Here is a 57220-nt window from a genome sequence, read left to right on the forward strand (position 1 = left end):
TGTATATCGCTTAGAAGCACCAGGGCACGATACCGTTTTTGTCAAAACTGAACGCATGCATGCCAATGCTGAACTGGCGGACGAGGAAATACGTTTACGCTGGCTGGCCGCACAAAACATAGCGTGCCCCATCGTCCTAGATGCGCACTACCAACCTGAGCGTGGTTGGTTACTACTCAGTGCAATAGCGGGTAAAGATTTGTACTCTGCCCCCTTGCCTGCCCACGAGAAAGTAAAAATGGTGGCGCTAGCCTTGCGTGATTTGCATCAATTAGATATAGCCCACTGCCCCTTTGATCACAACGCCACACAACGCATTGCTCATGCTAAAGCGCGTATGCAAGCTGGGCTGATTGAACTAGATGATGTAGACGACGAGAACCAAAGCTTAAGTGTAGAACAGCTGTTCCAAAAACTGCTGGCTACCCAGCCGCTACAAGAAGATAAGGTGGTCACACATGGTGATGCCTGCTTGCCCAACTTCATGGCCGCGAATGGTATGTTTACGGGATACATAGACTGCGGCCGTCTGGGCGTGGCTGATCGCTACCAAGACTTAGCCCTTGCCATACGTGACATTAGCGATGACCTAGGCGCTGAGTATGTACCTTTATTTTTGCAGCACTATGGTCTAGCGCAGCTAGACACTGAACGGGTGACGTTCTACAAACTTTTGGATGAGTTTTTCTAACGCTAGCGCTACGAAAAACTCGCCCTATACTCAGTAGGCCCCATCCCCGTGTGACGACTGAAGTACTTGCTTAAATAAGATGGGTCTACAAAGCCCAGGGCGTCGGCAATCTGTTGAATGCTATGTTGCGATTGCCTAAGCTCTTTTTTAATTTCCAGCACCACTTGCCTATCGATTAAGGTTTTGGGCGAATCATTAAAGAAACGCTTAGTTAGTTGCGACAGATAATAAGGGGTGATGTGTAAAGCATCAGCGTAAAACGCTACCTCTCTGTGCTGCCTGCACCGCTCACTCAACATCTCCCAAAACTTCCAGCAAATCATTTCCTGCCTGCTGTAATCATTACGTAGCTGCTGTTTCTGGTTGTCGGCTTGTTCGCTGAGAAACAAGAACAAATTCTGGAACGCATTAATCAGCATTTGCCGTCTATACCCAGAGGTTCGAGCAAAGACCTGCCTCGTATGCTGCTCCCACACCGATACAAATGCTTTGCTATCTTGCGTAGCGGAAAAATGGGGATACTTGTTCAAATAGGAAAACAAGTGATTGGGTAGTAGGTAAGCAACATCTGCCGCACTGGAGCGTTTTAATAAGTAAAACGAGCACAACAAGTCTGGGCTGCGCTGTTTTAACAGAACAATAGAATCTTCAGCCAAGATCAGAAAGTCATGCTTTTTTAGGTGATACGACTGAAAGTTCACCTCAAACTCAGCCTCACCTTGCTGACAAATCACTACCACCACATAAGCCAACGCCAACGGGTGCTCTGGCATTGCTTGCAAGGTGGCCAAACCATGCGTAATTTCCTGATCCCCTGCCCCTAACAAAATAGCCTCAGTTTCAATTACTACTTTAGAAATAGCCATAAAACCAATTTTTATCCTATTTTGTTTTCAAAATTACCTTTTTCACCCAAATCCGTACCTTAGCATAGTCCGCTATTCTTTCTACACTTCTCTCTGTTTATTCAGTACATACACAGGAGAAAAGCATGTTGAATACAGAACGCCTGATTCTCAGACCTTGGCGAGACAGCGATGCAGCCAGCCTTTACCACTACGCTAAAGACGAACGTGTAGGCCCTATTGCTGGTTGGCCGGCGCACCGTAGCGAAGCAGAAAGCTTGGACATCATTCAAACTATTTTTTCGGGCGAAGAAATATACGCCGTTGCCTTAAATACCGACGATGTCGCTATTGGCATGATTGGTTTGCTAAAAGGGAAAAACAGCAACTTTCCGCTGCCAGAGACTGAAGCTGAAGTGGCGTACTGGATAGGTGTGCCATTCTGGGGCCAAGGCTTAATCCCAGAAGCGCTGCGTACAATTATGCAGCACTCATTTCAGACATTACAACTAGACGCTTTGTGGTGCGGTTACTTTGCCGACAATGAGCAGTCGTTCAAAGCACAGGCTAAATGCGGCTTTCTTCATCACCATACCGAAGAAAAGCAGTTTAACCAGTTCATGAACGACTATCGCACTGAGCACATCAGTCGCATCACCAAGGAAGAATGGCTGCAACAACAGCAGGCTTAAGCTTCCACCCTATTTCTACCGTTGTGTTTGGCTTGGTAGAGTTTGTCATCCGCTTGCTTCAACACAATGGCAGAATCTGTACCGTCTGCTGCTGAAACGGCCACACCCAATGAAATGGTAATGTGGCCAATTTCTGGCATCTCTGCAGACTCCACTTGAACACGCAACCGTTCGGCAACCTCTACTGCCTTCTCAACAGTGGTATCTGGCAGCAAAATCAAAAATTCTTCGCCACCGATACGGCAGGCCAGATCACAGGAACGTATGCTGTTACGCATCTGCACGGCAAGTTCTTGCAGCACGATGTCACCGACGTCATGGCCGTAGGTGTCATTCACTTTCTTGAAGAAATCAATGTCCACTGAAATCACCGAGAACATGCGCTGCATGTGCCCCCACACACGTAGTTCTTGATCTAAGCCACGACGATTCAACAGTCCGGTTAGAGGGTCTGTGCGATTATCTTTATCTAGCTTTTCAATATTGCGCTTTAAAAAGCCCATGCCCATCAAGAGCGCTTTTTTCAACTCATGAGCTTCAAAATACCAAGAGCGTACATGGCTGATTTCACTTTCCGTGCCGGAAGAATGCATCATACGAGCGTTGTCCGCCAACTGTCGTAAAGGTTTAGCAATTTTGCGCGCGCCCCACCACACTAGCAGCAATGAAATCACAGCAACCGGCAGGGTCTTGTTAATGACTTGCCGCATCAAGCCTTCTAAGGGCTCTAACGTAGCCGACTCTGGCCGCTGCGCCACAATCCCCCAACCGCTTAACGGTACAGGTGCATAACCTGCCAGCATCCTAATACCTTGGCTATTGGTTAGCTCCATGCTGCCTGCCTGCGCTTGCACCACGCGATCAATCACATCATTACCTTCTACGACATTTCCTACTCGTGACATATCTGGGTGATAGATGATCTCTTTCTCAGCCGACACCACATATAGGTAAGAGCCATCTCTATAGGGATGATGACCTAATAACCTATGCAAAATGCTTTCTTTTTTTAGGTACAAGCTGCCACCCACCAACCCACGATATTCACCACTTTTATCAATGATGGGGTACGAGATGAAAACGATGAAGTTACCAGCCGTAGACAAGTAGGGATCACTAATCACTGGCGCTTTTTGTGCCAGCGCTTCTTGCACGCCTGGACTGCCTAAACTTAGACCTGTTAACAGCAAGCTTTCGGGTGAGGTTGCTCGCACTGCACCATTCTGATCGATAATCAGCACAGAATTAAAGCTATCTGTTTGTAACCGTAGCCGCTCCGCTTCTACCTGTAAACGCTGCTCATCGCCCAGCACATCTTCCAACAACATAGCACTGATTTTCAGTTGTTGTAGCGCGGAATATAGAAATTCATCTGTACTATTAGCAAGCTTTTGCGCATAGTTCAAATTGCTTTCCAGCGTATTTTGCACAAGCTGCTGCCGTTGCACTTTGTAGCCTGCATAAAAAGTATTTACAAGCGTGATCAAGCAACTGAGAATAGTCACCAGCAGGATAAGCCGCAACAAATCTATTTTTTTAAACAATTTTGCAAACCATCAATCTGAGATACTGCACCATACTGGCGTCATTATATTCTGTCATTGATAACTCGAATGTCATAGAAAACCACTAAAACACCGCTTAATCTCTTATAACAGCGTTGCTTTCTGTGCTGACCAACCACTAGCCCCAGCTAGTCAGACAAAACCTACGTTTTACACTCCTGCCTTGCATAGACGTTGACCTCAAAATAGAGTTCACTTATCATCTATTTCTTGTAACAGTTGCCCTGCCCACGTGTCATGGCCAACACTGTATCGTTCACCTTATACGCCCATAGCAACTACAAACGGCGACAAAAGGATAGGTCATGACATCTGTATGGCGTAATAGCACCTGGATCATGCTGGGGGCATCGCTAGTTTTGTTTTTATCGTTAGGGATACGTCACGGCTTTGGCCTATTCCTAACTCCCATGAGCAGCGAGTTTGGCTGGGGACGTGAGGTATTTGCCTTTGCCATGGCATTGCAAAACCTAATCTGGGGGCTAACTCAGCCTTTTACCGGCGCATTGGCTGATAAGTTTGGTGCCAAACTCACCGTCGTAGTAGGTGGCTTGCTCTATACCGTAGGCCTAATACTCATGGGGTTTGCCGACTCCTCTTTATCTCTCTCTCTCAGTGCAGGGATCTTGGTAGGCATTGGGTTGTCAGGCACATCATTTTCAGTGATTTTAGGTGTAGTAGGTCGTGCTGTACCACCTGAAAAGCGCAGTATGGCGATGGGTATAGCTGCCGCTACAGGGTCATTTGGTCAGTTTGCGATGCTACCCGGCTCGCTGGGCCTCATTCAATGGCTAGGCTGGTCATCGGCCTTGATCGCACTGGGTCTCATGGTGGCATTGATTATGCCTTTAGCGGCCATGATTAAAGACACGCCGCCCGTTGATCTAGGACCGCAACAAACCATGATGGAAGCGCTACGTGAAGCCTGTAGCCACTCTGACTTTAGGCTCTTGGCCCTAGGCTTTTTCGTGTGCGGATTCCAAGTATTGTTCATTGGTGTGCACTTACCCAGTTACCTAGTCGATAAAGGCTTGCCTGTAGTTGTCGGTACCACTGTACTGGCCTTAGTCGGGCTGTTTAATGTGTTCGGTACGTACTTTGCAGGTTGGTTAGGTACGACACGCTCCAAGCCACACCTGCTATGCATTTTGTATTTGGTGCGTGCGGTGATCATTGCCGTCTTTATTTGGCTGCCTCTTTCTACTTGGAGCGCATACGCTTTTGGTATTTTGATGGGCTTATTGTGGCTGTCTACCGTACCGCTGACTAACGGCACTATTGCCACGATGTTTGGCGTGCGCAATCTATCTATGCTAGGCGGTGTAGTCTTCTTGTTGCACCAACTGGGATCCTTCCTGGGCGGCTGGTTAGGTGGCTATATGTTTGATAAAACTGGCAGCTACGACATGGTCTGGTATATTTCCATAGTGCTCAGTTTAGTGGCTGCAGCACTGAATTTACCTATTAAAGAAAAACCCGTAGCGCGACTCTCTAAGGTGGCCCACGCATGAAACGTAGACTATGGCTGACTTTGGCTGCATGCGCAGCCACAGCCATTGCCCTCTTCTTGCTATACAGTTGGCGTCAAGCAGGCTTTGCTCTGATGCCTATTCAACTGCCCATGTGCTAACGGCTGTAGCGGCTATTTAGGCTGCAGCAATTGCGCGCGAGCCGCCGACAACAGTTCATCGGATAGTGCCGTACCTTCGGTTGCACGCGCCAACAACATCGCCCCCACCAACGTAGACAACTGTTCTAGTGCCTGCTGCCGAGCAGCCTCTGAGGTATTGGCCTCAGGCTGCAAGGTACTGAGCACATCCACCAACTGCTCCAAACCTTCGTGAAACGCATCACGTACAGGCTTGCTACTGTCTTCACGAGATACATCCACCACCAACGACGCTAAGGGGCAGCCGGTGCTAGGCTCAGTACGGTGCTTATCGTGCAAATAGCCATTGATGAGTGCATTACGCGCAGCCACAGCATCATCCATAGCCGCTACCCGCTTTTTCCACTTAGCCGCAGAACCTTCAAAAGCTTTGGCACAGGCAATAGCGGCTAGCTCGTCTTTAGATTTGAAATGCCCATAAAAACCGCCGTGCGTTAGCCCCGCTGCTCGCATGACATCGGCAACGCTCACACTTAAGCCTCTCTCTCTAAAGAGCTTAGAAGAGGCCTCTTCAATAGCAAGACGGTTTTTTTCGGTTTCAGCTCTGGAGACTCGTGGCATAGCAAATCTATAGAAGACAGTAACGTACTGCCACAGCGCTTACTGCGGCAGCACACGTAGAAGAATAAATACCAGCAAAATAAGGATGCCTAACCCTATGTGTGCAAACCATGCCGCACAACCCAGATATCTTAACTGCTTATAGTTAGGAAAGGCTTGCGCGACCTCAAGCGGTGGCTCAGTGGTTCTATAGAGTGCATGCGCTGGGGCATAACGACAACGAGATAACGCAAACACGAAGTACCAATCTGGCGCTGCAGACGTTAAGCCAAACTGTTGCTTATGCTGATTCATGGCGTTCAATAAATCACCTACTTTTGTCTGTACAAATACAGAAAACAGTAGCAATAGCACGGCGTAGCCAAGTACAAAATAGCCCAGATACTCTCTCATTTCTTACCCAGAGTCAGTTAGCACCGCCAGTGTGAGCCATGCTTGCCCATAAGTGTAGCAGGCTCACACGGTGACTTAACCTTCTCTGTGATCGGCTTTGCCTACTTTCCAATACCCTTCGGTACAAACGCGATGACGCTCTAGATAGCGTTCACGTACATAATGCGCACGTAATTCTTTAGCGATGCGAGATTCTCCTGCCACCCATACATACCCCGGCCCCAACGGAAACGGTCTGTATAGCACACGTTGCCCTAAGGCCAATCCAGGTCGCTGGCGCGGCTCTAGCCACACTACGCTTAGGGCTGCCGGGCTTTGAATGGCTTGTTGGTCTTCTGGTGTAGGTACTTCCACATACACTCTTGCCCGTACATTCGCAGGCAAGTTAGCTGCAATATTTTGTATGGCAGGTAATGCAGTGACGTCCCCTGCCAAAATTACCCACGCTGCATCGTCTGGCAACGCAAAACCACCCGCTCTTGGGCCAGCCAAGGTAATGCGTTCACCTTTTTGCGCATGAAATGCCCAGCTCGATGCCGGACTGTAGGAATCCTCTTTGTGGTGCAACACAAAGTCCAGATCCAGTGTTTGGCTTTCTCGGTTAATTTGCCTAATGGTGTAGGCTCTCCCTTCCCCGCTAGGTAAAAACACTTTCACCCATGCGGCGGGAGTCTCCACGCCCTCGGTACATAAGAAGCTCTCCAATGCCGCGCCACCTACGGTGATGCGTTGCATATGGGGAGTCAGGTGTTTGACCGCGACCACCTCGGCTTCAACGCGAGGAATGATGGGTCTAACCATGTCATCCATCGCTCACTCCTTCATAAAAACAAATATGAGTAATTACTCAGCCCCTCTATAATATAAGCCTTTACTCGCATTTAATACTCGCATTCCTCTACGTGTATGAAAAGCCCATTACAGCCTAGAAAACTTCCACTACAAGCACGCTCTAAAGCACTGGTTACCGCTATTTTGGATGCCACCGCTCAGGTTTTAGTCGAGCGCGGTTACGCGGGTACAAGTACCAACGCAATAGCCGCGCGCGCAGGGGTAAGCATTGGCTCGGTCTACCAATACTTTCCAAACAAAGACTCATTAATTGCTGCATTACGAGAAAGGCATGCGACAGACTTATATGACACGCTAGAGTCGGTACTATCTAGTCGTAACCCGCAAACTCTAGACGAAAAGCTAGCAGCCATTGTGCACGGCTGGATGATTGCACATCAACTAGAGCCTGATCTGCACCGCGTGGTAGAACAAGAATTTCCTTTTTTCGAGCGTGCCAATCATGATGAGCTGCCTATTTATCGCAGCATTGTGGAACGCGTGCGCCAGCTCTTGGAAGACCACCGCGAGCACTTGCTGCCCGAGGACTTAGACCTTGCTACGTGGATGGTGCTGCAAACGATCGAATCTCTGATTCATGCCGCTACCACTACTACGCCGTTGCCTCCCCATGCTCCTATGGCCATAGAGCAGCAAATCGTGAATTTATTAGTCCGATACTTACAAGTTCAGCCTACACCAATGGCTGCCACATAACGCATTATCTGGCAGCCATGTTGCGTTACTGCGTAGAGGACGTCTTTTTCATTTGCTGCTGGATGATCTGTAGCGCACGTTCTGAGGACGCAATAAATACCAGCTGTGTCATCGCTGGAGGCGGATCACAGGGCGTTAACCTACATTGCCCACCAGTGTAGTGCAGCACATAGGCTTTGCCATCCTGCTCGTCAATGAGCCGCCCTTTGACTCTATACAACACGGCAGCCCACTCTTCTAAGCATTCCAACAAGGCTGACAACAAAATGGGTTGGTGACTTTCTATGGTGCAACCATGCCACCCACCAACTTGCAGTGATGTCGGTGTAATAGCCGCAGAAAACGCTATCTCGTCAGAGGCTTTGTGCGTGTCGTAATGCAGTATGGCCTCGCTGGTTTTCAAGACTGTTTCCAATGCAGTTGGCAAACATTCACGATCCGCATACCTATTCAACACTAACTGCGTGGCGCTTTGTATTTGCTGGCGCCACACCGTATTGACCTGTGAGTCTTCGCTGTAACGCTGTGCTTGAGACACATCCACAAAACACCAGATATCTTGCAAGCGCAACCTAGACGACACACGTACCATGTCAGCCACTCTCCCCGCATTGGCCACGCCACTCACTTCCATATAAAGCGCACCAGGCGCTGGCTGCATACGACTGATTTCGGCTAGTTTTTCAGCCATGCTGCCCCCTAAGGTGCAGCATACACAGCCGTTATTGAGACGCACAATCTTATCGTCTTGATAGGCAATCAACGATGCATCAATATTGATCTGCCCAAAATCATTTACCACCACTAAACTGTTATCAGGTACACCCTCTTGCAGTAGGCGGTTTAACCACGTAGTTTTACCCGCCCCTAAGAAACCCGTCAGAATGATGGTGGGTATAGTGTCACGCAACGGTGTTCTCATGCACGCACCCTCCTACTACCGTCGCTCGCACCTGCATGTCTGGCAATGCATCTGCATCGCTATCAAACAAGTCATGATCCAAAACGACCATATCGGCATATTTTCCTACTTCTAAACTGCCCACTTTGTCGTCCATACGCAAGGTATAGGCAGCGCCCAATGTGGCTGCATACAAGGCCTGCTCCATAGTTAGGCCGTCATGTGCTCCCAGCTTATGACCGCTTGCGGTATGTCTACGGATGGCACACCACATAGAAAACAATGGCCCTAACGGTGTGACCGGCGCATCGGAGTGCATGGCGACTGGAATACCCATATCTAACGCCGAGCGCAACGGTTGCATACGACGGCTACGGCTATATCCCAACGTTTTACTACGGTGCACATCACCCCAGTAATAGATGTGATTCACAAACATGTTCAGACACACACCTAACTTTGCTGCCCTACGCATTTGCGCTTGGCTGATAAACTGGCAGTGCTGCAAGGTATGGCGATGATCGGCTCGATACCATAGTGTTTGAGCCTCTTCAATGGCATCCAAAATCAGTTCTACGGCTTCATCGCCATTGGTATGTATATGCAGTTGCAATCCAGACTGATGGTAATCCAGCACCATCTGCTTCAGGCTTTCTGGTGGCGCATTCCAAATACCGTTCTCATGGCCATTGTGATAGCCGGGCCACAGCATACGGGCTGAGAACCCCTGTATAGAACCATCCGTCATGATTTTGACTAAGCCAAAATGCAGCTTGTCGTTATTATCACGTTGGCACGCTTGCACTCTGGCAATACCTTCTTGGTTTTCCCATTCAAGCGCCGCCATTGCTGGCACTAAACGTACTGCATAATCGGCTTGCGCAGAGGCATCGCGCAGCACCTGTACCCCTGTATCGCTTAATGGGTTATACAAATCGGTGATGGTGGTAATACCCGTACGTTGCGCTGCACGCGCATAACGCTCTAAGGTTTGTGGGCTATCAACCTCGGAAAATAAACTGCTGCCCAGTGCCTCGAATACGGCAAACATAGCTGCCATTTCACGCAACTCGCCATTAGGTTTGCCCTCTTTACCTAGCATCACTCCTTCAATCGTCGTGTTTTGCTCGAGCGTAGTTTGGCCCAACATGGCACTATTCACAGTCATCAAATGCAGGTTGGCATGCATGATAACCACAGGCCTGTCACTGATCACTGCATCAATCACCTGTCTATCTAACCTATCACCCTCAAAATAAACCGGGTCAAAACCCCACGCTACCAACGGCTCACCCGTAGGTAATTGCTTGGCATACTCTGCTAGGGTCTGCTGTATTTGTGTCAAACTTTGACACCCTGGCCAACGCTTACCTTCGGGATCGTGGCGTGGGAAATACCCCAAATACAAGTATTTCCACATCGCCCCCTCTAGTGCATGACTATGGCCTTCTACAAAACCAGGGTATATGTACTGATTCGCGAACCGCGTATCTACTGTTGCCTCACCCAGATCTTTCAACTCTTCTAACGGCCCTACGCCTAGTACTTTGCCGTCTTTCACCGCTATGTGTGTAGCCGTGGGTAAAGAAGGATCCATCGTGATAATACGTTTTGCGGCAAAAATAGTTAGCATGGTTTTCTTACTCTCCTACAACAACATTGGATTTAGCAAAGCCTACTGAAGACGATTTCTTTTTCAGCATCAACAAGGGCATTAGCGCCAGTGGGATAAAGGTAGTCGCAGCAAACACCAACAAATACGTGTTTGGGCTCAAACTTGGCGCAATAGGCGTCACGATATACAGCACGGGCAAATTGATGAGCACGATAGCCAAGTTAAAAAAGGCCAACTCTTTACCTACCGAGGTGCTAAAGTCGGCATCTACCAACCGCAGTAGCAATAACCCTGTACCCGTAGAACCAGTGCAGCAACCGAATGAGGTAATAGCGCGCTCTGGCCCCAGCTTGCCGCTGAGTTTGCCGCAGTACCAGCACAAAATAAACGTGGCGATAGTCACTGCTACTGACACCAATAGAATCGGTACCAACAGGGAATACAGCACGGCAAACGCAATACTCATGATGGTACCTACCACCATAAAATCCACCGAAGCCCCCGTAATGCGCTTCATAGTTTCATCGTCTACAAAGTGCGACCATCCCATTTTGTCTATTACCATGCGCATCAAAACGCACACGATCATGCCATGCACAAAAAACATGTTGTGACTGAACAGAACCTCTAGACTCACCCCCCACGGTGCTTTACCTGCCACCACGCCTTGCATGAAATACAGCCATACATAGGTGATACCATAGGCAACCCCCAGCAACCCCAAATGCCAAGCAAAGCTGTCCATATTGGCGCTATGGCTCACTTCACGTGTGGTGGTGTGGCCATTTTCTTTTTGATAAAAACCCTGTAAGAAAGTCTGATCTATAGAGGACTTCTTATTCAGGTTCATGCCTTTACGGATGATGCGCTGTGCAGCCGGAACACCCACCACAAACGCTGCTAAAAATCCCAAAGACGCATAAATCAGCCCCACTTGCGCAGCATTAGTAATACCGTACTCTTGCTCCCAAATCGTGCCGTACGTCAGTGCTTGACCAGGGCCTTGGGTAAAACCATGGGTAATCAATGCCCCCAACATGGGGCCTACTTGGCTACCTGTGAACTGGTCATAGAGCACAATCATTCCGTAGCCTATCAAGACCTGCAAACCCAAACTTGAGGTCCAAATCAAGCTAAGCCACATCCCACCTTTGGCAACGCTGCCACCCGACAGGGATTTATCTTTACTGCTACCTGTCAAACACAACGACATGAAACTTAAGGTGAAAAAGTGGAAAGTCAGGCTATTGAAATCCGTGGGCGTATAGCCAGGTATCCAATCTAAGGACAGCAAGATAAAGCCAATTAGACCACCCAAAATACTGGCGGGAATCAGTGTTTTTTGCAGGATGGGAATATGTCTACGCAATATTCCCCCTAAGGCCAACATTCCCGCTATCAGCGCAAATGCAATAATGCCGTGAAAAGAGTTTCCCATCACTGCCTCCTATTATTTATCGAGATATTTTGTTTTGTTATTTTGTTTACAGCACTATTATGGGTACTAAATAACCAGAGTTACACACGTAGTAACCCCAATATTTCTCATAAAACAAAACAAAAAGTTTCTATATATAAGAATATGGGTAAGTAAAAAACGTATTCCTGATTCTATCCATGACGTTATTGCTTGAAACAATTACTCTTTTTACTTTGGAGCCCAGTAACACACACCTGTTCATGGCGATGAAGCGCTGCGAACAAAACTACGCATTTCTGACAGAGTCGTGCTTCTTAGGTACTGAAACCTTAGCCCTACATACTTTGTGGGACTTTGAGGGTCACCTTCATACACTTGTATAGTAAGAGGCCTATAGTTCTTGTTTCAGCCTCCCTCATTCCTTTCTAAAGGTCTCTGTTATGCGTGCACACGACTACCCCACCCCAAGCATTGACGAATGTATCGCCGTAGATCAGTACTTTGCCAACCGGTTAGCACCCTCAGATTCAGTGCTGCAGCACGTACTGGCAGCCAATGCAGCGGCAGGTATGCCACCGCATGATGTTGCTGCTGTACAAGGCCAATTTCTGGCTGTGATGGTGCAAATTTGCCAGGCTAAACGCGTGCTAGAGATAGGCACCTTAGGCGGATACAGCACGATCTGCATGGCGCGCGCTTTGCCTGAAGGTGGGCGTATTACTACCATTGATAACAATGCTAGTTTTGCCGCTGTTGCCAAAAACAACTTCGCCCTTGCTGGCATGAGCGAGCGCATAGATCAACAGGTAGGCACAGCGCTAGACGTACTGGCCAACCTGGAAGGCCCGTTTGATCTGATCTTTATCGACGCAGACAAGCCTAATAACCCGGCGTATCTGGATGCTGTCCTGAAGCTCAGCCGCGTAGGCACTACGATTATTGGCGACAACGTCGTGCGTGGCGGCGCAGTATCTAACACCAACAGTGCCGACCCTAACGTGCTGGGCGTACAGCATTTCTTGCAAAAACTCGCCAACAACCCCAGCCTAAACAGCACAGCGCTACAAACCGTAGGTGAAAAAGGCTGGGATGGGTTTTCGCTTACCGTAGTAAACGCCTTACCCTAATCACAGCCCACCGCACGCCCATATACCTTATTTAGGCGGATCGTCTGCGCATAATGAAGTAGGTCAATCCGCCGCCCACCATGCCCCAAAAGGCAGAACTAATTCCCCACAAACTCAAGCCTGATGCCGTCACTAAAAACGTAATAACGGCGGCATCTCTACGCTCTTCATCTTTCATCGCTAAGGTCACGCTGCTGGTGAATGTGCCTAATAGCGCCAAACCTGCAATGCTTTTAATAAAGGCCTCAGGCAAGTTGCTAAATAGCACGCCAATAGAGGCACCAAATATCCCCGCCAATATGTAGAAAACACCGGCACACGCTGCTGCCATATAGCGGCGCGACTGGTCTGCATGCGCTTCTGGACCTAAACAAAATGCCGCAGAAATAGCAGCAATACATACGCTGAATCCCCCCAACGGCGACAACACTAATGACAGCAATGCCGTAATGGAAATTAAGGGCGAAATACGTGGCGTATAGCCAAAAGCCTGCAACGTGGCTATGCCAGGGGCATTTTGTGATCCCATACTCACAATGAAAAACGGAATACCCACACCTACTAGTGATGCCCACTCAAATTTAGGCGTGACCCAACTAGGCCAACTCACTACATCTTGATGGCTGAAATCTATGCCTTTCATCTTTCCAGCCGCTAATATCACCCCTACTAACAGCGTCAACACAATGGCGTATCGCGGCACATAGCGTCTGGACACCAAAAACACCAAACACATCAAGCCACTCATCAGCAAATCCAGCTCGAATGCCAAAAAGGCTTCCAAGCAAAAACGCAGCAAAATACCAGCCAACATGGCGGCAGCCAGCGATTGCGGAATGCGCTGCATGATGCGCGCAAAAACACCCGTAACACCACACAGCAGCATCAAACCAGCTGCAAAAATGAAGATCCCTACCACCTCATTCAGCGACACACCTACTGCACTGGTCGCTAACACCGCCATACCAGGGGTAGACCATGCAGTCAGAATAGGAATGCGGTAATACAACGATAAACCCAAAGAGCTGACACCCATCGCTAGCCCTAACATGGTCAACCACCCACCTATTTCTGATGCCGGAACGCTAGAGGCATTTAACGCTTGCACCACAATAGCAATAGAGCCGGTATAGCCCACTAAAACGGATACAAAGCCTGCCACGACGGCAGAAAACGACAAATGACGCAAAGAAATATGTGGCTGCATGGTTAACCTTGGTTGGACGTTATAACGCACGCACAAAGTATATAACACTGTGCGTTATAACGTACAATGCTTTTTACTTTCCACGAACAAGGGGCTTAAGTCATGCAAAACATGGCGCTTTATCTAGCTCAAACCTTAAAATACCTGCGGCAAGAAAAGCAGTGGAGCCTTAGCCAAGCCGCCGAATACACCGGTGTCAGCAAAGCGATGCTAGGCCAAATAGAACGTGGTGAATCCAGCCCTACGGTAGCGACGCTTTGGAAAATCGCTACAGGCTTTAATGTGCCTTTTTCTACTTTTTTGGAAGAGGAACAGTCTAGATCGCCTTTGCTATTACATAGACAAGGTGCCTTACCCGTTTACGATCAAGCCAATAACCACATGCGCGTCACACCGCTATTTCCCTTTGATCCGCAGTTAGGCTTTGATATTTTCCGCATAGAACTGGCCGCTGGTGCCTACAGTGAGTCCACCGCGCATGAGACCGGTGTGATTGAACACGTCATTGTGCTAGAGGGTGAGCTAGAGCTGCTTGCTGAAGGCGTATGGCACAGCCTCAAAACCGGTGAAGCAGTACGCTTTCAAGCCGACCAACCCCATGCCTATCGCAATAGCAGTGCACAAAAAGTGGTGCTGCATGACCTGATTCACTATCCGTCACGCGGCACCACCTTATAAGGTATTACGCCAGTTTCTGTGAGCAGGTTGCCATGAAAGTAGGCAAGAAGTGATCCACCACAAAGCGTGGATTAGGTTGTTTATCTTCATAAAAACCTGTGAGCACCAAGCCAGCTTGCAACTGGCCACCAAGTTGATCCGTCAAACTGTGGCCAAACACCAAAGCCTGCCCTTGATCCATTTTCTGCTGCAAGCTAGCCGCATCTAAGTCTTTGACGTCAGCATACGGCACACTATAACGAGGACGAATTAAGCCCTCTTCCATCAGTTTGGGGTCGCGGTCGCCAATAAATACAACTGGGTTATAAAAACTGGACAACAACTTGCCACCGGTTTTTAGTACGCGATAGCACTCTTTCCATACAGGCAACACGCTAGGCACATACAAATTGGAAATGGGGTGCACAATCAGGTCAAAACTGTTGTCGGCGAAAGCAGATAAATCCGCCATATCGCTACGTACCAGTTCTAGCGTTAAACCGTCACGCTCGGCCACCATACGATCTTGATCTAGCTGGCCTTCAGAAATATCGACAACCGTCACGTCGGCCCCAGCAGCGGCGAGCACAGGAGCCTGTTGCCCGCCCCCTGATGCCAAGCACAGAATTTTGAGTCCGGCTACAGAGGCTGGTAACCAGCCTGCAGGCATAGGTTGAGGAGTAATGTATACCGTCCACTGCCCTTTTTTGGCCTGCTCAATCACCTCTGACGATACGGGTTGCGACCAGGGGCACTGTTGTTGTACCAGCTTGTTCCATGCCCCACGATTATGTTGCCCCAACTCGTGTTGATCCATGGATGTGTTAGCTTCTGTCATATTTTTGGTTCCTACTGAATAAGCGGTTACGGATCTACGCCGTGCAGTTTGTGCTGCGCAGAGCAAGCACGACTGTGATTTTTCCGTTGACCATCATACGCTTGTCAGCTCGTCGCATGAAAACCACCTTAAGCAAAGTATGGGTTTTATCCTAGTGATTTTTCATTTAACATACACCGTATAATAAATAATCAAGGATCACTATCATGGGTTTCGGAAAAGTCTTTATTGCTACCTCTGTCGATGGTTTTATTGCGCGAGAAGACGGTTCTTTAGACTGGTTGCCTGCTGCGTTGGAAGGCGAAGATTACGGCTACGCTGCCTTAATGGATTCTGTAGATGGCATCATCATGGGGCGATCTACCTACGAAACCGTACTAGGTTTTGGTAAGTGGCCTTTTAGTAAACCGGTGATCGTGCTCAGCCGTACCCTGGGCGCATCAGATGTGCCCGTTACCTTGCGCGAATCAGTGCAAGTATCCAACCTCGCACCGTCTACATTAGTAGCTTCTTTACGCAAACAAGGGTGGAAACACGCGTACATAGACGGCGGCCAAACCATACGCAGCTTTATGGAAGCTGGTGAAGTTTCTGAGCTTACCCTTACCCGTATTCCTATACTGTTAGGCAGCGGCAGGCCTTTATTTGGCCCGTTACCTGAAAGCATGTTGTTGCGCTGTGAGTATTCCAAACACTACCCTAACAGTGTCATCAGCACGCGTTATCACGCCATCTAACATGACAACCTCCACCACTAAACGCGGCCGCCCCTCAAGCGCGCAAAGCTTATCTCGCGAACACGTAATAGACAGCGCGTTAGCCCTGCTGCAAAGCGAGGGGATACAGGCTTTTAGCATTCGCGCGCTGGGCAGACATTTAGGGATCACGCCCATGTCGGTGCTCTATCACGTCACCGACCTCACCACGCTACAACAGCTTCTGGTAGAGCGTGTGCATGGAACCCCCATTGATGTGACCCACGCTACTACCCCGCAACAACGTGTCATAGCGTTGCTACAAGGTTATATGCAACGTGTGCGTACACACCCTGCCCTCACCTTATGCATTTTCAGCTCCCCCGACTTATTTACGCATTCATTGGCGAGTTTTACCCAACAGCTAGAACAAGAAATACGTCAATTCGATGCAGAACCCGCTTTACTGCGCGATATGCTGGTGGACTACACCAATGGATACGCGCTGTCGGTAGCCTTATCACCGACCAATACAACCATCAGCGACCACACCTTTACCGCAGCCCTAGAACGATTGCTGGCCACTACGCCCACTGCGACATAGCAAGAAACAGAGTGTAGACCTTCACCTCTGTGCACTATAAGCTCTTGATACACTACTGCACTGATGATGTTTTTACCCCTGCACCGCTATGTCTACCTCTAATCTGGATCTCTTCGATACCCCTCTGCAGCACACCAACTTACTCCCCTATGACGGTGAGGTGTATTACTACGGAGTAGTGATGGATGCCGCACGTGCTCAAGCGTATTACCAAACACTGCTAGACACGCTGGAATGGAAGCAAGACGAAGCTCTGATTATGGGTGAAACGGTATTCACCAAACGCAAAGTGGCTTGGTATGCCGATCAGCCGTTTCAGTACACCTATTCTAAAAAAACCAAAACGGCGTTGCCATGGCCACCTGTTCTAGAAGAACTTAAAGCGCTGGTAGAAACACAGAGTGGCGAGTGCTACAACGCCTGCTTGGCCAACTTGTACCACTCAGGTGAAGAAGGCATGGCGTGGCACAGTGATGCCGAACGTGATCTAAAGAAAAATGGCGCTATTGCTTCGCTCAGTTTAGGCGCGCAGCGTAAGTTCAGTTTTAAGCACAAAGTCACGGGGCAAACACAGTCCATCGTGTTGGAGCACGGCAGCTTATTGATCATGACAGGTATCACGCAAACGCATTGGCTGCACCGCCTTCCGCCCACACGTACCGTACATCAGCCACGCGTCAACCTCACCTTCAGAACCATAGAAACCGCATCACAACGCCGTTAATAAACGCGTTATGCCAACGCACGTCTAAACGCGAACTGCCCTACCAAACTGGAAATCAGCAAGGTCAGCGCAGCCAACAGCGCATGGTCTGCACCTAAGCCCGTCACCACAGTACAGACGGCCCCTATCATCATTTGACCAAACCCATACAATCCTGAGGCAGCACCCGATAATTCTGGCTGTACGCTAATCACCTGCGTCGCGGCAGCAGGACTGGTCAACCCAGCGGCAATGGAAAACACGATAGCAGGCCCGATAAATAACCCTACGTTCAACTCTACGCTCACACACACTACGAACAGAAATACAGCGCTCACGATGCTCAGCGCATTCGCCCCCAGTAATACCTGACGCAAGGGTAAACGGCGCAACAAAAACCGGGCCAACAAGTTGCCCAAGGCCATCGCCCCAATCACTAACGACAAATAGCCCCCTACTTCCGAGGCCGGCTTATGCAATTGCTCAATAAACACAAACGGGGCTGCTGCCACTACCGCATAAATGGACGTGGTCGCCAAACCGCCACCTACGGCATAGCCTAAAAACACAGGCGAGCGTAGCAAACTCCAGTATTCACGCATCACAGAACGTGTGCGAACGGAAGGCTGACGTGTTTCGGGCAGCAGGAAAATGGTGTAGGCCATATTGGCAATGCCCAGCAAGCACAAGAATACGAATACAGAACGCCAACCCAAATGGTGTACCAGTACCCCACCCAATAATGGTGCTAAACCTGGGCCTATCACCACCATCACATTCATTAATGCCAACCGGCTGGCCACGTCTTGGGCCACACGTGTGGTGTCACGCACAATGACTCGCCCTAACACCATACCCGCGCAACCACCCAAGGCAGCTAATAAACGCAACGCAATCAGGCTCTCTACGCCAGCTACAAATAGCGCAAAAAAACTCGCCAAAATATACAGCGCTAACCCTACCAGTAACGGTTTTCGTCTACCGTATCGGTCTGAAAGAGGACCATATATCAGCTGGCCCACCGCCAAACCTACAATGTAAAAACTAATGGTCATTTGCATTTGCGCAGGTGTAGCCGCTAGGCTTGCAGCCGCATCGGGCAATGCTGGCACAAAGATATGCATGGCCAACGTGCCGCTAAACGTCAGCATAGCCAACCCCCACAAGGGTGGCATGTGCGCATCTGGGATGAGCCACTGTTTAAGTGTACGCATGGCGAGTCTCCGCAAGCTTAACGAGGTTGGCTAAGTAGCTGCAAAATCTGCTGCAACCCCGACTGCGTGCTGGAAAGCAGATCATCAGGGATAGCATCAAATACTTGCTGCAGCACCTGTTGCGATGCCTTTTTAACTTGCAATGCCACCTCAGTTCCGGCCTGCGTCAAATGCAAACGCTTAATACGCCGATCTTGAGTGTCTTCCTGTCGTGTGACATATCCTGCGTGCTGCAATACATCTAGCAATCGCACTACGGAGGACCTATCTAAACCCATGAGTTCAGCCAAGTCATTTTGCGATAACGGTTCAACAGCTCTGAACAGATAAATCAGTGGGCGCCACGTACCTTCAGTCAAACCAAACTCAACCAAGCTTTCATTCATGGTCTTACGCCATACTCGAGTCACCTGCCCTAACAACGAGCCGAAAGCCTCGTATTCCTGGATCATACTCATGATGCACACCAACTGTTGTTATACAAACAGTTTATATTACAACAAATAAAAAACTGGAATACAACACGCAATGCAGTCGTTATTGCGCTGCTACTACAGTACGCAAAAGCACACGAAGTACAGCGGTAGAAACAAAAAAGCGGGCTATAAAGCCCGCTCATCACACTTTGAATATCACTAGGGAGTAAAACGTTGCACTACCATAACGCCCGCGAAAATCATCACTACACCTATCACACGGCCTACATTCACTTCTTTGATAGGCAAACCCATCAGCCCAAAGTGATCAATCAACATCGCGACCAGTATCTGCCCCGCAATGGCACTGATCATAAAACCGGTAGCTCCCAGTCTAGGTGTAATCAATAGCGCCGCGGTAATAAATATCACCCCAGATAACCCACCCGTCCATACCCAGAATGGCGCTTGCAAAGCTTGCTCTATCTTTGGAAGCGGCGCACGGAACAATAGCAACAGCGGTATCACTGCCAGTAAGCTCACGCATAAGGACGTCACCGTCGCCCACAGCGGATGCCCTAGCATGCGCCCCAACAGCGCATTACTACCCGACTGAAATGGCACTACCGCACCGGCAATTAACGCCGCACCTAATAACAACGCATGATAGAGAGAAGCATTCATTTTGCTCTAGACCCTTACAGAATGTTCATATGTTGAATACAGTCTAATGTATATATAATATGAATTGAAATTCTAATTATCTAGTAATCATTATTCTTACAATGAATAATTTACGTCGCATAGACCTCAACCTCTTGCTATGCCTACATGCCTTACTGGAAGAAAAGCACGTATCACGTGCTGCCAGCAGGTTGCATAAAAGCCAACCGGCCATGAGCCATGCCTTGGCCCATCTGCGCCGCATTTTTAATGATCCTTTATTGGTGCGCCGGGCAGGCAAACTCACGCTGACCAGTACAGCAACGGATCTGCTGCCGTTACTAGGCCAGGCGCTCAATCAGCTTGAAACCCTATTCCAAGCCCCTACTTTTGATCCCACACACGAAGCACGTAGTTTTAGGCTAGCCATGTCGGATTATGGCGCGCGCATTATTTTGCCCGTGCTGGTACGTACCTTACGCCAACAAGCACCTCATATTGAGTTGTTGATTAGCCAAGGTAGTCGTGAAGCCATGTTGGCTCAGGTGATGGATGCGGAAGTCGATATAGCTTTAGGTGTGTTCCCCATGGGGGTAACACCAGCCCTAAAAGAGCAGGTACTGTTTGAAGAAGCCTTTACCTGTGTAGCCGATGCCTCTACCTTAAACAGCACAGGTACACTGACGTTAGATGAATGGCTTTCACGCCCCCATGTGAGCGTCGCCATGCAACCGCATTTAAACAATGAAATAGATGTGGCCCTACAAGCACTGGGGGCCAAACGTCACGTGATGGTGTCGTTGCCGCACTGGGGCGTTGCTAATACCCTGATTGCTGGCACCGATTTAATCTTGACCGTGGCGAAGGGAAACCTGAGTCCTGAAGGACTGATCCCACCACTATGCAGCTTTGCTCCACCGCTGGATATTGCCTCGTTTAACTTTGTACAAGTGTGGCACACACGTAGAGACGCTGATCCGGCCCATCATTGGTTACGCCAACAAATAGCGCATATTGCTCAACAGCACTCGTAGCTCTGGATGTCTTATGCCTGCGCGCGGCGAGTTAATAATCTCGCAACCAACGGTGACGTCACCATCTGCACAATGGCAAAAAACACCGCAGGAATAGCGATTTCAGAGGGCAAACCAGACGCTGCCACAAAGGCGGCAGCAATGCTGAATTCTTTTTTACTCACGGTAAACAAATAGGCAATCAGCTCTTGCCTGTCAGTAATCCAGATTTTGGCGCACATGCCCACGGCGTACCCTACCAGATTCAAGCACAGCGCAGCTGCCGCAATCACCCAAGCATACCAACCATAATCCAAAATCGTTTGCGAATTAGGCCCGATCACCGCCAACAAAATCAGCAAATACAACAGCGAACCTGCTCCGGCATACACCGAATCGTAGCGTGCTACGGCTGTCGTGAATCGTGTCCGTAACCCTACCCCCACTACCGTGGGCACTAATACGATTAAAACGAGTTCAGCCACAATATTCCCTAGCGGAACATCCAGCTCCACGCCGGTGAGTCCTAAGAATAAAAATGGAATGATAAAGGGGGCCAAGGCTGTATTCACAGCATTCAAGACTGCCGCTAAGGCAACGTTTCCCTGTGCCATCAACACCAATAACGGCGCGGAAACATCGGTAGGCAATATACCCAGTAAGGTTTGGCCGTCGGCTAATGCCCCTTGCCCAAAAAACCAGCGCCCAGTCAGCCAACCCACTAGAGACATGGGCACATAGACCAAGAACAACGCTAGAAACTGCTTAGCTGGGTGGCGCAATACGACGGTAACGGCTCTCGCATCAAAGGTTAAGCTGATAACCAGCATTAACAACGCGAGCAAAGCACTAATACCGGGCGCTAACCACTGCCCCGGTGTAGGCCACAGTAAACCCACTACAGCCACCAACAGCACCCACACCACCAAGTGTGACTCTATGCTTTGAAAGAGCTTACGCATACTACAAGTGACCAGAGGCTGCTACACCCTGTTTGAAATCAAGCGCCAGTATTTGACAACGGCACGCTATCAGGACGGCAATCGTCTAACCCGTCTGTCGCGTTAACATCGCATGTAACGCCAGGCATGTCTTCTAATTCTTTGATGATTTTCTTTTCTTGTGTGGTGCAGCCAGCTAACACGATGCCACACACTAACGACATGCCTAAAAACAGGTTTTTCATGATGCAGTTCAGGAAAGGGTTGTGATGGCGCATTATACATGCATTACTACGGCCTTCTGCCTGCCCTAGGCGGGGCAACGCATCAAAAACACCGCATACTTCACAAAAATCGCTTGATCATCTTCGTAAATATACTGTATAAATACACAGCATTAAGGAGATTACCATGCTATATATTATCCGCTTAGAAGATGCCCCAAAAGACTTAGCTGAACGCAATAAGCGCGACGCTGAATCACGCTTTCAACGCACACTGGAACGCAAACTAGGCGGGCCAGATGCGGTAATCCAAGCCTATCAAGCCTGGCGCAATGCCGAAGAAACCTCAGAGTACGAGCTAAACGACTCACAAATCAGCTTAGTGAAACAATGGTTATCTGCCGCATCACAAGCGCAAACAGATGGCTTCCGAGAACTAGGCGAAAGTGAAGCCTATTTCGATATACGCTTGCAATGCTAACACAACACGCCACTCACTACTGTTGTTTTAACCAGTCCTCATACTGTACCCGGTACAGCACATGGTGACGCAGCGGGTGATCTGCTGGCAATGCCGGATGCATGAAATCTTCGCCTTCGGCATAGCTCAATCCTATACGCTGCATCACCGCTTGCGATCGCAGATTCGTTAGCGTCGTGAACGCCACCACTTCCGGTAGTTTTAGCTCAGTGAATGCATGCGCTAACACAACGCGTGCTGCCTCACTCGCATACCCTTTCCCCCACGCTTGCTGACATAAGCGCCAACCTATTTCCACAGTAGGCATAAAAGGCAGCCCTGCACTACCGGGCACAGACAACCCAACAAACCCCGCAAAAGGCAGCGCACCGGGTATTTCTACTGCCCAAAAACCAAAGCCGTTGTTCTCAAAGCCTGCTTGTATACGCCTTGCTAAATCATCGCTCTGCTCGGTATCCAACACCGATGGAAAGAACTCCATCACGGCAGGATCGGCATTTAACTGAGCAAATGCCGCCAAATCATCGGTACGCCACGGGCGCAGCAACACACGCGTCCCACGCAAGGTCATCGCGCTTTCCATACTGCTTTCCTTAAAACTGTAGCTTTCTAGTATAGAACGAGGCGGCCCTCAGCTACTGTATAGCGAGTGGTTTTATACTACGTTGCTCATCCTAAACGTTGTCATACACCGCCAATTTTTGCGAACCAGGCGTGTAAAACAGCGACTTTCACCAGCCAATTTACACGGAGACATTCATGGTTGCGACATCACCTTGGCTAACCCCGGTCACACTGCAAGGCACAACCGTCACACTACGCCCCCTTCAGCCCAGCGATCGCGACGCGTTATTGTTAGCTGCCAGTGATGGAGAGCTCTGGACGCTGTGGTTTACCAGCGTACCCAGCGCAGATAGTATTGACACCTACCTCAGCAAAGCATTTGCAGACCAAGCCGCTGGGGTGTCGCTGCCATTTGCTGTCATCGATAACGCAACCGGCGATATCGTAGGCAGCACTCGCTTGTGCAACGCCGACCTGGTGAATCACCGAGTAGAAATTGGCTATACCTGGTATGCCAAACGCTGCCAACGCACCGCCACTAATACAGAATGCAAATTACTGCTGCTTACCCACGCCTTTGAGTGCTGTGATGCCATTGCCGTAGAGTTTAGAACCAACTGGCACAATCATGCCTCCAGACAAGCCATTGCTCGTCTTGGCGCCAAACAAGATGGTGTGCTGCGCAATCATCAAAAAATGCCTAATGGTGGTTATCGAGATACGGTAGTGTTCTCCATCCTGAGTCATGAATGGCTTTCTGTGAAGCAAGCACTGTCCAGCCGTTTACAGTAACTACTCCTTATCAACACTCTTACCTCACGCACACCTACATACATGGAATTTCTTTTGGCTGGCAACTATGCCCACTACGTGCTGATGCTGTCTACCCTTGTTTTGCTGATGGGGGCAGCTTTTCTGGGCAAGCGCATTGGTAAACGGCGTCAAGCACAAGATCAACCAGTAGACGACGAGTTGAAAATTGTATTGGGTGCCATTTTGTCGTTATTTGGTTTGCTAGTGGGCTTTACTTTTTCGTTTGCCATCAACGGTTATCAAGCCCGTATACAGGCAGAAGAAAACGAAGCTATCGCCATTGGTAATGCCTTTCAACGCATTTCTGTGCTGGAAGAAAAGTACCAACCTCGTGCAGAAGCTATGCTGCAAGAATACCTGACACTACGCATACAGTTTTTTGAAACCACCGACGAGAACAACCGCGCAGACATTCGTTTAGAAGCCATTCAACTGCAAACCCATATGTGGAAATTGATTAGCCAACTGGCGCAGCAAAATCCTAATGCCGTGATGGTAACAGCGTTAAATGCAAGCAATGAGCTGTATACCGCTCAACAAAAAACCATGTCCAGTTGGCAACGACAAGTACCTGGTGCTGCATGGGTATTGCTGCTGTTCTTCGCGGTGTGCTCCAACTTCTTGCTAGGACACAACATACGTGGCATTCATGGCAACAACACCATAATCATGCTGCTGCCTGCACTGATTTCACTTGCTTTGCTCATGATCTCAGAAATAGATTCCCCGGGTGCTGGCATTATTTATGTCACTCCAGAAAATCTGAATGCATTACGTCATACGCTGGAATTAGGCGGCCTAGCTCCCTAGCTCACGCCACAGACCGCCACTGTTTTGCACAGTTACGCTTAATTGTTACCAAAATCTACAAACATTGCGTCGCTACAAAACTTGATTACTCTGTTCTATAGCAAACCACTGTGCTTGCCACAGAGTGTGCTATAGAACAGAGATGACTACCTTCGCAGCATTCTAACTACGACGGGGGCTACTGCCTCTGCTTTCACCCTTCTGGTTTTGTGTAGATGGCAAAAACCTTGCAGTCCAACCAGCCTCGCCCTGCGTCCTTTGCTCACCCCGTAGCATGGGTACGGCAGTTAACACGCCTACAACCTGCTAAGTGGAATTGGCCACGCTCAACCAGAGCAGCGTTAGGCATAGGCCTGCCATTAGCCATAGGGACGCTCTCTGGCGAACTGGGCGTTTATCTCTGGGTAGCCATGGGCTTCCTACTGCAAATGGGGGGGGAACGCGACAACCCCTACCATATCCAGTTTCAGCGCATGCTAATCACTACGCCGCTCAGTTTACTGGGTATATTGCTGGGCTATTTAAGCTATCTACCATGGGAAGTGGTCATACTGTGCTTTACTGTCTTGGCTTTTATCTCGGCCATTTTAAGTAGCTATAACTCCGCACTATCCATTGGCACCATGCAGATGCTGATGATGGGTACTGTCGCCGTCGGGAACCCTGCTATTAATCATTACTGGCATGTAGCGCTGTTAGCATTTATAGGTATTGTGTTTTACGCTGCCTTATTAGGCTTAGAAGCCTTAATACTCAGACATAGACCTGAGGATCAAGCCTCAGAAAACCTACTACGCGCACTGGCATTATTAGCGTTACATCGCGCCAAAAAGCAACCTATAGAACAAGACGAACAGCAGATCACCACTAACTTAAACACCTTGTACACACTAATGTTTCACACCCGTTCATTGTCGCAAGGCAGAAACTTAGGGTCTGAACACACCGCCGCGGTGCTGCAACGTTTTGATAGTTTATTTGCCTCTATAGTGGGTTGCGCAGACAGTACTCAACTTAGCGCCATAGCAACCACCTTACAGAAAGCTGCCACGGCGTATGCTTCTAAATCTAAGCATATTCCCGTTGCTGACGAAACACCGGGTTGCAACACTAGCCTAAACAAAGACGCTAACGAGCTATTTCAAACTCTATGGCAACGTTCAAGCACCCTACCCGATAACAGTATTACCGCGCCACAACCCGCCGCCAAACGCAAACAACTGGCCGCTGTTTTGGGCGAACTTAGCCCTGGTAGAGAAGTGCTGCTGGCTGCTGCCGCGCTAGCCGTCTGTACTTTTATTGCTTACGCGTTACGCTGGAAAGACGACTACAGTCACTGGTATTGGATTCCCATGACGGTAATTCTCGTTATGAAACCTGATATGGGCTCGGTATTTTCGCGCAGCATGCTACGCAGTATAGGTACTAGCTTTGGCGTCATTATTGGCGGGCTAATTCTGTATTTTGTGAGCCCAGGCCCGTTGTTTGTGCTCATTATGGCAGCGCTTGCCTTTGTCTTACCGTGGGCGTCACAACGCTCGTACGCCATGATGTCTCTGATCATCACCCCATTGGTGCTTGTGCTGATAGATTACGTAAGCCCCGAAAAAAATGGCGTGAATTATGCGTTACTGCGTTTTGAAGACACCTTGCTAGGCGGTGCTATCGCCCTAGTATTTGGTTATTTATTGTGGCCCAAAACAAATCACCGTCAGCTATACCAAAACTTCCAGCAGATACGATTAGCGTTGGCCAACTATTTGCGCGCCACATTACTGCAACCTAATGTCTCTGAGCAAAAAAACCAATTACATAGTGCACGCCATGCTGCCTATGGGCAAATAGCGAACATACGTACCAACCTGCAGAAACAGCTCTCTGACCCGCCACCAGCGAGCCAAGAAGCCCTGTCATGGTTTCCGCTCATTTCCAGCGCCGCACGTATGGCGAATAACATCACCACTTACTCCATCAACAGCACCGGCAACCTTAGCACACACGATTTGCAATACATACAGAAACTTGCCGATCTGATAGCGCATGGTACACCGTCTGATTTTCCTAAAGAGGCATGGCAAAGTGATACGCCCGGCTCTGCTGAGGATCAACTGTTACGTGCTGCTCAGAATGAACTACAACATGTGAATGGTATGGTGGACGTACGCCCTGCTTCTACTGCTAATGAAGCCACTACCGTCTAACGACCTAGTGGCTCTGTACTAGTAAAACCAGTGCGCTAAATGAATATCGTCGGGCTCTTTTTCATAGAGCTCACGATCCGGCGGTAAACTTAGCTCTGCGCCACGACTGAGGTAAAACTCAACGGTGCGCTGTGTCGATGTAGCAGAAATATAAAAGCCTGCAATACCCATCGCTTGGGCTTCAGCTCTAGTACGGCCGTACAGTTCAGATGCTAGCCCCTGACCTCGCCAGCTATGGCTCACATGCAAAAATGCTAACTGATGCAGCTTAGGGTAATCCGTGACAGGACGACTATCCATCACGCTGACGGCGGCTAACTCGTCCCCCTCAAAAGCCCCTAGAAAAAGGCCACCACGTTCAAAGCAAGCGCGCAAAACCGGGCCATATTCTTGTTCCTCACCTTCTGGCCACCCACGTGTATCGTAAAACTGCTCACGTAGCTGCAAACGGTCATTTACCATCACGTAGACATGTTGAACGATTTCACGTCGTTCAATTTCCCACACTTTATCTACTTCTTGTTCTGTTAACCGCCTGTACTGCATTCAAACCCCTTCATCACCTATGTAGTTAATTCCGCAAACACGTCGCTGCTATGCGCACTGATTTGCGCAACACTGCTGATCTACAGCCTCCCATCCCTATGCTGCTTTTAGGGATAGGCAATAGTGTTTGCCTCTGACAATAAAAAACCGAGTCTACGACTCGGTTTTTAGTATTACAACATACCTAGCTGTAATCGGGCGGATTCGCTCATCATGTCGCGACTCCACGGTGGATCCCACACCAGATCAACATCTACCTGCTCAACGCCTTGGATAGATTGCAGTTTAAAGCGAGCTTCGTCCGCAATCATGGTCCCCATGCCGCAGCCGGGAGCCGTTAAGGTCATTTCCATACGAATTGCGTAATTGCCAGATTCTAATTGGCTCACTGCGCAGGTATAGACTAAACCCAAGTTCACAATATCAACGGGAATTTCTGGGTCAAACACCTGCGTTAACACGATCCACGCAGCATCTTCTACAGTTTTCTCGCTCAATGGCTGCTCAGGAACGAATACCTCGCGCTCTACGACGTCTTGACCCAATGCATCAGCATCTGAGCCTTCTACACGGTACAGGTTGCCCTCTACCAAGACGGTAAAACTACCACCCAAGCGCTGCGTGATGGTTGCCATGCAACCTGCTTCAATAGTGACCGGTGAGCCATAAGGAATGGTTACAGCCGGACAATCACGACTTACTACTACATCTTCACGGTCGAAGTAACTCAACGTCTGCCCCTATTCTGTCTTCGCGGTTTCTTGGGCTTTGGAAATAGCATTATGCAAAGTGTGCCAAGCCAAAGATGCACACTTCACACGTGCAGGGAACTCTTTCACGCCAGACAATACTTCCAGTTTATCCAAGTCTCGATCAGGGTGTTCTTGGGTCAACATGGCATGCACATCTTCAAACAGTTGCTCTACATCTGCCTTGCTTTTACCTTTGCAAGCTTCAGTCATCAACGAGGCCGATGCCTTAGAGATCGCACAGCCGTGACCAATAAAGCTCACTTCTTCTACGATGCCCTCGTCATTCAGACGCGCATAAACAGTCAACTGGTCACCACACAACGGGTTATGCCCATCAGCCTGATGTGTAGCAGGATCCAACGCCTTAAAATTTCGTGGATTGCGGTTATGGTCAAAAATTACTTCTTGATAGAGTTCGCGCAGACCATCAAATGCATTACTCATCACTTACCCCAAAGAGTTTCTGTGCTTTTTTCAAACTAGCTACCAATGCATCTACATCGGCAAATGTGTTGTACACGCCAAAGGACGCACGAGCGGTACCGGGAATACCCAGTTCAGTCATCAACGGCATTGCGCAATGATGCCCAGCACGAATGGCTACGCCATCCATATCCAAGATCGTGCCCAAGTCGTGGGGGTGTATGCCATCCACCATGAATGACACCACACCGGCTTTATGCGGCGCTGTACCAATGATTTTGATGCCAGACAACGCTTGCAATTGCTCAGTAGCATAGGCCAGCAGCGCTTGCTCGTGCTCGGTAATGGCATCAAAACCAATACGTTGTACGTACTTCAAGGCCTCAGCCAATACCACCACACCCGCAATATTAGGCGTACCAGCTTCAAAGCGTTGTGGCGCTGGCGCAAAGGTGCTGCCCGAAAAGCTCACGGTATGAATCATGTCGCCACCGCCTTTCCAAGGTGGCATAGCATCCAAAATCGCGTATTTACCGTACAGCACGCCTACACCGGTAGGACCGTAGATTTTGTGGCCCGAAAAGGCGTAAAAATCACAATCCAAATCTTGTACATCTACCACTTGGTGCGCCACAGCCTGAGCACCATCTAACAACACTACCGCACCCACGGCATGCGCTTGCGCAATCATCTCTTTCACGGGGTTCACGGTACCCAACGCATTAGACACATGCACAAGCCCCACAAATTTTGTGCGTGGACTTAGCAAACGACTGTACTCAGCCTGATCCAAGGTGCCGTCTTCTAGCATAGGCACAACTTTGATCACAGCACCTTTTTCTTCAGCCAACAACTGCCACGGCACGATATTGGAGTGGTGCTCTAACATGGTGAGCAAAATTTCATCGCCCGCCTTAATGTTGGCACGCCCCCACGTCGCCGCTACCAAGTTGATGCTATCAGTAGTGCCGCTGGTGAAAACGATCTCTTCTGTACGCGCCGCATTCAAAAATGCACGTGTGCACTCACGACTGCGATCGTACAAGTCGGTAGCGTGCTGCGAGAGCCAATGCACACCGCGGTGTATATTGGCGTTCTCGCGTTCGTAGAATTCGCGCTCAGCCTGAATAACACACTGAGGTTTCTGCGTGGTGGCTCCGTTATCCAGATACACCAGTCGCTTGTCACGGATGGGGTGCTGCAGAATGGGAAAATCCCCTTGCACATCCAGTTTGATTTCAGTAACGGCAGAAGCGCTCATCATTTATTCCTCAACCAAAGCCAAGCCGCCGGGCAGCAAGGCAGAAATACTAGCGGTTGCTCGAGCACGCAGAGCATCATTGCGTATGCGCTCCAAACTGGAGGCTGCAAACGCATAAATCAGCAGGTTGCGGGCTTCTTCTTCACTCAGACCGCGAGAGCGCAGGTAGAACAGACTTTCTTCGTCTAGCTGACCCACGGTAGCACCGTGCGCACATTTCACGTCATCAGCGTAGATTTCCAACTCTGGACGAGCATCGCTACGTGCCAGTTTGGACAACAACAAGCTGTCTGAACGTTGGATAGCATCAGTGCCATCTGCGCCCTTGCCCACCACAATACGGCCGCTAAACACACCGCGAGCCATATCAGTCAAAATACCGCGATAGTATTCGTGGCTAATGCAGTTAGGTACTGCGTGGTCAATAACCGTGTTGTGGTCTACATGGCGTTTGCCATCAACGTAGTACAACCCGTTGAACAGTGTCTCGCAACGTTCGCCCAAGAATGTGGTACGAATATTGTGACGTGCCAACTTAGCACCAAAGGACAACGAGTGCGACTCAAAGCGCGAGGCTTTTTCCTGTGTCACACTGATATCAGCCAAGTGCAACGCTTGTGTGTTTTCTTGCTGGAATTTCAGGTGGGTCAGGTTCGCATCTGCTGCCACAAACGCTTGCGTTACTACGTTATTCAGTGAAGCCACATCGTCGTTCAGGCTGACATGATGCTCGACTACAGTCGCCACTGCACCCGCGTCCAAACGCACTACGTTACGTGGGAAGCTAGCACCTTGTGCCACCGTATTCATGAATACTACGTGCACTGGTTGCTCTAGCATGACGCCTTTAGCGACGTGCACATAAGCACCGTCTTCCGCCAATGCCAAGTTCAATGCGCTAACGCTGGTACCAGCATCTGCTGCACCATAGTACTGTTCTAGATCGACATCATTTAGCTGAGCAGCCAATGCGCCCAGTGTCACACCAGCAGGTACGTTATCCAGTTGCGACAACTGGCTTGCATACTTGCCATCTACAAACACTAACCAGTAGCCAGTTTCAGCGTGTTGCAACGCTTTAACTTGTGCGGCCGCATCAGCACTGACTGGACGCTGGTAAGCAGCTTGCTCCAGAAATGCCAACGAGGTGTGGTGCCAATTTTCTTGTTTGGTGGTTGGCCAACCTTCTGCTGCAAAACGCTCCAAGGCCTGCTGTCGCTGGCTATTTAGCCATGCGGGTGCTTCTGCCAGTGTCTGCGCATACTCCGTGACCCATGCAGGGAGCTTGCTCATACAGCGGCTCCTTTAGCAGCCTGTTCCGCAGCCAATTCTTTTACCCAGCCGTAACCGCGTTTTTCCAGTTCCAGCGCCAAGCTAGCATCGCCAGACTTGATGATCTGACCATTAGCCAAAACGTGTACGTGATCAGGAACAATGTAATCCAACAGACGTTGATAGTGAGTAATCACGATCATGGCGCGATCAGGTGCACGCAGACGGTTCACACCATCAGCCACCACACGCAGCGCGTCAATATCCAAACCGGAGTCAGTTTCGTCCAGAATGGCCAGTTTAGGTTCCAACAGACTCATCTGCAGAACTTCATTACGTTTTTTCTCGCCGCCAGAGAAGCCTTCGTTCACAGAGCGGTACAAGAACTCTTCGCGCATCCCTACGGTTTTCATTTCAGCTTTAACCAGCTTCAAGAAATCCATGGCATCCAACTCAGGCTCACCGCGTTGACGGCGAATAGCGTTCAAGGATGCACGCAGGAAGTAAGCGTTAGACACGCCAGGAATCTCGATGGGGTATTGGAAAGCCAAGAACACACCATTGCGGGCACGCTCTTCAATGGCCATGTCCAACAAATCTTGACCATCAAACTCTACCGAGCCGCCGTTGATAGTGTAGTCATCACGACCCGCCAACACTTGCGACAACGTACTTTTACCGGAGCCATTAGGGCCCATGATGGCATGGACTTCACCCGCTTTAACTTCCAGATTCAGACCGCGCAAAATTTGTTTGTCTTCAATAGAAGCACGTAAATCTTTAATACTCAACATGATGAAGCTCTCCTTAACCTACACTGCCTTCCAAACTTACGCCGAGCAGGTTTTGGGCCTCGACTGCAAATTCCATTGGCAACTCTTTAATAACATCCTTGCAAAAACCGTTCACGATCATGGAAACGGCATCTTCAGCTGAAATCCCACGCTGCATGGCATAGAACAACTGATCCTCGCCAATGCGAGATGCGGTTGCTTCGTGCTCTACACTAGCGGTAGGGTTTTGCACTTCCATAGTTGGGAAGGTGTGAGCTGAACAGCGCTTACCAATCAGCAAGGAGTCACACTGGGTAAAATTCCGGGCATTTTCTGCTTTAGGGGTAATGCGCACCAAACCACGGTACGTGTTCATACCTTCACCAGCCGAAATACCTTTAGAAATGATGGTGCTACGGGTGTTCTTACCCATATGGATCATTTTGGTACCGGTATCTGCCTGCTGACGGTGATTACTCAACGCTACCGAGTAGAACTCGCCTACGGAGTCATCACCACGCAAGACCACACTTGGGTATTTCCAAGTGATTGCAGACCCTGTTTCTACCTGAGTCCAAGAGATGCGTGAACGTGGGCCGCGGCATTCGCCACGCTTCGTCACAAAGTTGTAAATGCCACCTACCCCATCTTTATCGCCGGGGTACCAGTTTTGCACGGTGGAATATTTAATGCTTGCATCATCCAACGCGACCAGTTCAACCACTGCCGCATGCAACTGGTTTTCATCTCGCATGGGCGCCGTACAGCCTTCCAGGTAGCTTACCGAAGCACCTTCCTCAGCAATAATCAGTGTGCGCTCGAACTGCCCTGTATTGGCCGCATTAATACGGAAATATGTGGAGAGTTCCATTGGGCAACGTACACCCTTAGGCACAAACACAAACGAACCATCGGAGAACACTGCAGAGTTCAAGGCTGCATAGAAGTTATCCGTAGTAGGAACTACGGTACCCAAGTACTGACGAATCAGCTCGGGGTATTTATGCACGGCTTCAGAGAAGGCACAGAAAATAACGCCTACGTCTTCTAGCTGCTTTTTAAAGGTGGTCGCCACGGACACGGAGTCAAATACCGCATCTACTGCCACACCTGCCAAACGTGCACGCTCATGCAGAGGTACGCCTAGTTTTTCGTAGGTACGCAGCAATTCCGGATCGACTTCATCCAGACTTTTAGGGCCATCATCTTTGCTTTTTGGGGCCGCGTAATAGCTGATGTCTTGGAAGTCTATAGGCGGATAATTCACCACCGACCACGTCGGCGCCTTCATTTCCAACCATTGACGATAGGCAGCCAAACGCCATTCGAGCATAAACTCAGGCTCCTGCTTTTTCGCAGAAATCAGGCGGATGGTATCTTCATTTAGCCCCTTAGGGATGATGACAGATTCAATATCCGTCACAAAACCTGCTTCGTATTCTCTATCGAGAAACGTATCGAGGTGTTCGTTGACAGTACTCATTCAAGAAAGCTCCACTTTGGAAGTGCGTGCTGTGAAGGGTGTTTGGTCTTGCAAGACCGTGCGTTTAAGAGGGAATTCTGAGGGCGAAGGCCGAATCATATCTGCGACGCTGACATCTTCCAGCGTTCGACGTACAATATCGTTGATTCGTTGCCAGTTGCTACGAATGTGGCAATCTGATTCCACATTACAGGCGCCTGGAGTCGCCACACATTCGGTAATACCGAAAGGCTGATCGTCCAGAGCATCAATAATCTGAGCAACGCTAATTTCATTAGCTGGCCGCGCGAGCGTATAACCACCACGCGCACCGCGAGTACTGATGACCAGCTCATCCTGACTTAGCAGCTTCAACACTTTACTGACTGTAGGTTGCCCCAACCCCAGTAGTGTAGCGAGCTCCGATGCGCTGAACACACGGTTGGGGTCTCCCGCCATGTGGGTCAGAACAAGGGTTCCGTAGTCTATAATTTTGCTGATCCGCAGCATATCGCGATCTCTTGCAAGCCTCAAATAAGGATATGGTACTGCTTTGGTACTATATGCGTCAAATCACCTAGGTAGACAGATCACTGTTACCCCCACCCAGCACAAGATTTAGCACTTTTAAACAACAGTTTCCCCTACAATAGATGTTTCGTTTACATTTTCTGGCACGCAGCATCTCCCATGGTTTCCCGTCACGTCGATCTCAACACCGCCTTGCAGCTTTGTGCCAAAGGCGACCAACGCGCTTTTGCTGACCTTTACACACAAGAAATGCCCCGCATCATGGCATACTCCCTGTCTATGCTGGGCAGCCCTTCTGCAGCAGAAAACCTTGCTTGCGAAACATTTGTACTAGCGTGGAAAAACTCGTTGGGCTTTGACACATCGCTAGGCAGTGCTCAAGCGTGGGTATACAGCATCTTGCGTTACCGTGCTCGTGCACACCAACAACGCGGCGCCAGCGCGGGAGACTTACCTAGCAGCACCCCAGGACATCGTTACAGCAGTGGGCTACTGGCCTACTTTCCTCGTTTGGATCAAACCTCCAAACAGGTAGTGCTGATGGCTTATCTGCAAGGCAAAAACTATGCGGACATCGCTCAGATAGAAAATACGCCAGTCAGTCAATTACGTAGACGCACCCGCTTAGGCATTGCCTTGCTGCGTAAACTACTGCACGGCCAAAGCACCTCGCTGGATGAACAACAGCTACAAATTGCTGAATACACCTTGGGTTTGCTTTCCGATGCTGAGCAAAAATCCATACAATCTTTACTGCAACATGATGACCAAGCTGCGCACGATGCTCTAAGCTGGGAACAAGACTTGATTGCCTTGTGTGATTTGTTACCGCAACAACAACCACCTTCCGAAACGCTATTCATACGTATACAGGAAATGCTGGGGCTAAACCCCATTGCGTTGACCGTTGACCAAACATCAGATCATCAGCACTTTCAACCAAAACTGTACCGTGCTGACGTGGCATCAACGTTTGCAATCCCTGCAAAAGAACAAGAAACCGCAGCAGTTGTTGAGCCTGAACCCGAAGCTGTTGACGATCTACATCACATCAGTTTTTCTGCACGGGATGACGAGCCTAACTACGACAACCAGCGCTATGATGCAGCACCTACTGCTGCCAGCAGTACGCACGATGACTTCTCTCCAGTTCCCACAGAAAGCTTCACCGCCCAACGTGATGAACCCCGCGCTGAAACACGCGTTAAAAAAGAGAAACCAGCCAAAACCAAAAAACCTTTCACACTGAAGCTGTCTAAACCATGGCGCATTGCGGCCATCGCTTTGGCTGTGGTTGTCGTGGCATTGATTGTGATTAGTCTTTTGCCTACCAAGCCGCCCATCACTGTGATTGAAATGGCACCACGCTATGGCGCTATCTTGATGGCTCCTGGTCAATCTTCCACGCCAGGCTGGGTTATGACCTCTGACCCTGAGGGCAATCTGCTACTAGAACCTAAAGTGCACACACAACTGGATGCCAATCAAAGCGCTCAACTTTGGACACAGCGCCCTTTTGATCCAAAGCCCACCTCGTTAGGATTGATTGACCCTAACAAGCCTGTAGCACTGCCCGTATCTCTCATAGGCACGATCGAGAACGATCAGGTATTTGAGATCACATTAGAAAATGCCCAAGGTGCAGCAGCCGGGCAACCGCAAGGTCCAGTACTGTTTATTGGGCGTATTGTGCGCTTTGGTGAAGTACCGCCCATGCAAGCCCCCGGCACTGCCAGTGAGGCCTCATAAACGGCTATTGTCGTTTTAGCGATTACGCTTTCGGGCGGTATCCTGCTGTTCCAGCCAGTCTAGTTCCGCCTGCTCAAAACCAGCCTCAAGACGTGCTGGGATATTAAACGGCCCTTTTAGTGTAGGGGCACGAAATTTCTCGGCCATGATTGGATACATAGCAATGGGGTCTACATCCTGCTGCGAGCATTGCCAACGGTACCAATAATTACCTAGCGCCACATGCCCTACTTCGTCACGCAAAATAATATCCAAAATTGCCGCGCCTTTTTCATCACCCACTTGAGCTAGCCTATTACGCACAATTGGGCAGGCATCCAAGCCTCTAGCCTCTAAGGTTCTAGGTACCAAGGCTAACCGCGCTAATAAATCGTCCTCTGTGCGTGCAGCCATATCCCATAAGCCATCATGCGCAGGGAAAGCCCCGTAATCAAAACCCAGCTCACGCAAGTAATCACGCAGCAAGTTGAAGTGGTAAACCTCTTCTGCAGCCACGTTAAGCCATCCACCATAAAATGCCTCAGGCATACCTGCGAATCGCCACATGATATCTAACGCCAAATTAATGGCATTGAATTCAATATGTGCCAATGCATGTAATAGACCCGCCCTGCCCTCTACCGACCCCAGCCCGCGATGCGGCACATTTTGAGGTGGCACAATGCGTGGCGCATCAGGTCTGCCTGGCACACCAGCTGGTGCCTCATAACATGCAGCAGTGTCTACCAACGGCGTTTGAATGCCTTGTATGTGACGTACTAATTCAGATTTTTTTTGTGGATCTGGCTCTAGCAGCGCCGCTAGCGCTAGTTGTCGTATACATGTTTTTTGCATAGAAAAAGTCCGGCTAAAAGCCGGACCCTTTTTTGTACTCAGAAAACCATTTTAATGCGCGGTTGCTGTTTTAGTCAGCACATGGTCCAACGCATTCGCAACGTTTTCCAACTCTTGGCGCAAGCCTTGTAGCTCTACACCACTTAAACGAACCGCTGCCTCGCTATCGTAAGGAACTTCCACGCCATCACCCAAACGATTACGCGCACCGCTGATAGTGAAACCTTCTTCGTACAGCAGTTTACGAATACGACGAATCAGCAATACCTCGTGGTGCTGGTAGTAGCGTCTATTACCTCTACGCTTTACCGGCTTTAGTTGCATGAACTCTTGTTCCCAGTACCGCAATACATGCGGCTTCACACAACACAGCTCGCTTACCTCACCAATAGTGAAATAGCGTTTGGCGGGAATAGGAGGCAGATTTGCCGTATTTTCTACATTCGTCATGATGAGTTCTTAATCAATGCGAGAGACAAAAAGCATGGACCTGCGATCAGGCTTCAACCACCTGTTCTACATCTTCCACTACCGCTTTCAATTTCTGACTGGCATGGAATGTCACTACACGGCGAGCTGAAATAGGAATCACCTCGCCGGTTTTTGGGTTACGGCCAGGGCGCGGTGGTTTATTGCGCACCTGGAAATTACCAAACCCAGACAGTTTCACTTCATCACCTTGTTCCAGCGTATTGCGAATCTCGGCAAAAAACGTATCAACAATGTCTTTTGCTTCCCGCTTATTCAACCCCACGTGGTCGAATAACAATTCGGTCAGTTCTGCTTTAGTAAGCGTGCTGCTGACATTCATGAATACCTCTCCCCTTTCCTTATGCGCGCTGACGTACTTGGTGATTATCAACCAGCGCTTTTAACAACTGTTGCATTGCTTGTTCTACTGTAGCGTCGTCCAGTGTACTGTCAGGCGATTGCAGCCAGAAACGCATGGCCAAACTCTGCTCAGCAGGGTCTGCTGGATCGCGCCAAATATCGAACAAGCGAATATCCTTAACGATAGCAAGATTTTCATGCTGGCGCACGGTTTCTTGCAAGGTATCCACCAAGCTTTGGTAACTAACTTGACTGTTCACCCAGAATGCCAAGTCACGCTGCACTACGGGCTGTCTGGACAAGGGTTTAGCTTCTGGCAAATCTTTGTGTGACAACGCTTCTACATCCACCTCAAATACCACTGGTGCTGTAGCAATGTCCATGTTTTGCAACCATGCTGGGTGCACTTCGCCAATAAAACCTACGGCTTTGCCGTCCAGCTCAATACGTGCGCTACGGCCTGGGTGCAATGCCGGATGTTCAGCAGCCACAAAACGCAAATCTTGAGCTTTAGTGCCGAACAGCGTTTCCACATCTTTTTTGACGTCAAAGAAGTCAACGTGTCGCTTCGCCATACCCCACTGTTCTGGGAAAGCTTGGCCCCATGCCGCACCTGCCAAGTGTGTAGGTTGGCAAATACCTGCTACTTCCAAGTCGCCGCTTTGGACACTGGCATCACGACGGAATACACGGCCCAACTCAAATACACGCACACGTGGTTGACGGTGTTTAGCGTTGTACTCGATATTGGCCAGCAAACCACCCAACAACGAAGAACGCATCACGGCCAAATGGCTAGCGATAGGGTTCAACAAGCGTACGGGGTCTTGGTTACCGTGGTAATTCTTTTCCCACTCTTCTTCTACGAATGAGTAGTTAATGACTTCTTGAAAATCCAACGCAGCCATATTGGCACGCAATGCGTGAGGACCACGCAAGGACTCTGGTTTTTCGTACATGGCGGCGCGCGCCACAGGTGGCACATCCGGCAGATTTTCAAAACCATAGATACGCGCCACTTCTTCGATCAGATCTTCTTCGATCTGCATATCGAAACGGTAGCTAGGTGGCACAACCGTAAACACCTGATCTTTGCACTGGAACTCGAAGCCCAAGCGTTGGAAAATACGTGTCACTTCTTCTTCGGACACAGGTACACCCAACACTTTATGGCAACGTGCCAAACGCATAGCTACCGGAGCACGTGTAGGCAGCTTGCACTGAATATCATCGACCGGGCCTGCTTGGCCACCACAAATCTCTAAGATCAACGCTGTGATGCGCTCTACGTGCTCAGTAATGTGATCGAAATCTACACCACGTTCAAAACGGTGGCTGGCGTCAGACGAGAATTTGTATTCGCGTGCACGCCCCATGATGGCTTCTGGCCACCAGAATGCTGACTCCAAGAACACATCTGTAGTGTCCAGAGTTACCGCAGTGTCCTCACCGCCCATGATCCCTGCCAAGCTTTCGATCTTACCGTTGCAAGCGATCACGCCCACTTTTTCGTTCAGATCAATGACTTTGCCGCTTAGCAGTTCTAATTTTTCGCCCTCTTTAGCCCAACGTACTTCCAAACCGCCTTGCAGCTTAGCCAAATCAAATACGTGGGAAGGACGCCCCAGTTCCAACATCACGTAGTTGGAGATATCTACCAATGCAGACACTGGACGCTGACCGGAACGCTCCAAACGGCGCTTCATCCAGTCCGGTGTTTCAGCACGTGCATTCACACCCTTAATCACACGACCTACAAAACGGCCACATAAATCAGGCGCTTGCACGTCTACAGCAACGTGATCGTTAATGCTAACCGCCACTGGCTCACAGCTAGGGACGTTTAAAGGTAATTCATTGAGCGCCGCTACTTCGCGCGCCACACCCAATACAGACAAGCAGTCTGCACGGTTAGGTGTCATTTTCAGCTCGAAGACGGTGTCGTCTAGGTCTAGGTATTCGCGAATGTCTGTGCCCACTGGCGCATTAACGGGTAGCTCCATCAGGCCTTCGTGGTCGATAGATAAACCCAACTCACGTGCAGAGCACAACATACCGGCAGACGGTACACCGCGCATTTTTACAGCAGCTATGGTCATGCCACCTGGCAATTCTGCACCAATACGTGCCACTGGAATGCGCAAACCTTGTGCTGCATTCGGTGCACCGCACACAATTTGCAGCAACTCGCCTGAGCCGTCGTCCACTTTGCACACACGCAAACGGTCTGCATCTGGGTGAGGAGCCACTTCAACAATATGCCCTACCACTACACCAGTAAAAGCGGGCGCTGCGGTAAAGACGTCCTCTACCTCTAGCCCTGCCATGGTCAACTGATGAGCCAGTGCATCGGCATCCAAAGTGGTATTAACAAAAGAACGAAGCCAGGATTCTGAAATTAACATGATGAATACGTAAGCGTAAAAAGTTGCCGTAGCGTTTGGAGGTGAAGGGCCTTCAGTGTCTTATCAGGCGAATTGGCGCAAGAAACGCAAATCACCTTCGTAGAACAGACGCAAGTCGTTAACACCATAACGCAACATCGTCAGGCGTTCCAAGCCGGAACCAAAAGCAAAACCAATGTATTGCTCAGGGTCTAGTCCAAAATTACGCACTACGTTGGGGTGCACCTGTCCGCAACCGGAAATCTCCAGCCATTTACCTTGGTTAGGACCACTGGTAAACATCATGTCGATTTCAGCAGAAGGTTCAGTGAAAGGGAAGAAAGATGGGCGGAAACGCACCACTAAATCATCGCTTTCAAAGAAGGTACGCAAGAAGTCGGTATACACGCCTTTAAGATCAGCAAAAGAAATATCTTCAGCAATCCATAAACCTTCCACTTGGTGGAACATTGGCGAGTGTGTTGCATCGCTGTCCACACGGTAGGTGCGGCCTGGAGCAATCACTTTAATTGGGGGTTTATGCATACGTGCGTAGCGCACCTGCATAGGACTGGTATGAGTACGCAGCAACAGCGGCTGACCTTTCTCATCGTTCATGTCGATGTAGAAAGTATCGTGCATGGAACGTGCTGGGTGATTTTCCGGGCTGTTTAGCGCAGTAAAGTTAGTCCAGTCATTTTCGATTTCGGGGCCATTCGCCACACCAAAGCCAATAGAACCAAAAATCTGCTCTACACGTTGCCACGTTTGGATCACGGGGTGAATACCACCCATCGCGCGACCACGACCGGGTAACGTGACATCGATAGCTTCTGCTGTCAGTTTTTTGTTCAGCTCAGCCTGTGCCAATTCAGCACGGCGAGCATTTAATAAATCTTCAACCTGACGTTTTAACTGATTAATTCTTGCCCCTTCTTCTTTTTTTTCTTCGGGAGACAAGGTTGCTAGCCCTTTCAGCAATGCTGTGATTTCGCCTTGTTTACCCAAAAAGCGGGCTTTAGCATTTTCCAGCGATGCAGCATCCTGAGCCTCAGCAAATTGAGACTGAGCACGCGCAATAAAATCTTCTACAGAGAACGTCATGGTGTGTTTTGCCTTTACCAAAAACAAACGGAGCCCATGCAGAGCCCCGTTTGCCATCTAAACTAAACGACGATAAGCCGATTAAGCTGCCAGAGCGGTTTTAGCCTGAGCTACCACAGCGGCGAAGCCTGCTTTGTCATTTACAGCCATATCAGCCAGAACTTTACGATCCAACTCGATATTAGCTTTATTCATGCCTGCGATAAACTGGCTGTATGTTACACCCAACTCACGGCATGCTGCGTTGATACGAGCAATCCACAGTGCGCGGAATACACGTTTGCGATTACGACGGTCGCGGTATGCATATTGACCGGCCTTCATCACAGCCTGTTTGGCTACGCGATAAGACGTACCGCGGCGACCACGGAAACCTTTGGCTTCAGCCAAAACCTTTTTATGACGAGCGTGGGCTGTTACACCACCTTTAACACGTGACATAGTAGTAGTTCTCCGTTATCAGGCGAAAGGAAGCATCGCTTTTACAGCGGACACATCAGATTTATGAACTTCAACTGCACCACGCAATTGACGTTTGTTTTTAGTAGTTTTCTTGGTAAGGATGTGACGCTTGAACGCCTGACCCCGTTTAATGGAGCCACTACCACGAACAATAAAGCGCTTGGAAGCACTTTTTTTCGTTTTCATTTTAGGCATGATGACACTCTAGTAAAGTTGTGACTGGCGGTGACAGAACCAAACTGATAGCGCTGTACTTGATAACCGACATGACACTTATTGTTTTTTCTAGGGGAACCACATTGGCCAAAGCCAAACCCTTGAAAAGCTAATAATTATAGAAAGATACCGAAAAAATGTCTAGCCAATTCAAACTTTAACCACGATATTGTATGGCCATCGCCAGATGCTCGGTTTGTATATGCTCTACCCCTGCCAGATCAGCAATAGTACGTGCCACTTTTCTGGCCCGCTGCACGCTGCGCCCAGACCACCCCCAACGCCTTACACACTGACGCAACAAGTACTCTGCATCACCACCCAATACCGCATAAAGCGCCACACCCTCATCATCTAGCCGGCTATTTAGACAACCTTGCCGTTGATGCTGTATCACCTGAGCACACTCCACTCGCTTACGTATTTGCACTGAACTTTCCATCACAGCAGTAGCATCCAACACGTCGGCCTCTACCTTTAAATTGATGCATAAATCCAACCTATCCATGAAAGGCCCTGATAATTTGGCTCTATAACGCTCTATACGCTCAGGCGTGCACAGACAATGTTGTACCGCATGCCCCAACCATCCGCACGGACAAGGGTTCATCGCTGCCACCAATTGAAAGTCTGCCGGAAACCATACACTGCGCCCCGCTCTAGCAATAGTAATTCCACCGGTTTCTAAAGGCTCACGCAGAGCCTCCAACGCGCGCCCAGCGAATTCCGCCACCTCATCCAGAAACAATACACCGTGATGTGCCAACGAGATCTCGCCAGGCTTAGGTGGTGAGCTACCTCCTACCAACGCCACGGTCGATGCCGAGTGATGTGGAGACCTAAAAGGTGGCAACGCATCTACCGGCTCAGACCTACCTGCGACACCAGCCAATACCGCCACATCCAAACGCTGAGACTCTGATAGCTCTGGCAATACAGTAATTAAGCGTTGCGCCAACATACTCTTACCCACGCCGGGCGTGCCACGTAGCAGCACATTGTGCCTACCCGCTGCAGCAATCTCTATGGCATGCCTTGCTTGCTGCTGCCCTTTCACGTCTGACATGCATAGCCTCACAGAAGCAGAGTCTGGCATGAGTGCTTGTTCTGGCAACACACACATGAGCTCATGCGTAAGCAACGCCTCTACCAGTTGATGCAAACTACTTGCCCCATAGACTTGCACGTCACTTACTTGGGCCGCGGTCTCTGCACATACTTGCGGCACAATTACCTGCCTAAACCCCAACTTTGCTGCACTCCACGCCACGGCCACAGGCGCCGCTAAACGCAACAACGCCCCAGTGAGTGACAACTCACCGGCAAACATATAATGGTCTATGCATAACGGCACCGAAGGCGAGTGCTCGCTTTCCACTGCCAATTGGCCTGATGCCAACAAAATGCCCATCGCAATAGGCAAATCAAAATGCGCAGCGTCTTTAGGTAAATCGGCAGGCGCCAAATTCACCGTAATACGTGCTACAGGAAAATTAAAACCGCTACTTTGTAGGGCTGAACGCACCCTTTCACGACTTTCTCGAACGCCAGTATCAGGTAAACCCACTACACTAAAAGCAGGTAGCCCCGCCCCTATATGTACTTCCACCTGTACGGCGTGAGGTTGCATGCCCATCAGGACACAACTATTCACTACTGCCAACGACATAGCGCACACCCAAAAACCAAAGTTCAAGTGTGCCGCTACATCGCTTCATCACGTACGGATGCTCACCTGTTTAGCCATCCGTCGTGTTACCTATCTAACTGCTTATTTACTCACTGCAGCGTCTTCCAACACCTGCACGCGCGCTTCCAGCGCTGCAATACGTTGCAAGGCGCGATCCAACAAAGCGCTTTGTGTATCAAACTCTTCACGAGTCAGCAAATCCATGCGCGAAAAAGCTTGAGTCATCATCGCACGCACATTCTTTTCTATGTCTGCCGCCGGGCTTTTGGCGATAAGGTCAGACACGTTTTTCTGTAGATCATTCAACCAATCGGTACGAGGATTCATGCTTATTCCTTTGATTCATATTGCAATGGCACCAGTGTATAAAAAAATGGCCGCCTAGGGCAGCCATTTTCTATTCCTGCAAAAATACAGGATTATTTTTTGTCGCCATTACCAACAGCATTTTGGATTGCTTGGTCAGCTTTAGCAGTGCCACTTTCAATGGCTTCGCCTACGTCTTTAGCGGCTTCAGCTGTAGCATCTTTCAGCTCGTCAGCTTTTTTACCAACAGCGTCCATAGCTTCGTCTACTTTGCTTTTAGTAGCATCAGCTTCGCCTTCAGCAGCCTGAGTGGCTTCCTCAGCTTTCACTTCGGCTTTATCAGCCTCTTGTTTCACTGTTTCTGCTGCGTTATCAGCAGACTCTTTTACCACTTCAACGGATTCCTCAACTACAACCTCTGCCTGCTGTGCAGTAGGAGCAGCGGCAGGAGTTGGAGCAGCTTTATCCTCACCTTCCGAGCACGCAGCCAGCAAGCTCAGTGAAGCAACAGCGGCAAATACGGCAAGATGCGAACGAGTCTTTTTCATAACTATCCTTACATGATCCATGTCGTGTAACAACCATCTCCAAACCAGACGCGACAAACAGGTTTGGGGTAAAAACAATTCTCATTCTACTGGTGAGCTACGCTATAAACCAGTCTTATCTTCGAAACAAAATTTAAAAATGGTAAAAAGTTACGTAAACCTTTTTACCATTTTTATGAAACCTGAAGCATATAGAAATTTGCCTAATAACGCACGGCTAATGCCTACGATTTTTAGTGCAAAACTGCCAAATCCAAACGCTCTGCTCTATTCAACGCACCAGCCACTTTAGTACGTAACGCATTAGAGTGCGCCGTAACGATTTCTCGTTTTACATCCAACAATTGTGCCGCATGCATAGAGAAACGGGTTAGCCCTAAGCCTAACAACAAACGCGTCAAGGTTGGGTCGCCCGCCATTTCACCACACACCGACACTGGCGTATTAAAACGCTCACCGGCGTTGATGGTCTGAGCAATAACTCGCAAGACAGCCGGGTGTTGTGGGTCGTACAAATCAGCCACCTCAGAGTCACCCCTATCAACGGCCATAATGTACTGGATTAGGTCATTCGTCCCTATAGACAAAAAGTCTAAAGTTTCAGCAAAAGGCTCTATCGCAATCGCAATTGCCGGAACCTCTACCATCGCGCCCAACTGTATGTTGCCGGCAATAGTGATGCCCTGCGCAAATAAGGATTGTTTCGCTTCGCCAATTGCCTGACGTACAGCAATCACTTCTTTGATGCTGGAAATCATAGGCACCAAAATACGCAACGTGCCATGCACCGAAGCCCGCAACAACGCACGCAACTGTGTTTGGAACAAATCAGGATTCGCTAAACAGTAGCGCACCGCGCGCAAACCCAAAGCAGGGTTAGTCGCTACAGTTTGCTCGCCATCCAACACTTTATCCGCACCAATATCCAAGGTACGGATGGTAACGGGCTTACCCTGCATAGCTTCCAGCACAGCTTTATAAGCGTGATACTGCTCTTCTTCATCGGGCAAGGTACTGCGCCCCATGAATAAAAACTCACTGCGGAATAAACCTATACCTTGCGCACCAGCCGCTAATGCATGCTCAGCCTCTTCAGGCAGCTCAATATTGGCTTCTAAATGCACAGCAATACCATCCAACGTTACAGATGGCGCATCACGCAATGAAGCTAAGTTAGCTCTAGCTATTGCAAATTCAGCCTGTTTTTGACGGTACTCTTCCAACACCAGCTCAGAGGGGTTCACTATCACCGCACCAGTGAAACCATCAGCGATCAACATGTCGCCATCACGCACCAACGAGCGGAAGTTACCCAAACCCACCACCGCAGGCACGGCCATACTGCGTGCGACAATGGCCGTATGCGATGTGGGTCCACCCAGATCGGTCAAAAACGCTGCAAACTTGGCTTCGCGTAACCCCATCATATCTGCCGGGGCAATGTCTCGCGCCACAACAATCAGTGGCTCATCACCGGCTTGCACTAAGGCATTCAGCGTCAACGGCTTACCGCCAGACAACAGCAGCAACACACGCTCTATCACTTGGCGTATATCAGCACCACGCTCGCGCAAGTACTCGTCTTCCATTGCGGAGAACTGCTCTTGTAGCAATTGACCTTGAGTCGTTAGCGCCCACTCAGCATTATAAAAACGCTCACGTATTAGGGACATCGTTTGCAAACGCAACTGCGGGTCATCGAGTAGCAGTACATGCACACCCAACAGCGATCCCATTTCTTTTGGTGCATCGGCAGGTAAGCCTGCTACTAAGGCGTTGACCTCGTCTCGCGCCTTATCCATGGCCGCACACAGTCGCACACATTCTTGCTCTACTTCTTCTGCCGCCACTCGGTAATGCGGCACTTCCAGCGCCGCTGCTCCCATTACTACCGCTCTACCTATGGCATAGCCACGTACCACACCCTGGCCTTGCGCACAGAACATGGACGGTGGTGTAGTAGTACAGATGCTCTGTGTTGCCTCTTGCATCCCCTTTGCTCCTCTTTTGGCTACTGCTCTTCGCCAAACTTCTGTTCAAACAACTGCTTAATTTCTGCTAATGCTTGCTCAGCATCATCACCTTCAGCATCAATGGTAACTGCCACACCCAGCCCAGCTGCCAGCATCATTACACCCATGATACTTTTGGCATTTACACGGTGGGTTTGACGAGAAATAAAGATTTCACTTTTAAAGCGTGACGCCATTTGCGTCAATTTTGCTGCTGCTCGGGCATGCAACCCTAGTTTGTTGCTAATCACTATTTCTATAGATGGCATGACTATCTACCTTTCTCTTTATACTTTGTCTTTATCTAGGTCTGCGTTAAACACAGCAATGGCTTTACTAGCGCTTTGCATTACGGCGTCAACAAACTGCTCTGGAGCCGTTTGGCGGTCACAAACCGATTTCAACACCATACCCAAATTGGCACCTACAATCACATCCGCATGACCGCCCTCATGGGCCATTGCGGCTTGCGCCAATCTGGCAATATTAAATGGTGTGGCACCTACCACATCACACAATATCAATACTGGAGTATCTGTCTCTTCACGATAAAACGAGACGAGTTTTTGCACCCAGGCGGGCACATCATCGTCAGCGTGTATATCAAAAACCCGGAAGGAGGCACCCGCTGAGAGCACGTGCTCCACACACGACTGAAATGCCTGACCCAATGGCGCATGCATAACCAGCGCCAAACGTGGGTACTTAGCCACTGACAGCCTCTTCCAACGCCACAGCAAAACGCTCTGCAACGTTATAGCCTGTTTGCTCGGTGATTTCTACAAAACAAGTGGGGCTAGTGACGTTAATTTCCGTTAAATACTCACCAATCACATCCAAGCCCACCAGCAACAAACCACGTTTTACCAGTTCTGGCCCTATGCTTTCAGCAATATGACGATCGTGATCCGTCAGTGGTTGCGCTACACCACGACCACCCGCAGCCAAGTTACCGCGCGTTTCGCCAGCTAAGGGGATGCGTGCCAAGCAATAAGGCACGGGCTCACCGTTAATCAGCAAAATGCGCTTATCGCCATTGACAATTTCAGGGATATAACGCTGCGCCATAATGGTTTGCGTCCCCATTTGCGTCAACGCTTCCAAAATAGAACCCACGTTTGGATCATCAGACTTAATACGGAAAATACCGCTACCACCCATGCCATCCAACGGCTTAACGATCACATCGCTATGCTCTGCATGGAAGGCACGCAGTTGCACCATATTACGGCTTACCAGCGTAGGAACCGTAAATTGGGAAAACTCAGTAATAGCAAGTTTTTCAGGGTGGTTACGCAATGCACTACCACTATTGAACACTTTGGCACCTTGCTGCTCGGCGTAGCTAAGCAAGTGCGTGGAGTAATTAAACTCCATATCAAACGGCGGATCTTTACGCATCACGACGGAATCGAAGTGGTTTACTTCCACATCAAACGATTCGCCAGACTCTTGCCACCAGTTAGGGGCACGCAAATTCGCATCTGCTGCGATAGTAATAGCTTGCGCTTTACAACGTACGCGGCCCTTGATTATGTATAAATCTGGTTGCAAGGCCACGCTCACTTTATGCCCACGCGCTAACAACGCACGCATCATGGCTACAGAAGTGTCCTTGTACGCCGACAAGGCTGGCAATGGATCAATGATAAATAAGCTATGCATAATCAACTCTGAAACAAAGCCCTTCATGAAGCAAAGTCATGAAGGGCTTATTGCCGCGACTCAGGCCGCAAAAATCAGCATTACACTGACGGACAGTTAAGCTAGATCAGCTTACACTGCCTTCTTTTTAGGTGCCAAGACCATAATCATCTGACGACCTTCCAGTTTAGGCATGGATTCAACTTGGCAGATTTCCTCTACTTCGTCACGCACGCGTTCCAACACGCGCATACCCAGCTCTTGGTGAGCCATCTCACGACCACGGAATCGCAAAGAAACCTTGACCTTGTCCCCATCTTCGATAAAGCGTCGAACGTTACGCAGCTTGACGTTAAAGTCGCCATCATCCGTACCGGGGCGGAATTTTACTTCCTTAATCTGGACTATTTTCTGTTTAGAACGCGCCTCTTGTTGGCGTTTCTGTTCCTGATAACGGAACTTACCATAGTCCATCAACCGGCATACGGGCGGCTCAGCCTGCGGAGCGATCTCGACCAAATCAACATCGTGTTCCTCGGCCATATCCAGCGCGTCGGCTACTTTAACAACCCCTAATTGTTCACCCTCAATTCCAATGAGTCGCACCTCAGGGATACGGATTTCTCCGTTGATGCGATGTTTTCTTTCGGTTGCGATATCTAGAACTCCCAAAAAATTAAGTATAAATAGCCGCAGTCACTTACTGACGGCTTTCGATTTCATCTTGTAAGCGTTGGGCAAAGTCATCCAAGGACATTACGCCCAGATCCACACCACCACGACCACGCACGGCGACTGAACCTGCTTCCGCTTCTTTGTCCCCTACCACAAGTATATAAGGGACTTTCTGCATACTGTGTTCTCGGATTTTACGAGTGATTTTTTCACCACGCAAATCGGCAGTTACACGCATGCCCAGTTTAACCAGCTTTTGCGCAACAGCCTGCGCATAATCAGCTGACGATTCTGCAATACAACACACCACGGCTTGCTGTGGCGACAACCATGCTGGCAATGCACCTGCATAGTTTTCGATCAACATTCCGATAAAACGTTCAAAAGACCCCAAAATAGCTCGGTGCAGCATTACTGGCGTACGACGCTGATCTTGCGCATCCACATATTCAGCACCTAAGCGCTGAGGCATGGAGAAGTCCACCTGAATGGTACCGCACTGCCAATGACGACCAATAGCGTCTTTTAGTGTGTATTCAATTTTAGGGCCGTAGAATGCGCCATCGCCTTCAGCAACAGTGAACTCACACCCTGTACGGCGCAGACTTTCCATCAGCGCTGCTTCGGATTTATCCCACACATCGTCACTACCAATACGTTTTTCAGGACGTGTAGCCACTTTGTACAGAATCTCGGTAAAACCGAACTCTTTGTATACCTGCTGCAGCAACGCAGTGAAGTTTGCACACTCTTCTTGCAACTGATCTTCAGTACAGAAAATGTGGCCATCATCTTGCGTAAAACCACGCACACGCATCATGCCGTGCAACGCGCCAGAAGGTTCATTGCGGTGGCACTGACCAAACTCACCGTAACGAATAGGTAATTCACGGTAAGAGTGCAAATTAGCGTTGAAAATCTGTACGTGACCAGGACAGTTCATAGGCTTCAAACCGTACATACGGCTCTCAGACTCTGTGGTGAACATGTTGTCGCTGTAGTTATCCCAGTGGCCAGTTTTCTTCCACATGGACAAATCTAAGATTTGCGGTGCTTTTACTTCTTGGTAGCCGTTGTCACGGTATACCTGACGCATAAACTGTTCTACTTGCTGCCAAATTACCCAACCCTTGGGGTGCCAGAAAATCAGGCCTGGCGCTTCATCTTGGAAGTGGAACAGATCAAGCTCACGGCCCAAGCGACGGTGATCACGTTTTTCAGCTTCTTCCAGCATGTGCAGATAAGCGGCTTGCTCGTCTTTGCTTGCCCATGCGGTACCGTAAATACGCTGCAGCATTTCGTTTTTGCTGTCGCCACGCCAATAAGCACCCGCCACCTTCATCAGCTTGAACACTTTCAGCTTGCCAGTGGAAGGCACATGAGGGCCACGACACAAGTCTACAAACTTGCCTTCGCGGTACAGCGAAATAGTTTGGTTGGCTGGAATAGAAGCAATAATCTCGGCTTTGTACTCTTCGCCAATGCTGCGGAAGAAATCCACCGCTTTATCGCGTTCCCATTCTTCACGTACCACTTGCTCGTCTAGCTTTGCTAGCTCAGCCATTTTTTTCTCGATGGCTTGCAAGTCTTCTGGTGTGAAGGGACGTTTGTAGGAAAAGTCGTAGTAAAAACCGTTGTCAATCACAGGCCCAATAGTGACCTGTGCTTCAGGGAACAGTTCTTTTACTGCATACGCCAGCAAGTGGGCGGTGGAGTGACGAATCACATCCAAACCGTCTGCGTCTTTGGCAGTCACAATCGCCAACTGAGCATCTTTATCGATCACGAAACTAGTGTCTACCAGTTCTGGCTCTGCGCCATCAAACGTCACCTTACCGGCCAGTGCTGCGCGCCCCAGTCCGGTGCCAATAGAGTAGGCAATATCGTTAATAGAAACCGGATTTTCGAACTCTCGTTTCGAACCATCAGGTAAGGTGATTTGAATCATAAATGCTTCCTAAAACAAAAAACGCGGCATACAAGCCGCGTTTCGGTATTTGGTCTGATGTTATCAGCGTATGAACACAATGCGGCTACGGCTAGTTGGGCCAGGTAGTAGTTCGCGTTGTGGGCATAATATTTTTCCAATAACTAATCATCAATAAGAATACGGTTTGATTTTAGCATCAAGTTTAACAAGCATGAAAACTATTGCTCTCCCCGCAACGATTTAGAGGCCGCAATTCACAAAGCTTGGATTCTATGCGGCATAAACACAACAAGCTCTGACACCATTAAAAATTTTTAGTAAAGCTTTGCAAGCAAATTGGGAATAGACATGGCTTTTGCATACTATAAGTATGGCTGAAAGAGCGATGATTCCGCTCTTTCATAACTACAAAAATGCAAGCAGCAAATCAAAACTCTACACAGGGAGATACCTATGGCATCAGGATTTACCCGCCGTGACTTCATCAAACTAGGCACGTTTGCTGGCATCACGGTTACTTTGGCACGCCTGCCCTTTGCACACGCAATAGAAGTACATTCAGGCCTTGGCGCATCAGGCTGGATGAGCAACGATGGACAAGCTCGTTATCGCTGGGATGCTATACGTAAAGTTACCGGTCAAAAAGTCTTTGCGCGTGACTTCCGCGCCATGAACCTACCCGGTTGGCCTAAACAACAAGCACATGCTTTTTTTGTTAAAGCCACACAAGCCGATAAAACCTTTGAAGGCCTGGCACTAGACAGGCTAAGTGATGACTTACAGCCTGATAGACTGCTTTTTCATGAAGACCTAGAGCGCGATGGCATACACGTGCCTAAACCCGCCGACCTAGGCCCTGACTTCTACGGGCAAAGCTTCCTGACACCCAAAGGCACCACTCCCACCATGCTGGGCCACCCTGTCGCCCTTTTGGTCTATCACGATTTTGACAAATTCGAGGCCGCCAAACGCCAACTGCGTTTTGACACTGAGTTTGTGCTTTATGGCAAAACTACTGGCCCTAATCCACCACCCAACTTTGGTGCAGCACGTTATGTACGTATTGGTGGAGACTCCCCTACTGGTGAACCTGAGTTCTCCCCTATTCAAGATGCCGTGATTTGGGGAAGTTTTGATGGAACAACACCGGTATGGCCTCCCGCTGACCCGGACGGTGTTTTTGTACCGCAATCCGTCATGCATAAACACCGAGGCGGTGGTACCGGCAATCGCGATCCACAACAAGTCGCACAAGAAACCTACAAGCCCATGCAACGCGGCATGGAAGCTGCTGCACTCATCGCCGCTGACATCGAAGCCGCACGTCACGATCCAAACAAAATTGTGATTGAGCGTCATGGTTATTCGCAATCCATAGACCCGTCTGCGATGGAACCCGATAACGGTAACGCTTGGTATGATGCTGAAACACGTACCCTGCATATCTTGGCAGCAGCACAGTCCCCCTATGAAGTAGCGCGCGTGGCAGCCTTCATGGTGAAAGACAACAAACGCTTCCCCGTAGAGCATATTGAAATACTAACGGGCACCACCGTTGGTTATGGCTCTAAAGACCACTCTATTTTCCCCTTCTATGTGATTGCTGCCTGTTTTTACGGCGATGGCCTGCCTGTACGCTTGGCCAATGACCGTTACGAACAGTTCCAGATGGGTATTAAACGCCACGCGTTTGATATGAACGTGAGCATTACCGCTGACCGAAAAACGGGACAATTTGAAATCCTGAAGGGTGATTACACCTGTGATGGCGGCGGACGCGCTAACTTCTCGTTCTCTGTGGCTCAGGTAGGTGCAACAGCCGCTCAATCTATTTACTATTTCCCAAAATCTGACTTAGCCAGCACCGCACTCTCAAGCCGTGCAGTCGAAGCAGGTTCTATGCGTGGTTACGGCACCATCCAAACCATGACCATGACTGAGCTACTGGTAGACGAGTTAGCCTCTGAACTCAACATAGATGCGATTGAACTGCGTAAACGCAATGCTCTGTTACCCAACTACCCTAATACACAAGGTGCTGTGCAATTGGGAGAACCACGCTTAGTGGAAATGTTGGATATCGCAATCAAGCATCCTATGTGGGTGAACAAGGACAAAGCCAAAGCAGAATACGATGCAGCCAACCCTGGCAGAAGCTATGGCGTAGGCTTTGCTCAAGTACAAAAAGACTACGGTACCGGCGCTGACACCAGTGCCTTAGTGCTAGAGTTTGATGCTGATGGCAACATCACCATGCGACATTGCTTGCAAGAGATTGGTACTGGTGCCACCACCGCCCAGCAGGTCATGATCCAGCAAATGCTGGGCCAGGCACCTGAAACGGTAGAGTTTGGCGTCACTGAGTTCGCACAACTTCCCTTAGTCAGTAACTGGTCGCCCTACACCACCACACAGGAAGAACAAGATAAGCTCGCCGCCAACCCATTCTGGGTGCCTTTCATGCTGCCTGCCATGAGCGCTTCCAATAGTGTGTACTTCATCGGCTTCGGCACCCGTCAAGCAGCTAACTTCTTGTTAGAGCACAGCTTATGGCCAGCCGCCAAAGCTATCTGGAGCGACGGTCCCGGTGGCGGTGAAATGGCCCCTGGTGATGTAGCCTTGTCTGACTTACGTGCCTACCCCGGAGGTATTGGTGGTGCGGGCATGACGCCCATACCCTTTGCACAACTCGCTAAAAAAGCCCACGAAATGGGGCTCATTACCGGCGTTGCTTTGCACTGTTTCAGCCGTTGGGAATGGGCCAAAGGCAGTTTTGATATCCCTGGCGCTGGCGAACGTACCCTTCCGTTAGATGCCTTAGCAGTGCGCTACGGTGAAGGCGCCTCCGAGTCCTTGAAACAACGCATGACTACCGGTGGCTACGACTTCATCAAACGTAGCAAAATCGACTACCCGCCCGTACAACGCAACAATGCGGGCGTCACTACTTACACGCCTGCAGCCTGTTTGGTGGAGCTTAACGTCAACACCTTCACTGGTGATGTAGAAATCATGCGCCTGCATAATCTGCTAGACCCTGGCAAAGTTGTTGTGCAAGCGCTGGTTTCTGGCCAGCAGCAAGGCGGTACGGCCATGGGTATAGGTCATGCTCTGATGGAAGAATTGCCACTATATGAAGATGGCCCCGGTAACGGTACATGGAACTTCAATCGCTACACACTTCCTCGCGCTAAAAACGTTGCGGTCTGGAACCAGACCGTGGATTATCTGCCCCCACTGTCTGAGACTTCACCACCTAAAGGGATGGCTGAAGTGGTCATGATCCCTGTGGTATCGGCCATTGGCAATGCCGTAGCACACGCTACAGGCAAACGTTTTTACGAACTCCCCATCACCGCAGAAAAAATCAAGGAAGCCTTAGCATGAGCTTAGAAAAACAACCTCTCACGCTCACGATCAACGGCAAAACCATTGGTCCAGTGGATGTTCCACTGGATATGCCCATGATCGACTTTCTGCATGAGCACTTGAACCTCACTGGCACCCGCTTTGGTTGCGGCCAAGGCATTTGTCATGCCTGTACCATCGTAGAAAACCACCCAGATGGCTCCACAACAGAAAGCCGTACCTGTGTGTTTAGTGCCCACTACTTCAATAACAAGTCCATCACGACTATTGAAGGCCAAGCCAAATACGACAAACTGGGTAAGGTAGAAGCCTTAACACCGGTACAGCAAGCCTTTATCGATCACTTTTCGTTCCAGTGTGGCTACTGCACACCCGGTTTTGTGGCTGGGGCCACGGTGTTTTTAGATGGTCTCAAACGTAAACCCGTACAACGCGTCAATCTGGAAAGTGCCATCGAAGAAGCCTTAAACGACCACATCTGTCGTTGCACAGGCTATGTACGTTACTACGAAGCCGTCAAGGAAGTTGCCCTAGCAACGCCTGGCTGTGTGATCGACTAAGGAGGCAACATGCTACGTAAAGTAATCATTACCGTGATTCTGGTGGCTGTGGTGGTCTGTATCGCCATCTTGCTAGGTGCGTTTCGCAGCACCAGCGTTGCCCCCGGCGTCGATAAACCACTCAGCGCTGACGAGATGCAGCAGTTAATCCCTCGTGGGCGCGAGCTAGCTATGGCGGGTGACTGTTTTGGCTGTCACTCCCAACCGCAAGGCCCTAAAGCCGCAGGCGGTGTGGCCATTGGCACGCCCTTTGGTACCCTGTACTCCACCAACATCACCCCTGACCCCACCTACGGTATAGGCAAGTACACACGTGCGGATTTCCACCGCGCACTGAAGGATGGCGTTGCCCCCAAAGGCAACTTGTACCCTGCTATGCCGTACATCTTCACGCACATTACAACGCCCGAAGATATTGATGCACTGTATGCCTACTTGATGAGCATTCCGCCTATTGCTGTACCCAACAAAAGCAATAGTGGTGCTTTCTCGTTGCCAGTGCGCCCGTTCATGAACTTCTGGAATCTGTTGAACTTCCCTGATCGTAGTGTCCCCGAGAACCCAGAGCGTTCAGCACAATGGTTACGTGGTGCGTACTTGGTGCAAGGTGTAGGCCACTGTGCAAGCTGTCACACCCCGCAGAACTTTATGATGGGTGTAGATTTCTCACGTGACTTACAAGGTGGTGAGATCAATGGCTGGGCTATTCCTAACATCACGGCTAGCTCCTTAGCTAAGCATGGCTTTGATGTAGCCACGCTCACACAGTACTTAAGCACTGGCATTGCACCGCAAGGCACCTCTTTTGCGGACATGCATACAGTCACGCACTTCTCGACTAGCGCGATGAAAGTAGACGACGTAGAAGCAGTTGCTACCTACTTGCTCACGGATGCTAACGGTTCAATTCCTCCTGCAGCATCGGCTCCAACGCCCTTACCTGAGGCTGAGAACCCCGCTGCTGACAGCAATATGGCCATCGGCAGACGCACCTACTTAGCTGCTTGTGCGGGTTGCCACGGTAGTAAAGGTGAAGGTATTCCTAATGTAGCGCCTGCCATGTACGGCAATGCCACATTGGCGATGGACAGTGCTCAAAACCTGATTCGCGTCGTGTTAAACGGTATTCCTACCCAGACATTCACGGGCAATCAGCGCATGTACGCTATGCCTCCGTTTGCTCATGAGCTTAGCGATGAAGAAATCGCTGATCTGTCTACGTGGATGCGTGCTGAATGGGGCGGCCAAGCCACTGCCGTCACCACCGACCAAGTACAACAAATCTCACGCGCCTTTCATTAACCCTTCACTCTTGCTGCACTGGTAAAAAACCAGTGCAGCACTCTTCTCTATGCATCAGTTAGGTATATTGTTAGCTGCTGGATATGGTCGTCGCTTTCAAGCGCTGCAACCTCAGGGCAATAAACTGCTCGCCCCTTTGGCGAACCAGCGGAGCGTCGCAGCGACTAGCCTGTACAACTTACGACAAGCCGTAGATCACGTCATCGTCGTCATACGCCCAGACAGCACCGAGTTGTATGAGCAGCTAGCACAACCCAACTGTACCATCGTAGAAAGCGAACTTGCACATACCGGCATGGGAGCCAGCCTTGCCGATGCTGCACGCGCTGCCTTACAGCACTATGCCCAAGCCCCTGCTGCAACTGCTCTAGTTGCTTTGGCTGATATGCCGTGTATTTCTAGACAATGTTTTCAGCAAGTACAACAAGCATTGCAAACTTACCCCATTGCTGCCCCCCTCTATCAAGGACAACGTGGGCACCCAGTAGGCTTTCAATGGCCTTTACTCCCGGAACTGGCCACCCTATCCGGAGACGAAGGCGCACGCAGCCTACTACAACGCCACGGCATTCAATTACTGCCTTGTGATGATGCCGGCGTATGTTTTGACATTGATGAACCCGACGACTTGCAACACCCTACTCTTCACTCTTTTTTGCGGAGCCACGCATGAACGCCATGGACCTAGACGTACTACAACACGCCCACGATTGGGTCATGGCAGGCCATACTGTGCACCTCGTTACGGTGGTGCAAACCTGGGGATCTGCACCTCGCCAAGCCGGAGCCATGCTAGTCGTACGTGAAGACGGCAGGCTAATAGGATCAGTCTCGGGCGGCTGCATAGAAGACGACCTAATCCGCAAAGCCAAAAGCAACGAACTGGGTACCAAACCAGCCCCCTTGATATACGGTGTATCCCAAGCCGAAGCCGCACGCTTTGGCCTGCCCTGCGGCGGTACATTAAAGCTCATGGTAGAACCCATCGCCGACACACAATGGTTGGATAAGGTCTTAGAGGCGATACGCCAGCACCATTTACTACTGCGCAGCGTCAACTTAAGTGATGGCTCCTACCAGTTAGCACCCGCCACCCCGGAGATGCAGACTGTATTGAGTGACACACACTTTCAAAGCGTCTACGGCCCGCACTGGCACTTACTGATCATAGGTGCCAACCAGACTGCTCGCACCCTTTGTGCCATCGCCAACGCCCTCGACTTTCATGTCACTGTGTGCGACCCCCGCCAAGATTTTTTTGCGGACTGGGACGTGCCTTACGCTACGCTAGTGACCACCATGCCTGACGACACTATCGTAGAAATGGACGTCAATCACCGCACTGCCATTGTTGCCCTCACCCACGACCCTAAACTGGACGATATGGCCTTATTAGAAGCCTTAATCTCGCCTGCCTTTTATGTGGGAGCATTAGGCTCTAAAGCCAATCAAGCCAAACGCCGAGAAAGACTAAAACTCTTTGACCTAACCGATGCAGATATAGACAGACTAC

The 57220-nt window shown here is 49.6% G+C and carries 61 protein-coding genes (2 of these 61 running past the window's edge); 21 read left to right on the top strand and 40 right to left on the bottom strand.

Annotated elements, in window-relative coordinates; translation table 11 throughout:
- Positions 1–691 carry the 3' portion of an APH(3') family aminoglycoside O-phosphotransferase gene (locus tag AC3QL0_RS08905; protein ID WP_493008158.1) on the top strand. 113 nt of this gene lie to the left of the window's left edge, so 691 of the gene's 804 nt are visible here — the last part of the coding sequence; the start codon falls outside the window, past its left edge; it ends in the stop codon at positions 689–691.
- A gap of 8 nt (positions 692–699) precedes the next feature.
- Here the strand turns inward: AC3QL0_RS08905 and AC3QL0_RS08910 are convergent, their stop codons facing one another.
- A complete protein-coding gene (locus AC3QL0_RS08910; protein WP_493008159.1) occupies positions 700–1557 on the bottom strand; it encodes a helix-turn-helix domain-containing protein in 858 nt (285 codons plus the stop codon).
- Positions 1558–1682: 125 nt separating this feature from the next.
- On the opposite strand from AC3QL0_RS08910, the gene AC3QL0_RS08915 reads away from it, so the two are divergent.
- Positions 1683–2228 (top strand): GNAT family N-acetyltransferase, encoded by a 546-nt coding sequence (locus tag AC3QL0_RS08915; protein WP_493008160.1) that lies wholly within the window; start codon positions 1683–1685, stop codon positions 2226–2228.
- On the opposite strand, the gene AC3QL0_RS08920 is transcribed toward AC3QL0_RS08915, so the two are convergent.
- The gene (locus tag AC3QL0_RS08920) at positions 2225–3733 is read right to left on the bottom strand and encodes a sensor domain-containing diguanylate cyclase (RefSeq protein ID WP_493010968.1); all 1509 of its coding nucleotides are present in this window, start codon (positions 3731–3733) and stop codon (positions 2225–2227) included. The two genes, AC3QL0_RS08915 and AC3QL0_RS08920, sit on opposite strands and share 4 nt — an antisense overlap.
- Before the next feature lie 365 nt (positions 3734–4098).
- Between AC3QL0_RS08920 and AC3QL0_RS08925 the strand changes: the two genes are divergently transcribed.
- Positions 4099–5304: an MFS transporter gene (locus AC3QL0_RS08925; RefSeq protein WP_493008161.1), complete on the top strand. Its 1206-nt coding sequence runs from the start codon at positions 4099–4101 to the stop codon at positions 5302–5304.
- Positions 5301–5423, top strand: a complete 123-nt coding sequence (locus AC3QL0_RS08930) for a hypothetical protein (protein WP_493008162.1) — start codon at positions 5301–5303, stop codon at positions 5421–5423. Before AC3QL0_RS08925 ends, AC3QL0_RS08930 begins: the two co-directional genes overlap by 4 nt.
- A 12-nt stretch (positions 5424–5435) precedes the next feature.
- Here the strand turns inward: AC3QL0_RS08930 and AC3QL0_RS08935 are convergent, their stop codons facing one another.
- From AC3QL0_RS08935 to AC3QL0_RS08945, 3 genes are all read right to left on the bottom strand, one after another.
- Positions 5436–6023 (bottom strand): TetR/AcrR family transcriptional regulator, encoded by a 588-nt coding sequence (locus AC3QL0_RS08935; protein ID WP_493008163.1) that lies wholly within the window; start codon positions 6021–6023, stop codon positions 5436–5438.
- Positions 6024–6062: 39 nt separating this feature from the next.
- Complete coding sequence (locus AC3QL0_RS08940) at positions 6063–6416, bottom strand: hypothetical protein (RefSeq protein WP_493008164.1); 354 nt, start codon at positions 6414–6416, stop codon at positions 6063–6065.
- 75 nt (positions 6417–6491) lie between these two features.
- A complete protein-coding gene (locus AC3QL0_RS08945; RefSeq protein ID WP_493008165.1) occupies positions 6492–7226 on the bottom strand; it encodes a siderophore-interacting protein in 735 nt (244 codons plus the stop codon).
- Between the two features lie 96 nt (positions 7227–7322).
- Between AC3QL0_RS08945 and AC3QL0_RS08950 the strand changes: the two genes are divergently transcribed.
- A complete protein-coding gene (locus tag AC3QL0_RS08950) occupies positions 7323–7964 on the top strand; it encodes a TetR/AcrR family transcriptional regulator (RefSeq protein ID WP_493008166.1) in 642 nt (213 codons plus the stop codon).
- Between the two features lie 25 nt (positions 7965–7989).
- On the opposite strand, the gene AC3QL0_RS08955 is transcribed toward AC3QL0_RS08950, so the two are convergent.
- From AC3QL0_RS08955 to AC3QL0_RS08965, 3 genes are read right to left on the bottom strand one after another with little or no spacing between them, the layout of a single operon-like run.
- Positions 7990–8886 carry a CobW family GTP-binding protein gene (locus AC3QL0_RS08955; RefSeq protein ID WP_493008167.1) on the bottom strand — a complete coding sequence of 299 codons (897 nt, stop codon included), beginning with the start codon at positions 8884–8886 and terminating at the stop codon, positions 7990–7992.
- Entirely contained in the window at positions 8867–10498 is a 1632-nt protein-coding gene (locus AC3QL0_RS08960) for an amidohydrolase (RefSeq protein WP_493008168.1), read from the bottom strand. The genes AC3QL0_RS08955 and AC3QL0_RS08960 overlap by 20 nt, the downstream gene beginning before the upstream one ends.
- Before the next feature lie 7 nt (positions 10499–10505).
- Positions 10506–11918 (bottom strand): sodium/glutamate symporter, encoded by a 1413-nt coding sequence (locus AC3QL0_RS08965; protein WP_493008169.1) that lies wholly within the window; start codon positions 11916–11918, stop codon positions 10506–10508.
- A 422-nt stretch (positions 11919–12340) separates the two neighbouring features.
- On the opposite strand from AC3QL0_RS08965, the gene AC3QL0_RS08970 reads away from it, so the two are divergent.
- Positions 12341–13027 (top strand): O-methyltransferase, encoded by a 687-nt coding sequence (locus AC3QL0_RS08970; protein WP_493008170.1) that lies wholly within the window; start codon positions 12341–12343, stop codon positions 13025–13027.
- 31 nt (positions 13028–13058) lie between these two features.
- Here the strand turns inward: AC3QL0_RS08970 and AC3QL0_RS08975 are convergent, their stop codons facing one another.
- Positions 13059–14234 carry a benzoate/H(+) symporter BenE family transporter gene (locus AC3QL0_RS08975; RefSeq protein ID WP_493008171.1) on the bottom strand — a complete coding sequence of 392 codons (1176 nt, stop codon included), beginning with the start codon at positions 14232–14234 and terminating at the stop codon, positions 13059–13061.
- A 102-nt stretch (positions 14235–14336) separates the two neighbouring features.
- Between AC3QL0_RS08975 and AC3QL0_RS08980 the strand changes: the two genes are divergently transcribed.
- Positions 14337–14912, top strand: a complete 576-nt coding sequence (locus AC3QL0_RS08980; RefSeq protein WP_493008172.1) for a helix-turn-helix domain-containing protein — start codon at positions 14337–14339, stop codon at positions 14910–14912.
- Positions 14913–14916: 4 nt separating this feature from the next.
- On the opposite strand, the gene AC3QL0_RS08985 is transcribed toward AC3QL0_RS08980, so the two are convergent.
- Positions 14917–15729 carry a class I SAM-dependent methyltransferase gene (locus tag AC3QL0_RS08985; RefSeq protein ID WP_493008173.1) on the bottom strand — a complete coding sequence of 271 codons (813 nt, stop codon included), beginning with the start codon at positions 15727–15729 and terminating at the stop codon, positions 14917–14919.
- 206 nt (positions 15730–15935) lie between these two features.
- Between AC3QL0_RS08985 and AC3QL0_RS08990 the strand changes: the two genes are divergently transcribed.
- From AC3QL0_RS08990 to AC3QL0_RS09000, 3 genes are all read left to right on the top strand, one after another.
- On the top strand, positions 15936–16466 hold the full coding sequence (locus tag AC3QL0_RS08990) for a dihydrofolate reductase family protein (protein ID WP_493008174.1): 531 nt from the start codon (positions 15936–15938) through the stop codon (positions 16464–16466).
- Position 16467: 1 nt separating this feature from the next.
- Positions 16468–17028, top strand: coding sequence for a TetR/AcrR family transcriptional regulator (locus tag AC3QL0_RS08995; protein ID WP_493008175.1), 561 nt, complete (start codon positions 16468–16470; stop codon positions 17026–17028).
- Between the two features lie 88 nt (positions 17029–17116).
- A complete protein-coding gene (locus AC3QL0_RS09000) occupies positions 17117–17752 on the top strand; it encodes an alpha-ketoglutarate-dependent dioxygenase AlkB family protein (RefSeq protein WP_493008176.1) in 636 nt (211 codons plus the stop codon).
- Between the two features lie 8 nt (positions 17753–17760).
- Here AC3QL0_RS09000 and AC3QL0_RS09005 read toward each other — a convergent pair whose 3' ends face one another.
- From AC3QL0_RS09005 to AC3QL0_RS09015, 3 genes are all read right to left on the bottom strand, one after another.
- Positions 17761–18945, bottom strand: a complete 1185-nt coding sequence (locus AC3QL0_RS09005) for a Bcr/CflA family efflux MFS transporter (protein ID WP_493008177.1) — start codon at positions 18943–18945, stop codon at positions 17761–17763.
- Between the two features lie 17 nt (positions 18946–18962).
- Positions 18963–19403 (bottom strand): MarR family winged helix-turn-helix transcriptional regulator, encoded by a 441-nt coding sequence (locus AC3QL0_RS09010; protein WP_493008178.1) that lies wholly within the window; start codon positions 19401–19403, stop codon positions 18963–18965.
- 177 nt (positions 19404–19580) lie between these two features.
- On the bottom strand, positions 19581–20045 hold the full coding sequence (locus tag AC3QL0_RS09015; protein WP_493008179.1) for a DMT family transporter: 465 nt from the start codon (positions 20043–20045) through the stop codon (positions 19581–19583).
- A gap of 101 nt (positions 20046–20146) precedes the next feature.
- Here AC3QL0_RS09015 and AC3QL0_RS09020 point away from each other — a divergent pair, with 101 nt between their 5' ends.
- Entirely contained in the window at positions 20147–21058 is a 912-nt protein-coding gene (locus AC3QL0_RS09020) for a LysR family transcriptional regulator (protein ID WP_493008180.1), read from the top strand.
- A gap of 11 nt (positions 21059–21069) precedes the next feature.
- On the opposite strand, the gene AC3QL0_RS09025 is transcribed toward AC3QL0_RS09020, so the two are convergent.
- Complete coding sequence (locus AC3QL0_RS09025) at positions 21070–21999, bottom strand: bile acid:sodium symporter family protein (protein ID WP_493008181.1); 930 nt, start codon at positions 21997–21999, stop codon at positions 21070–21072.
- A 38-nt stretch (positions 22000–22037) separates the two neighbouring features.
- Positions 22038–22223: a hypothetical protein gene (locus AC3QL0_RS09030; RefSeq protein WP_493008182.1), complete on the bottom strand. Its 186-nt coding sequence runs from the start codon at positions 22221–22223 to the stop codon at positions 22038–22040.
- A 166-nt stretch (positions 22224–22389) separates the two neighbouring features.
- On the opposite strand from AC3QL0_RS09030, the gene AC3QL0_RS09035 reads away from it, so the two are divergent.
- Positions 22390–22683 carry a hypothetical protein gene (locus AC3QL0_RS09035; RefSeq protein ID WP_430219975.1) on the top strand — a complete coding sequence of 98 codons (294 nt, stop codon included), beginning with the start codon at positions 22390–22392 and terminating at the stop codon, positions 22681–22683.
- A gap of 16 nt (positions 22684–22699) precedes the next feature.
- On the opposite strand, the gene AC3QL0_RS09040 is transcribed toward AC3QL0_RS09035, so the two are convergent.
- Positions 22700–23266, bottom strand: coding sequence for a GNAT family N-acetyltransferase (locus AC3QL0_RS09040; protein WP_493008183.1), 567 nt, complete (start codon positions 23264–23266; stop codon positions 22700–22702).
- 176 nt (positions 23267–23442) lie between these two features.
- Here AC3QL0_RS09040 and AC3QL0_RS09045 point away from each other — a divergent pair, with 176 nt between their 5' ends.
- The 3 genes from AC3QL0_RS09045 to AC3QL0_RS09055 all read left to right on the top strand — a co-directional run bounded on the left by AC3QL0_RS09045 (position 23443) and on the right by AC3QL0_RS09055 (position 27071).
- Positions 23443–24039 carry a GNAT family N-acetyltransferase gene (locus tag AC3QL0_RS09045; RefSeq protein WP_493008184.1) on the top strand — a complete coding sequence of 199 codons (597 nt, stop codon included), beginning with the start codon at positions 23443–23445 and terminating at the stop codon, positions 24037–24039.
- A 42-nt stretch (positions 24040–24081) separates the two neighbouring features.
- Positions 24082–24870 (top strand): bestrophin-like domain, encoded by a 789-nt coding sequence (locus AC3QL0_RS09050; protein WP_493008185.1) that lies wholly within the window; start codon positions 24082–24084, stop codon positions 24868–24870.
- A 215-nt stretch (positions 24871–25085) separates the two neighbouring features.
- On the top strand, positions 25086–27071 hold the full coding sequence (locus AC3QL0_RS09055; RefSeq protein ID WP_493008186.1) for an FUSC family protein: 1986 nt from the start codon (positions 25086–25088) through the stop codon (positions 27069–27071).
- Between the two features lie 18 nt (positions 27072–27089).
- Here the strand turns inward: AC3QL0_RS09055 and AC3QL0_RS09060 are convergent, their stop codons facing one another.
- The 8 genes from AC3QL0_RS09060 to AC3QL0_RS09095 form a co-directional block, all read right to left on the bottom strand.
- Entirely contained in the window at positions 27090–27617 is a 528-nt protein-coding gene (locus AC3QL0_RS09060; protein WP_493008187.1) for a GNAT family N-acetyltransferase, read from the bottom strand.
- A 173-nt stretch (positions 27618–27790) separates the two neighbouring features.
- The gene (sufT, locus tag AC3QL0_RS09065; RefSeq protein ID WP_493008188.1) at positions 27791–28348 is read right to left on the bottom strand and encodes a putative Fe-S cluster assembly protein SufT; all 558 of its coding nucleotides are present in this window, start codon (positions 28346–28348) and stop codon (positions 27791–27793) included.
- 9 nt (positions 28349–28357) lie between these two features.
- On the bottom strand, positions 28358–28813 hold the full coding sequence (sufU, locus tag AC3QL0_RS09070) for a Fe-S cluster assembly sulfur transfer protein SufU (protein ID WP_493008189.1): 456 nt from the start codon (positions 28811–28813) through the stop codon (positions 28358–28360).
- Entirely contained in the window at positions 28806–30056 is a 1251-nt protein-coding gene (locus AC3QL0_RS09075) for a cysteine desulfurase (protein WP_493008190.1), read from the bottom strand. Before AC3QL0_RS09075 ends, sufU begins: the two co-directional genes overlap by 8 nt.
- Positions 30057–31346 (bottom strand): Fe-S cluster assembly protein SufD, encoded by a 1290-nt coding sequence (sufD, locus tag AC3QL0_RS09080; RefSeq protein WP_493008191.1) that lies wholly within the window; start codon positions 31344–31346, stop codon positions 30057–30059.
- A complete protein-coding gene (gene sufC / locus AC3QL0_RS09085; RefSeq protein ID WP_166408954.1) occupies positions 31343–32119 on the bottom strand; it encodes a Fe-S cluster assembly ATPase SufC in 777 nt (258 codons plus the stop codon). Before sufC ends, sufD begins: the two co-directional genes overlap by 4 nt.
- 13 nt (positions 32120–32132) lie before the next feature.
- A complete protein-coding gene (sufB, locus tag AC3QL0_RS09090; RefSeq protein WP_493008192.1) occupies positions 32133–33581 on the bottom strand; it encodes a Fe-S cluster assembly protein SufB in 1449 nt (482 codons plus the stop codon).
- Entirely contained in the window at positions 33582–34070 is a 489-nt protein-coding gene (locus AC3QL0_RS09095; RefSeq protein WP_493008193.1) for an SUF system Fe-S cluster assembly regulator, read from the bottom strand.
- Between the two features lie 180 nt (positions 34071–34250).
- Between AC3QL0_RS09095 and AC3QL0_RS09100 the strand changes: the two genes are divergently transcribed.
- Entirely contained in the window at positions 34251–35840 is a 1590-nt protein-coding gene (locus AC3QL0_RS09100; protein WP_493008194.1) for an anti-sigma factor domain-containing protein, read from the top strand.
- Between the two features lie 15 nt (positions 35841–35855).
- On the opposite strand, the gene AC3QL0_RS09105 is transcribed toward AC3QL0_RS09100, so the two are convergent.
- The 16 genes from AC3QL0_RS09105 to thrS all read right to left on the bottom strand — a co-directional run bounded on the left by AC3QL0_RS09105 (position 35856) and on the right by thrS (position 50494).
- Positions 35856–36674 (bottom strand): ferritin-like domain-containing protein, encoded by an 819-nt coding sequence (locus AC3QL0_RS09105; protein WP_493008195.1) that lies wholly within the window; start codon positions 36672–36674, stop codon positions 35856–35858.
- Positions 36675–36725: 51 nt separating this feature from the next.
- Complete coding sequence (locus AC3QL0_RS09110) at positions 36726–37124, bottom strand: MerR family transcriptional regulator (protein ID WP_493008196.1); 399 nt, start codon at positions 37122–37124, stop codon at positions 36726–36728.
- 46 nt (positions 37125–37170) lie between these two features.
- Positions 37171–37485: an integration host factor subunit alpha gene (locus AC3QL0_RS09115; protein WP_135866268.1), complete on the bottom strand. Its 315-nt coding sequence runs from the start codon at positions 37483–37485 to the stop codon at positions 37171–37173.
- A gap of 19 nt (positions 37486–37504) precedes the next feature.
- Positions 37505–39910 carry a phenylalanine--tRNA ligase subunit beta gene (gene pheT, locus AC3QL0_RS09120; RefSeq protein WP_493008197.1) on the bottom strand — a complete coding sequence of 802 codons (2406 nt, stop codon included), beginning with the start codon at positions 39908–39910 and terminating at the stop codon, positions 37505–37507.
- Positions 39911–39973: 63 nt separating this feature from the next.
- Complete coding sequence (pheS, locus tag AC3QL0_RS09125) at positions 39974–40993, bottom strand: phenylalanine--tRNA ligase subunit alpha (protein ID WP_430223177.1); 1020 nt, start codon at positions 40991–40993, stop codon at positions 39974–39976.
- Between the two features lie 81 nt (positions 40994–41074).
- Positions 41075–41434, bottom strand: coding sequence for a 50S ribosomal protein L20 (gene rplT / locus AC3QL0_RS09130; protein WP_135864434.1), 360 nt, complete (start codon positions 41432–41434; stop codon positions 41075–41077).
- Positions 41435–41452: 18 nt separating this feature from the next.
- The gene (gene rpmI, locus AC3QL0_RS09135; protein WP_135864436.1) at positions 41453–41650 is read right to left on the bottom strand and encodes a 50S ribosomal protein L35; all 198 of its coding nucleotides are present in this window, start codon (positions 41648–41650) and stop codon (positions 41453–41455) included.
- Positions 41651–41828: 178 nt separating this feature from the next.
- Complete coding sequence (locus tag AC3QL0_RS09140; protein ID WP_493008198.1) at positions 41829–43340, bottom strand: YifB family Mg chelatase-like AAA ATPase; 1512 nt, start codon at positions 43338–43340, stop codon at positions 41829–41831.
- 102 nt (positions 43341–43442) lie between these two features.
- Positions 43443–43688 carry an accessory factor UbiK family protein gene (locus AC3QL0_RS09145; protein WP_493008199.1) on the bottom strand — a complete coding sequence of 82 codons (246 nt, stop codon included), beginning with the start codon at positions 43686–43688 and terminating at the stop codon, positions 43443–43445.
- Positions 43689–43780: 92 nt separating this feature from the next.
- On the bottom strand, positions 43781–44215 hold the full coding sequence (locus tag AC3QL0_RS09150; RefSeq protein ID WP_493008200.1) for a hypothetical protein: 435 nt from the start codon (positions 44213–44215) through the stop codon (positions 43781–43783).
- A 233-nt stretch (positions 44216–44448) separates the two neighbouring features.
- Positions 44449–46206: a phosphoenolpyruvate--protein phosphotransferase gene (gene ptsP / locus AC3QL0_RS09155; protein ID WP_493008201.1), complete on the bottom strand. Its 1758-nt coding sequence runs from the start codon at positions 46204–46206 to the stop codon at positions 44449–44451.
- A 20-nt stretch (positions 46207–46226) separates the two neighbouring features.
- On the bottom strand, positions 46227–46496 hold the full coding sequence (locus AC3QL0_RS09160; protein ID WP_430219995.1) for an HPr family phosphocarrier protein: 270 nt from the start codon (positions 46494–46496) through the stop codon (positions 46227–46229).
- An 18-nt stretch (positions 46497–46514) separates the two neighbouring features.
- Positions 46515–46940 carry a PTS sugar transporter subunit IIA gene (locus tag AC3QL0_RS09165; protein WP_493008202.1) on the bottom strand — a complete coding sequence of 142 codons (426 nt, stop codon included), beginning with the start codon at positions 46938–46940 and terminating at the stop codon, positions 46515–46517.
- Positions 46933–47892 carry a glutathione synthase gene (gene gshB, locus AC3QL0_RS09170; protein WP_493008203.1) on the bottom strand — a complete coding sequence of 320 codons (960 nt, stop codon included), beginning with the start codon at positions 47890–47892 and terminating at the stop codon, positions 46933–46935. The genes AC3QL0_RS09165 and gshB overlap by 8 nt, the downstream gene beginning before the upstream one ends.
- Positions 47893–48003: 111 nt before the next feature.
- A complete protein-coding gene (gene infC / locus AC3QL0_RS09175; RefSeq protein ID WP_493008204.1) occupies positions 48004–48543 on the bottom strand; it encodes a translation initiation factor IF-3 in 540 nt (179 codons plus the stop codon).
- A 28-nt stretch (positions 48544–48571) separates the two neighbouring features.
- Positions 48572–50494, bottom strand: a complete 1923-nt coding sequence (thrS, locus tag AC3QL0_RS09180; protein ID WP_493008205.1) for a threonine--tRNA ligase — start codon at positions 50492–50494, stop codon at positions 48572–48574.
- 435 nt (positions 50495–50929) lie between these two features.
- On the opposite strand from thrS, the gene AC3QL0_RS09185 reads away from it, so the two are divergent.
- The 5 genes in view from AC3QL0_RS09185 to AC3QL0_RS09205 are tightly spaced (at most 49 nt apart) and all read left to right on the top strand, a layout consistent with a single transcriptional unit that may run on beyond the window.
- On the top strand, positions 50930–53863 hold the full coding sequence (locus AC3QL0_RS09185; RefSeq protein ID WP_493008206.1) for a xanthine dehydrogenase family protein molybdopterin-binding subunit: 2934 nt from the start codon (positions 50930–50932) through the stop codon (positions 53861–53863).
- Positions 53860–54405 (top strand): (2Fe-2S)-binding protein, encoded by a 546-nt coding sequence (locus AC3QL0_RS09190; RefSeq protein ID WP_493008207.1) that lies wholly within the window; start codon positions 53860–53862, stop codon positions 54403–54405. Before AC3QL0_RS09185 ends, AC3QL0_RS09190 begins: the two co-directional genes overlap by 4 nt.
- A 9-nt stretch (positions 54406–54414) precedes the next feature.
- Complete coding sequence (locus AC3QL0_RS09195) at positions 54415–55707, top strand: cytochrome c (RefSeq protein ID WP_493008208.1); 1293 nt, start codon at positions 54415–54417, stop codon at positions 55705–55707.
- Positions 55708–55756: 49 nt separating this feature from the next.
- The gene (locus tag AC3QL0_RS09200) at positions 55757–56380 is read left to right on the top strand and encodes a nucleotidyltransferase family protein (RefSeq protein ID WP_493008209.1); all 624 of its coding nucleotides are present in this window, start codon (positions 55757–55759) and stop codon (positions 56378–56380) included.
- Positions 56377–57220 carry the 5' portion of an XdhC family protein gene (locus tag AC3QL0_RS09205; RefSeq protein ID WP_493008210.1) on the top strand. 122 nt of this gene lie beyond the right edge of the window, so 844 of the gene's 966 nt are visible here — the first part of the coding sequence; its start codon is at positions 56377–56379; the stop codon falls past the right edge of the window. The genes AC3QL0_RS09200 and AC3QL0_RS09205 overlap by 4 nt, the downstream gene beginning before the upstream one ends.

The sequence above is a fragment of the Paenalcaligenes sp. GW821-LYS-B07-1 genome (genome assembly GCF_058803365.1).

Bases quoted from the DNA above. Each gene is read 5' to 3' on its own strand.
- AC3QL0_RS08910 (WP_493008159.1), bottom strand. From the start codon at position 1,557: ATGGCTATTTCTAAAGTAGTAATTGAAACTGAGGCTATTTTGTTAGGG.
- AC3QL0_RS08915 (WP_493008160.1), top strand. From the start codon at position 1,683: ATGTTGAATACAGAACGCCTGATTCTCAGACCTTGGCGAGACAGCGAT.
- AC3QL0_RS08925 (WP_493008161.1), top strand. From the start codon at position 4,099: ATGACATCTGTATGGCGTAATAGCACCTGGATCATGCTGGGGGCATCG.
- AC3QL0_RS08930 (WP_493008162.1), top strand. From the start codon at position 5,301: ATGAAACGTAGACTATGGCTGACTTTGGCTGCATGCGCAGCCACAGCC.
- AC3QL0_RS08935 (WP_493008163.1), bottom strand. From the start codon at position 6,023: ATGCCACGAGTCTCCAGAGCTGAAACCGAAAAAAACCGTCTTGCTATT.
- AC3QL0_RS08940 (WP_493008164.1), bottom strand. From the start codon at position 6,416: ATGAGAGAGTATCTGGGCTATTTTGTACTTGGCTACGCCGTGCTATTG.
- AC3QL0_RS08945 (WP_493008165.1), bottom strand. From the start codon at position 7,226: ATGGATGACATGGTTAGACCCATCATTCCTCGCGTTGAAGCCGAGGTG.
- AC3QL0_RS08950 (WP_493008166.1), top strand. From the start codon at position 7,323: ATGAAAAGCCCATTACAGCCTAGAAAACTTCCACTACAAGCACGCTCT.
- AC3QL0_RS08955 (WP_493008167.1), bottom strand. From the start codon at position 8,886: ATGAGAACACCGTTGCGTGACACTATACCCACCATCATTCTGACGGGT.
- AC3QL0_RS08960 (WP_493008168.1), bottom strand. From the start codon at position 10,498: ATGCTAACTATTTTTGCCGCAAAACGTATTATCACGATGGATCCTTCT.
- AC3QL0_RS08965 (WP_493008169.1), bottom strand. From the start codon at position 11,918: ATGGGAAACTCTTTTCACGGCATTATTGCATTTGCGCTGATAGCGGGA.
- AC3QL0_RS08970 (WP_493008170.1), top strand. From the start codon at position 12,341: ATGCGTGCACACGACTACCCCACCCCAAGCATTGACGAATGTATCGCC.
- AC3QL0_RS08975 (WP_493008171.1), bottom strand. From the start codon at position 14,234: ATGCAGCCACATATTTCTTTGCGTCATTTGTCGTTTTCTGCCGTCGTG.
- AC3QL0_RS08980 (WP_493008172.1), top strand. From the start codon at position 14,337: ATGCAAAACATGGCGCTTTATCTAGCTCAAACCTTAAAATACCTGCGG.
- AC3QL0_RS08985 (WP_493008173.1), bottom strand. From the start codon at position 15,729: ATGACAGAAGCTAACACATCCATGGATCAACACGAGTTGGGGCAACAT.
- AC3QL0_RS08990 (WP_493008174.1), top strand. From the start codon at position 15,936: ATGGGTTTCGGAAAAGTCTTTATTGCTACCTCTGTCGATGGTTTTATT.
- AC3QL0_RS08995 (WP_493008175.1), top strand. From the start codon at position 16,468: ATGACAACCTCCACCACTAAACGCGGCCGCCCCTCAAGCGCGCAAAGC.
- AC3QL0_RS09000 (WP_493008176.1), top strand. From the start codon at position 17,117: ATGTCTACCTCTAATCTGGATCTCTTCGATACCCCTCTGCAGCACACC.
- AC3QL0_RS09005 (WP_493008177.1), bottom strand. From the start codon at position 18,945: ATGCGTACACTTAAACAGTGGCTCATCCCAGATGCGCACATGCCACCC.
- AC3QL0_RS09010 (WP_493008178.1), bottom strand. From the start codon at position 19,403: ATGAGTATGATCCAGGAATACGAGGCTTTCGGCTCGTTGTTAGGGCAG.
- AC3QL0_RS09015 (WP_493008179.1), bottom strand. From the start codon at position 20,045: ATGAATGCTTCTCTCTATCATGCGTTGTTATTAGGTGCGGCGTTAATT.
- AC3QL0_RS09020 (WP_493008180.1), top strand. From the start codon at position 20,147: ATGAATAATTTACGTCGCATAGACCTCAACCTCTTGCTATGCCTACAT.
- AC3QL0_RS09025 (WP_493008181.1), bottom strand. From the start codon at position 21,999: ATGCGTAAGCTCTTTCAAAGCATAGAGTCACACTTGGTGGTGTGGGTG.
- AC3QL0_RS09030 (WP_493008182.1), bottom strand. From the start codon at position 22,223: ATGAAAAACCTGTTTTTAGGCATGTCGTTAGTGTGTGGCATCGTGTTA.
- AC3QL0_RS09035 (WP_430219975.1), top strand. From the start codon at position 22,390: ATGCTATATATTATCCGCTTAGAAGATGCCCCAAAAGACTTAGCTGAA.
- AC3QL0_RS09040 (WP_493008183.1), bottom strand. From the start codon at position 23,266: ATGGAAAGCGCGATGACCTTGCGTGGGACGCGTGTGTTGCTGCGCCCG.
- AC3QL0_RS09045 (WP_493008184.1), top strand. From the start codon at position 23,443: ATGGTTGCGACATCACCTTGGCTAACCCCGGTCACACTGCAAGGCACA.
- AC3QL0_RS09050 (WP_493008185.1), top strand. From the start codon at position 24,082: ATGGAATTTCTTTTGGCTGGCAACTATGCCCACTACGTGCTGATGCTG.
- AC3QL0_RS09055 (WP_493008186.1), top strand. From the start codon at position 25,086: ATGGCAAAAACCTTGCAGTCCAACCAGCCTCGCCCTGCGTCCTTTGCT.
- AC3QL0_RS09060 (WP_493008187.1), bottom strand. From the start codon at position 27,617: ATGCAGTACAGGCGGTTAACAGAACAAGAAGTAGATAAAGTGTGGGAA.
- sufU (WP_493008189.1), bottom strand. From the start codon at position 28,813: ATGAGTAATGCATTTGATGGTCTGCGCGAACTCTATCAAGAAGTAATT.
- AC3QL0_RS09075 (WP_493008190.1), bottom strand. From the start codon at position 30,056: ATGATGAGCGCTTCTGCCGTTACTGAAATCAAACTGGATGTGCAAGGG.
- sufD (WP_493008191.1), bottom strand. From the start codon at position 31,346: ATGAGCAAGCTCCCTGCATGGGTCACGGAGTATGCGCAGACACTGGCA.
- sufC (WP_166408954.1), bottom strand. From the start codon at position 32,119: ATGTTGAGTATTAAAGATTTACGTGCTTCTATTGAAGACAAACAAATT.
- sufB (WP_493008192.1), bottom strand. From the start codon at position 33,581: ATGAGTACTGTCAACGAACACCTCGATACGTTTCTCGATAGAGAATAC.
- AC3QL0_RS09095 (WP_493008193.1), bottom strand. From the start codon at position 34,070: ATGCTGCGGATCAGCAAAATTATAGACTACGGAACCCTTGTTCTGACC.
- AC3QL0_RS09100 (WP_493008194.1), top strand. From the start codon at position 34,251: ATGGTTTCCCGTCACGTCGATCTCAACACCGCCTTGCAGCTTTGTGCC.
- AC3QL0_RS09105 (WP_493008195.1), bottom strand. From the start codon at position 36,674: ATGCAAAAAACATGTATACGACAACTAGCGCTAGCGGCGCTGCTAGAG.
- AC3QL0_RS09110 (WP_493008196.1), bottom strand. From the start codon at position 37,124: ATGACGAATGTAGAAAATACGGCAAATCTGCCTCCTATTCCCGCCAAA.
- AC3QL0_RS09115 (WP_135866268.1), bottom strand. From the start codon at position 37,485: ATGAATGTCAGCAGCACGCTTACTAAAGCAGAACTGACCGAATTGTTA.
- pheT (WP_493008197.1), bottom strand. From the start codon at position 39,910: ATGTTAATTTCAGAATCCTGGCTTCGTTCTTTTGTTAATACCACTTTG.
- pheS (WP_430223177.1), bottom strand. From the start codon at position 40,993: ATGACGTTCTCTGTAGAAGATTTTATTGCGCGTGCTCAGTCTCAATTT.
- rplT (WP_135864434.1), bottom strand. From the start codon at position 41,434: ATGTCACGTGTTAAAGGTGGTGTAACAGCCCACGCTCGTCATAAAAAG.
- rpmI (WP_135864436.1), bottom strand. From the start codon at position 41,650: ATGCCTAAAATGAAAACGAAAAAAAGTGCTTCCAAGCGCTTTATTGTT.
- AC3QL0_RS09140 (WP_493008198.1), bottom strand. From the start codon at position 43,340: ATGTCGTTGGCAGTAGTGAATAGTTGTGTCCTGATGGGCATGCAACCT.
- AC3QL0_RS09145 (WP_493008199.1), bottom strand. From the start codon at position 43,688: ATGAATCCTCGTACCGATTGGTTGAATGATCTACAGAAAAACGTGTCT.
- AC3QL0_RS09150 (WP_493008200.1), bottom strand. From the start codon at position 44,215: ATGAAAAAGACTCGTTCGCATCTTGCCGTATTTGCCGCTGTTGCTTCA.
- ptsP (WP_493008201.1), bottom strand. From the start codon at position 46,206: ATGCAAGAGGCAACACAGAGCATCTGTACTACTACACCACCGTCCATG.
- AC3QL0_RS09160 (WP_430219995.1), bottom strand. From the start codon at position 46,496: ATGCCATCTATAGAAATAGTGATTAGCAACAAACTAGGGTTGCATGCC.
- gshB (WP_493008203.1), bottom strand. From the start codon at position 47,892: ATGCATAGCTTATTTATCATTGATCCATTGCCAGCCTTGTCGGCGTAC.
- thrS (WP_493008205.1), bottom strand. From the start codon at position 50,494: ATGATTCAAATCACCTTACCTGATGGTTCGAAACGAGAGTTCGAAAAT.
- AC3QL0_RS09185 (WP_493008206.1), top strand. From the start codon at position 50,930: ATGGCATCAGGATTTACCCGCCGTGACTTCATCAAACTAGGCACGTTT.
- AC3QL0_RS09190 (WP_493008207.1), top strand. From the start codon at position 53,860: ATGAGCTTAGAAAAACAACCTCTCACGCTCACGATCAACGGCAAAACC.
- AC3QL0_RS09195 (WP_493008208.1), top strand. From the start codon at position 54,415: ATGCTACGTAAAGTAATCATTACCGTGATTCTGGTGGCTGTGGTGGTC.
- AC3QL0_RS09200 (WP_493008209.1), top strand. From the start codon at position 55,757: ATGCATCAGTTAGGTATATTGTTAGCTGCTGGATATGGTCGTCGCTTT.